General features: G+C 36.8%; 44 protein-coding genes, 2 tRNA genes and 1 other RNA gene. 31 read left to right on the forward strand and 16 right to left on the reverse strand.

The genetic code is table 11. The annotated features are described in order from the left end of the window. Positions 1–182: 182 nt before the first annotated feature. Together Q0794_RS09455 and Q0794_RS09460 are read right to left on the reverse strand one after the other, a co-directional pair. Complete coding sequence (locus Q0794_RS09455) at positions 183–482, reverse strand: RnfH family protein (RefSeq protein ID WP_298941475.1); 300 nt, start codon at positions 480–482, stop codon at positions 183–185. Positions 483–549: 67 nt separating this feature from the next. Further along, complete coding sequence (locus Q0794_RS09460) at positions 550–987, reverse strand: SRPBCC family protein (protein ID WP_298941476.1); 438 nt, start codon at positions 985–987, stop codon at positions 550–552. A gap of 139 nt (positions 988–1,126) precedes the next feature. Between Q0794_RS09460 and smpB the strand changes: the two genes are divergently transcribed. Then, entirely contained in the window at positions 1,127–1,612 is a 486-nt protein-coding gene (smpB, locus tag Q0794_RS09465; protein ID WP_298941477.1) for an SsrA-binding protein SmpB, read from the forward strand. A gap of 95 nt (positions 1,613–1,707) precedes the next feature. After that, positions 1,708–2,061: a transfer-messenger RNA gene (gene ssrA, locus Q0794_RS09470) on the forward strand. Between the two features lie 1,017 nt (positions 2,062–3,078). Here the strand turns inward: ssrA and Q0794_RS09475 are convergent. Together Q0794_RS09475 and Q0794_RS09480 are read right to left on the reverse strand one after the other, a co-directional pair. Continuing rightward, positions 3,079–4,011, reverse strand: coding sequence for a hypothetical protein (locus tag Q0794_RS09475; protein WP_298941478.1), 933 nt, complete (start codon positions 4,009–4,011; stop codon positions 3,079–3,081). 304 nt (positions 4,012–4,315) lie between these two features. Next, positions 4,316–5,206 carry a pseudouridine synthase gene (locus Q0794_RS09480; protein WP_298941479.1) on the reverse strand — a complete coding sequence of 297 codons (891 nt, stop codon included), beginning with the start codon at positions 5,204–5,206 and terminating at the stop codon, positions 4,316–4,318. 184 nt (positions 5,207–5,390) lie between these two features. Between Q0794_RS09480 and Q0794_RS09485 the strand changes: the two genes are divergently transcribed. Further along, positions 5,391–6,068, forward strand: a complete 678-nt coding sequence (locus tag Q0794_RS09485) for a pseudouridine synthase (RefSeq protein WP_298941480.1) — start codon at positions 5,391–5,393, stop codon at positions 6,066–6,068. Positions 6,069–6,254: 186 nt separating this feature from the next. Here the strand turns inward: Q0794_RS09485 and folE2 are convergent, their stop codons facing one another. Further along, complete coding sequence (folE2, locus tag Q0794_RS09490; RefSeq protein ID WP_298941481.1) at positions 6,255–7,175, reverse strand: GTP cyclohydrolase FolE2; 921 nt, start codon at positions 7,173–7,175, stop codon at positions 6,255–6,257. A 281-nt stretch (positions 7,176–7,456) separates the two neighbouring features. On the opposite strand from folE2, the gene arcB reads away from it, so the two are divergent. After that, positions 7,457–9,703 (forward strand): aerobic respiration two-component sensor histidine kinase ArcB, encoded by a 2,247-nt coding sequence (arcB, locus tag Q0794_RS09495; RefSeq protein WP_298941482.1) that lies wholly within the window; start codon positions 7,457–7,459, stop codon positions 9,701–9,703. A 210-nt stretch (positions 9,704–9,913) separates the two neighbouring features. Here the strand turns inward: arcB and Q0794_RS09500 are convergent, their stop codons facing one another. Beyond that, positions 9,914–10,450, reverse strand: a complete 537-nt coding sequence (locus Q0794_RS09500; protein ID WP_298941483.1) for a hypothetical protein — start codon at positions 10,448–10,450, stop codon at positions 9,914–9,916. 259 nt (positions 10,451–10,709) lie between these two features. Continuing rightward, complete coding sequence (arcA, locus tag Q0794_RS09505; RefSeq protein WP_298941484.1) at positions 10,710–11,426, reverse strand: two-component system response regulator ArcA; 717 nt, start codon at positions 11,424–11,426, stop codon at positions 10,710–10,712. Between the two features lie 540 nt (positions 11,427–11,966). Here arcA and thrA point away from each other — a divergent pair. The 4 genes from thrA to tesB all read left to right on the forward strand — a co-directional run bounded on the left by thrA (position 11,967) and on the right by tesB (position 17,638). Continuing rightward, entirely contained in the window at positions 11,967–14,429 is a 2,463-nt protein-coding gene (gene thrA / locus Q0794_RS09510; RefSeq protein ID WP_298941485.1) for a bifunctional aspartate kinase/homoserine dehydrogenase I, read from the forward strand. Position 14,430: 1 nt separating this feature from the next. Then, positions 14,431–15,387, forward strand: coding sequence for a homoserine kinase (gene thrB / locus Q0794_RS09515; protein WP_298941486.1), 957 nt, complete (start codon positions 14,431–14,433; stop codon positions 15,385–15,387). Next, positions 15,384–16,661 (forward strand): threonine synthase, encoded by a 1,278-nt coding sequence (gene thrC, locus Q0794_RS09520; RefSeq protein WP_298941487.1) that lies wholly within the window; start codon positions 15,384–15,386, stop codon positions 16,659–16,661. Before thrB ends, thrC begins: the two co-directional genes overlap by 4 nt. A gap of 62 nt (positions 16,662–16,723) precedes the next feature. Next, the gene (gene tesB / locus Q0794_RS09525) at positions 16,724–17,638 is read left to right on the forward strand and encodes an acyl-CoA thioesterase II (protein ID WP_298941488.1); all 915 of its coding nucleotides are present in this window, start codon (positions 16,724–16,726) and stop codon (positions 17,636–17,638) included. A gap of 89 nt (positions 17,639–17,727) precedes the next feature. Here tesB and Q0794_RS09530 read toward each other — a convergent pair. Together Q0794_RS09530 and Q0794_RS09535 are read right to left on the reverse strand one after the other, a co-directional pair. Next, positions 17,728–17,803: transfer RNA gene (locus Q0794_RS09530), tRNA-Ala, on the reverse strand. 211 nt (positions 17,804–18,014) lie between these two features. Beyond that, positions 18,015–19,796, reverse strand: a complete 1,782-nt coding sequence (locus Q0794_RS09535) for a choice-of-anchor I family protein (RefSeq protein WP_298941489.1) — start codon at positions 19,794–19,796, stop codon at positions 18,015–18,017. Positions 19,797–20,171: 375 nt separating this feature from the next. Between Q0794_RS09535 and Q0794_RS09540 the strand changes: the two genes are divergently transcribed. The 6 genes from Q0794_RS09540 to Q0794_RS09565 all read left to right on the forward strand — a co-directional run bounded on the left by Q0794_RS09540 (position 20,172) and on the right by Q0794_RS09565 (position 29,148). Continuing rightward, a tRNA-Leu gene (locus Q0794_RS09540) sits at positions 20,172–20,257 on the forward strand. Between the two features lie 870 nt (positions 20,258–21,127). After that, entirely contained in the window at positions 21,128–24,652 is a 3,525-nt protein-coding gene (locus Q0794_RS09545) for an EAL domain-containing protein (protein ID WP_298941490.1), read from the forward strand. Positions 24,653–24,989: 337 nt separating this feature from the next. Next, positions 24,990–26,003, forward strand: coding sequence for a 23S rRNA pseudouridine(2604) synthase RluF (gene rluF, locus Q0794_RS09550; RefSeq protein WP_298941491.1), 1,014 nt, complete (start codon positions 24,990–24,992; stop codon positions 26,001–26,003). Next, complete coding sequence (gene thiL / locus Q0794_RS09555; protein ID WP_298941492.1) at positions 26,000–27,046, forward strand: thiamine-phosphate kinase; 1,047 nt, start codon at positions 26,000–26,002, stop codon at positions 27,044–27,046. Before rluF ends, thiL begins: the two co-directional genes overlap by 4 nt. A 9-nt stretch (positions 27,047–27,055) precedes the next feature. Then, a complete protein-coding gene (locus Q0794_RS09560; protein WP_298941493.1) occupies positions 27,056–27,574 on the forward strand; it encodes a phosphatidylglycerophosphatase A in 519 nt (172 codons plus the stop codon). Positions 27,575–27,576: 2 nt separating this feature from the next. Then, positions 27,577–29,148, forward strand: a complete 1,572-nt coding sequence (locus Q0794_RS09565; RefSeq protein ID WP_298941494.1) for an ABC transporter substrate-binding protein — start codon at positions 27,577–27,579, stop codon at positions 29,146–29,148. A 197-nt stretch (positions 29,149–29,345) separates the two neighbouring features. Here Q0794_RS09565 and dxs read toward each other — a convergent pair whose 3' ends face one another. From dxs to xseB, 3 genes are read right to left on the reverse strand one after another with little or no spacing between them, the layout of a single operon-like run. Beyond that, positions 29,346–31,205 (reverse strand): 1-deoxy-D-xylulose-5-phosphate synthase, encoded by a 1,860-nt coding sequence (gene dxs, locus Q0794_RS09570; protein WP_298941495.1) that lies wholly within the window; start codon positions 31,203–31,205, stop codon positions 29,346–29,348. Between the two features lie 3 nt (positions 31,206–31,208). Then, the gene (gene ispA, locus Q0794_RS09575; protein ID WP_298941496.1) at positions 31,209–32,099 is read right to left on the reverse strand and encodes a (2E,6E)-farnesyl diphosphate synthase; all 891 of its coding nucleotides are present in this window, start codon (positions 32,097–32,099) and stop codon (positions 31,209–31,211) included. 36 nt (positions 32,100–32,135) lie between these two features. Continuing rightward, a complete protein-coding gene (gene xseB / locus Q0794_RS09580; RefSeq protein WP_298941497.1) occupies positions 32,136–32,369 on the reverse strand; it encodes an exodeoxyribonuclease VII small subunit in 234 nt (77 codons plus the stop codon). A gap of 217 nt (positions 32,370–32,586) precedes the next feature. On the opposite strand from xseB, the gene pomA reads away from it, so the two are divergent. Both pomA and Q0794_RS09590 read left to right on the forward strand, forming a co-directional pair. Beyond that, entirely contained in the window at positions 32,587–33,357 is a 771-nt protein-coding gene (gene pomA / locus Q0794_RS09585; RefSeq protein WP_298941498.1) for a flagellar motor protein PomA, read from the forward strand. After that, positions 33,354–34,325 (forward strand): flagellar motor protein MotB, encoded by a 972-nt coding sequence (locus tag Q0794_RS09590; protein WP_298941556.1) that lies wholly within the window; start codon positions 33,354–33,356, stop codon positions 34,323–34,325. Before pomA ends, Q0794_RS09590 begins: the two co-directional genes overlap by 4 nt. Positions 34,326–34,473: 148 nt before the next feature. Here the strand turns inward: Q0794_RS09590 and Q0794_RS09595 are convergent, their stop codons facing one another. Further along, the gene (locus Q0794_RS09595) at positions 34,474–35,847 is read right to left on the reverse strand and encodes an MFS transporter (protein ID WP_298941499.1); all 1,374 of its coding nucleotides are present in this window, start codon (positions 35,845–35,847) and stop codon (positions 34,474–34,476) included. Between the two features lie 137 nt (positions 35,848–35,984). Further along, positions 35,985–37,094 carry a ribonuclease D gene (gene rnd, locus Q0794_RS09600; protein ID WP_298941500.1) on the reverse strand — a complete coding sequence of 370 codons (1,110 nt, stop codon included), beginning with the start codon at positions 37,092–37,094 and terminating at the stop codon, positions 35,985–35,987. Positions 37,095–37,403: 309 nt separating this feature from the next. On the opposite strand from rnd, the gene leuC reads away from it, so the two are divergent. The 6 genes from leuC (at position 37,404) to Q0794_RS09630 (ending at position 43,079) form a co-directional block, all read left to right on the forward strand. Beyond that, positions 37,404–38,801 (forward strand): 3-isopropylmalate dehydratase large subunit, encoded by a 1,398-nt coding sequence (gene leuC / locus Q0794_RS09605; RefSeq protein WP_298941501.1) that lies wholly within the window; start codon positions 37,404–37,406, stop codon positions 38,799–38,801. Positions 38,802–38,811: 10 nt separating this feature from the next. After that, on the forward strand, positions 38,812–39,432 hold the full coding sequence (gene leuD, locus Q0794_RS09610; RefSeq protein WP_298941502.1) for a 3-isopropylmalate dehydratase small subunit: 621 nt from the start codon (positions 38,812–38,814) through the stop codon (positions 39,430–39,432). A 187-nt stretch (positions 39,433–39,619) separates the two neighbouring features. Beyond that, complete coding sequence (locus Q0794_RS09615) at positions 39,620–41,149, forward strand: alpha-isopropylmalate synthase regulatory domain-containing protein (protein ID WP_298941503.1); 1,530 nt, start codon at positions 39,620–39,622, stop codon at positions 41,147–41,149. 159 nt (positions 41,150–41,308) lie between these two features. Beyond that, a complete protein-coding gene (locus Q0794_RS09620) occupies positions 41,309–41,740 on the forward strand; it encodes a DUF3010 family protein (RefSeq protein ID WP_298941504.1) in 432 nt (143 codons plus the stop codon). Between the two features lie 418 nt (positions 41,741–42,158). Further along, positions 42,159–42,686, forward strand: a complete 528-nt coding sequence (locus Q0794_RS09625; protein WP_298941505.1) for a hypothetical protein — start codon at positions 42,159–42,161, stop codon at positions 42,684–42,686. A 168-nt stretch (positions 42,687–42,854) separates the two neighbouring features. Next, the gene (locus Q0794_RS09630) at positions 42,855–43,079 is read left to right on the forward strand and encodes a cysteine-rich CWC family protein (protein ID WP_298941506.1); all 225 of its coding nucleotides are present in this window, start codon (positions 42,855–42,857) and stop codon (positions 43,077–43,079) included. A 133-nt stretch (positions 43,080–43,212) separates the two neighbouring features. Here Q0794_RS09630 and Q0794_RS09635 read toward each other — a convergent pair whose 3' ends face one another. Together Q0794_RS09635 and Q0794_RS09640 are read right to left on the reverse strand one after the other, a co-directional pair. Next, complete coding sequence (locus Q0794_RS09635) at positions 43,213–43,812, reverse strand: ankyrin repeat domain-containing protein (protein WP_298941507.1); 600 nt, start codon at positions 43,810–43,812, stop codon at positions 43,213–43,215. Positions 43,813–43,884: 72 nt separating this feature from the next. Next, positions 43,885–45,405 carry a catalase gene (locus Q0794_RS09640; RefSeq protein WP_298941508.1) on the reverse strand — a complete coding sequence of 507 codons (1,521 nt, stop codon included), beginning with the start codon at positions 45,403–45,405 and terminating at the stop codon, positions 43,885–43,887. Positions 45,406–46,112: 707 nt separating this feature from the next. On the opposite strand from Q0794_RS09640, the gene Q0794_RS09645 reads away from it, so the two are divergent. The 9 genes from Q0794_RS09645 to Q0794_RS09685 all read left to right on the forward strand — a co-directional run bounded on the left by Q0794_RS09645 (position 46,113) and on the right by Q0794_RS09685 (position 57,548). Further along, on the forward strand, positions 46,113–46,976 hold the full coding sequence (locus Q0794_RS09645; RefSeq protein WP_298941509.1) for a DnaJ C-terminal domain-containing protein: 864 nt from the start codon (positions 46,113–46,115) through the stop codon (positions 46,974–46,976). Between the two features lie 21 nt (positions 46,977–46,997). Then, complete coding sequence (locus Q0794_RS09650) at positions 46,998–47,354, forward strand: VanZ family protein (RefSeq protein WP_298941510.1); 357 nt, start codon at positions 46,998–47,000, stop codon at positions 47,352–47,354. Between the two features lie 130 nt (positions 47,355–47,484). Beyond that, a complete protein-coding gene (udk, locus tag Q0794_RS09655; protein ID WP_298941511.1) occupies positions 47,485–48,123 on the forward strand; it encodes a uridine kinase in 639 nt (212 codons plus the stop codon). A 316-nt stretch (positions 48,124–48,439) separates the two neighbouring features. After that, the gene (locus tag Q0794_RS09660) at positions 48,440–49,789 is read left to right on the forward strand and encodes an 8-oxoguanine deaminase (RefSeq protein ID WP_298941512.1); all 1,350 of its coding nucleotides are present in this window, start codon (positions 48,440–48,442) and stop codon (positions 49,787–49,789) included. Between the two features lie 207 nt (positions 49,790–49,996). Next, entirely contained in the window at positions 49,997–52,282 is a 2,286-nt protein-coding gene (rlmKL, locus tag Q0794_RS09665) for a bifunctional 23S rRNA (guanine(2069)-N(7))-methyltransferase RlmK/23S rRNA (guanine(2445)-N(2))-methyltransferase RlmL (RefSeq protein WP_298941513.1), read from the forward strand. A gap of 34 nt (positions 52,283–52,316) precedes the next feature. Further along, positions 52,317–52,547: a glutaredoxin family protein gene (locus Q0794_RS09670; protein ID WP_298941514.1), complete on the forward strand. Its 231-nt coding sequence runs from the start codon at positions 52,317–52,319 to the stop codon at positions 52,545–52,547. A gap of 77 nt (positions 52,548–52,624) precedes the next feature. Then, a complete protein-coding gene (locus Q0794_RS09675; protein ID WP_298941515.1) occupies positions 52,625–54,535 on the forward strand; it encodes an ABC transporter ATP-binding protein in 1,911 nt (636 codons plus the stop codon). Between the two features lie 7 nt (positions 54,536–54,542). Continuing rightward, positions 54,543–56,336, forward strand: coding sequence for a DUF3466 family protein (locus tag Q0794_RS09680; protein ID WP_298941516.1), 1,794 nt, complete (start codon positions 54,543–54,545; stop codon positions 56,334–56,336). A 246-nt stretch (positions 56,337–56,582) separates the two neighbouring features. Next, positions 56,583–57,548, forward strand: coding sequence for a phosphate ABC transporter substrate-binding protein PstS family protein (locus Q0794_RS09685; RefSeq protein WP_298941517.1), 966 nt, complete (start codon positions 56,583–56,585; stop codon positions 57,546–57,548). Positions 57,549–57,671: the final 123 nt, after the last annotated feature.

The raw sequence follows: 57,671 nt of genomic DNA on the forward strand, positions 1-57,671 counted from the left end.
GGTGTTTAAAATCATCTAAAAATAGATATCCAGTAGCTAAAAGCAAATATGCCGTTCACCTTAAGTGAACGGCATTACGCCGAAGGGCGCTTTTTTGCAGATAACTTTATAGGTAACTTTACAGATAATAGTAGATATCGGAGATATGAGTTTCACTAATAATTTTTAGGCTTCGTTACGCACTAACTCTTTTGAGCTTGCTTTGCTTTTTCAGCACGTAACTTACGCATTTCTTTTGGATCTGCTGTTAATGGACGATAAATTTCAATACGATCGCCTTGTTTAACAATATTTTCTAATTTATCTGGTTTACTAAAAATACCAACAACGGCTTCGCTTGGGATAATCTCTGGAAAGTGTTTAACAATACCCGACAACTTAATGCAGTTTTCTATCGTCGTGCCGCTAGGTACTTTTAATGATAACAATACTTGCTTATGAGGAAGGCCGTAAACGACTTCTATATCAATTAACTGATTCATATCTTACCTCTTCATACTATTAACTTTACTATTTCACTTAAATAATCAGTTTTAAATTTAGCTGAAATTAACGGATGCCGTAAACCGTTTTAGCTCTATTAGAAAAAGATTTCACCATTGAACCAACTAATTCGTGAAAAATACGACCAAAAGCTAATTCAATAATTGAACTGCTAAATTCAAACTCTAAATCTAAACTTACTTTACACGCTTGTTCATCTAATTGAGTGAAGGTCCAACCGCCTGTTAAATGCTTGAAAGGGCCTTCAACCAAATTCATTGCAATTGATTGCCCTGAAACAAGTGTATTCTCAGTGACAAACGTCTGACTAATACCTGCTTTAGAGACTTTAATGGACGCTTTCATTAAATTAGCCTGATCGACTAATACTGACGTTTCACTGCAACCAGGTAAAAACTCTGGATAAGCATTCACATCGTTCACTAATTGATACATTTCTTGTGCGCTATACATCAACAGTGCGCTACGTGATACTTGAGCCATGTTTTACCTCGTTTAAAAAGGGGTATCTTACACGATGCATTGCTTGAACTGAAAAAAAATAGCAAAAAATGCTTGTAAATGAGTGACTTTTCAACAAATCAAATAGCCATTTAAAAAAACAAACTTTATAATGCAGGCTATGGCTAAAAAAAACGCAAAACCAAAAAACAACGACAATACGATTGCACGCAACAAACGTGCTTCTCATGAATACCACTTAGAAGAACGCTTTGAAGCGGGAATTGAGTTACAAGGTTGGGAAGTAAAATCTTTACGTGCAGGTAAAGCAAATATTGCAGATAGTTATATCTTCTTAAAAAATGGAGAGGCTTTTTTACTTAATGCAACTTTTCCACCATTACTTGCTGCATCATCGCACGTAGTTTGTGATCCTTTACGTTATCGTAAATTATTACTTAAACGCCGTGAACTTGATAACTTAGTGGGTAAAGTTGAACGTCAGGGGTACTCTATTATTCCAATTTCACTGTATTGGAAACATGCATGGGTAAAAATCTCGTTTGCTTTAGCAAAAGGTAAGCAAGATCATGACAAACGCCATGATGTTAAAGATCGTGAATGGCAAGTCCAAAAAGAACGTATGATGAAACATAGCGTTCGATAAACAAGCAGTTAGCAAACAAGATGCAAGATAATACTATCTTGCATCACTTAGCTTTGTTAGACTTAACTTGTTGGTGATTTATCACTAACCACTGTGGGGATGATTTAGGACTCGACGAGATTCTTGAAACCCAAGGTGCATGCCGAGGTGGCGGTTGGCCTCGTAAAAAGCCGCCAACGTTATAGTTGCAAACGACTCTAACTACTCTCTAGCAGCTTAGGCTAGCTAGCCTTCCACCCGCGCTTTTCCAATGGGTAGGGATTCGGAAGGTCATTTACATCGGATAGCGAGGGAACCTTGTTCGAGGGTGAACCGCGAAATAGTATCGGACTCGCTTTTTAATATCCTGTCAGTTGGAGATTAACGAGTTAACCAAATAACTGACTAAGCATGTAGTACCGAGGATGTAGGTTTTTCGGACGGGGGTTCGACTCCCCCCATCTCCACCACCTACTGGTCTATAGATGACCACTAAAGACCCGCAAGGCCAGTTAAAATAGGCCTTGCGGGTTTTTTTATGTCTGTGGCATTCTACCCTGTCCAGTGACATCTACGATTTAAAGTAGTACGGTAAGTAGTACCGAATACTTATATGAAGGTTGTACTACTTATGGTAAGAAAAAAGTTTTAAGAATATTAAATAGTCTTAAAACTATGTTGTAGATATTTAGCATTCGGTTCAATTACTCTTATTTTCTATTATTAGTAGAGCTCTTGTTCATGAATTCACCTTGTTTTGTATATAGTGGTCAAGTCAATCTAGTTTTTTGTTAAATTAATGTTTTTTAAATTAGGTGAGATTTAATGGATATAGAGAGTGGAGAAGGTTTCAATAAGCAGAGAAGTAATGATTATTTAGACATGTGTATAAGTTATCGTTTTAATTATTCAGTTAAATACGAACTCGAAAAAAGGGCTACAGAATTACAAAATACACATTTCGAATGTGAGTATCCTTTTACTAAGAGAGAACATTGGGGCTTACCAGATTATCCGCCCACGGTATTGAATCATGTCACTATTTTTTTCTTTATCTTGTTAATATTTCCTTTGATATTAATGTTTATGCCATTTGGTATTTGTTTAGCTTATTATAATTATTTAAAATTAAAATCGAGTTTTAGGAAAATGTTTCTTGAATACAAGTATAGATATTTAAACGGGGAACGCTGAGTGGCATATTTTATGTCATGATAGAAATAAATTGGCAGATCTTGATTTGCAAAATGATTCGATCTTTCTACTGTGAAGGAGTTTATGGCAGAGACAGTGTTAAATTTTTCGTATACGTTTAATCGATACTTAATTTTATACTATATTTAGTTTTATACTATCGTTTTAGGTTAACTCAAACTAATGACAGAATTAAAAATAAATGATGTATTCTAATGGATAGATTTTTAAGTAATATCTTTTAAGCCACCTATTACTTTTATTAGCTTTCCATTGATTTAATGCCATTATCACTAAACTAAAAATGTTGCGTAAAAAGGCAACATAATAAGAAAGACTACTGAGCTCATTACCCAGCATGAATTAGCTAAATCTTGATCTAATTTGTAGATAGAAGCAGGTAAAATCACAATAAACGCGATTGGCATGGTTGCTATGAGAACAGCGATTTGTAGAATTAACCCATCATAAGCGCCTGCTTGCCCGGTTAATACGACTAAACAATAGGCGATAACCGGTAAGAACATTTGTTTAGACAATGATAATGCCAACGCAATTTTCCAGTGTTGTAAGATAGTTTTAAACCGAAACACTAATCCAACCGATATCATCATAGAGAAGGTACCTAACGGTATTAACACCGAAGTGACATCTTTAAACCAATCTGGACGAACCACTTCCGTAAAATTCAATGTTGCACCTAAGGTTAAAGCGGTAAACATCGCTTGTAACGTTGGATCTTTCCAAAGCGCTCGTTTCTTAATGTTTTTTAATGTTGAAAAGCGTTCTGCGTAAGGAAATAAAAAGCCAAAATAAATGAATTCTTCTAATAATTTAAATAGCGGTACTAATGCAAATGCAGTTTCTCCAAGGTAGACGAACACCACTAACGAACCTATCGCGCTTATATTAGTAAAGGCGCCTGCAGGAGCAACGACGGCACGTTGTATGTCTGGTAATCGAAAGTATTTTGACACTAACCAACCAATTAAAAATCCCGATAGTATTATAGCTGAGCCAATAATAGGCAGCCAAATTAAGCGCCAGCTCTGGAGTTCTAATTGCCAGATGGCAAGCATGACGGATAATGGAATAGTGAAGCGCATCGCTAGAAAGGTGGTGAACAGCTTGATTTTATCTAAATTGGTCGATGCTTTACGATATAAGGTTTGACCCGTTAAAAAACCTAGAAGAATAACGAGAAATATAAATATGATTGTCGACATCGTTGATCCTCGTTGTGAATAATAGGTTTATTTAAACGATAGTTGGTTAGTTTAAGGTAGTAACTGTGCAAGTTAATCGCGTAATTGATTGTGTAGGTTAATCGTTTAAGCTAATAGTGCAGAAGTATATGAAAGCAAAAGGGTAAAGTATAGAGAAGCAGCCTCCATTTAACCTCAATCAGATAGCTTTAACGCAAGTCTGTGATGATGGATGATAAATTAAGCATGGGTCTTAACTGTTCATTTGTATTTTAGTTTAATAGGTTGTTTAATAGGCAATTTACTACATAATTCAATGCATCATTCAAAATAATGATAAATTACCCTCATATTGAAAGTACCTCGGTTGTTGAGTTATAGGGTCTATGAACTTGAGCTCTTTAGCCAATAATTGCAATGGCGCTGAATAATCATCTTCTGATAACGGTTGTAAATGAGGGTAGTATTTATCATTTACTATTGGCCAACCTAATGATTGCATGTGCACGCGTAATTGATGTGTTTTACCTGTTACTGGGGTTAGTTCAAATAAAGCCTGTTGAGTCGTTTGTTGTATGCATTTTATAATAGAGTGACTGTTAGCTTCTCCTTCAGTAATGCGCATTGTAAAACGTGGTTCACTGTTTTCTATACGATTGTTGACCTGCCATTCTTTATCGATTAAAACCTGACCTTTTGTAATATTCACCACGGCTTGATAGGTTTTGAGTATTCTCTTATTTTCAAATAAATCATGGTAGAGCGCTCGCGAGTCAGTATTAACGGAGAACATCACTAATCCTGCAGTGACTCTGTCTAAACGATGCAATGCTTGTAAAGTGTTAATACCTGTTCGCTCACGTAAACGGTTTTGTAAACATTCATTCACATACTGTCCGCCGGGCGTAACAGCAAGAAAGTGCGGTTTATAGGCAACTAAAATATGTTGGTCTTGAAATAATATGCTTTCCGAAAATGGAACAATAGGTTCGTTTTCAACCTCTCTGTAATAATAAATGCGTTGTTGAGGCTGAAAAGGTGATTGCATGGTTAACAATGAACCATCATGATAATGGACCTTGCCATCATTAATACGTTGTTGCCAAATATTAGCTGAAACATAAGGGAATTTAATAAGTAGATATTCAAATACAGTGGTGGCGCCAGGGTTAACGATAGGCAAACTCAGTTTTGAAGGGGATTGTGATATTGCCATTGAGTTACCTAAATTATCTACTATAACATGGGTTACTTTCTTCATTCATTAGCAATTAATAATAGAATACCCATCTCTATTACTAGCTGATATGACGATGCCTACAAAGAGGCGTTTCATTGATTGAAAAATTAGTGGTAAATGGTATCTTTGCCACTTGTTTAAACAACTGATTGGCAAACTAATGAATGACTTTCTGTATAACCCGCCTACTGAACCTTGGTTAGATACGATCTATAAAGATAAAGATATGATTGTGTTTAATAAACCCGCTGGGATTTTGTCCGTACCAGGGCGAGATATTGAACGTCATGACAGTATGTACAGCCGTTTGCTAACATTACATCCTGATAGCCATACGGTACATCGTTTAGATTTAGCAACATCTGGTGTGATTATTTTTGCATTACGTAAGGATGCAGAAAGGGCATTAAAAATACAGTTTCAAGAACGTGAAACGAAGAAAATCTATTATGCTCGCGTATTTGGTCACGTTAAAGAAGAGAAGGGCTGTATCGATTTTCCATTAAGTAAAGATACAGACAATCCACCTAAACATAAGATCGACTTAAAGGCCGGTAAGCTTTGTAAAACATTTTATGAAGTGGTGAGTTATGGCGAACAAAGTACATTAGTTAAGTTGATGCCGGTGACAGGGCGCACTCACCAATTACGTTTGCACATGATGGCAATTGGTCACCCTATTTTAGGCGATGACTTTTATGCCGACCCCGTAGCATTAGCCTTGTCTCCTCGTTTGTTATTACACGCAAGCAAGATTTCAATTCAACACCCTTACACTAAAAAAACAGTGTGCTTCAAAACGGACGTCCCTTTTATTACGCCTGTAAACGGCCAATAATTTTTATATTTAACTTTCTAGTTCCTATAGATATAAAAAATTACTATTGCATTGAATATTGATTGTTCGCTTTAAGTTATCAGGTTAATTATGCTGTGCACAATAAAAAGCCCTTAGTCATTACTGATTAAGGGCTTTTTTATTATTTTATACTGAGTATTCAGTGTTATAAAAACTTATAAAGCTCTAAGCTTTGTAACCGTCTTTAATACCTTTAGTGGTGACTGATACTGCATCATGAGCATGTAAACTTTCGTAATGGTTCACGCGTAACCAAAAATCAGAGAACTGTGTTTGTTGATTTAATGCGAATTGTAATTGACGCGCAGCATCTTCACAGAACATTAAATTTTGACCGTTTAGACGTGCAAATTCTTGCTCATCTTCACGTTTAACAGCTGCTTGCACAGGTGTTTTTAATGTTGCTTCAATTAAGTCGATTAATGCAATAATTGGAAAGTTATCTGCAGAATCACTGAGTTTTGCTTTAACTTGAGCCACACTACGTTGGCTATGTGGGGTTGCCACAATACCTTGTGTAGAGCCTAACCAATCAACAATATCTTCTTTTACAACACTTTCTTGCTGCTCATATTGCTTGCTAAAAGCTTCTTGGATTAGCTGACGTGCTAATGCCGCTGAACATGGGCAAGTCGAAGAGTAAGGTACATCGACTTGTAATTCAAAATCGAATTTACCATCAATTAAACGTCCAATAATCACTACTGGGTAAGCTTTCCAGCCACGTTTTTCACTGATTAACGATTTACGACGTAAGTTATAATCGAACTCAACTTTTACAAAAGCTTCTGTACTTAAATCAATATGGCTTTCAATAAATCCATTTAATAATGTCGTTAATGTTTGCAGCGTTAGTTCTGATTCCGTAGAAAGCTGATCTAATTGCAAATACAAACGCGACATGTGAATGCCTTTTGCTTGCGGGTCACCTAGGTTTACAAATAACTCAACCTTTGCACTAACTTGTTGGGCAGGGTAGTTATCTGTTTGTACCATCAGTGGTAACTCAATATTACTCATACCTACGCGGTCAAGCGTACCTTCAGTTTGAGCTTGTGCACTATTTGCGATATCTGGCATTGCCATTCAATAAGGCTCCCTTCAACATGCTTTACATGGATAGATGATTATGAAATTGAGGACGCATTATAAACGGGTTATGGAAAATTAAAAACCATGAAATACAATGGTTTTAACTAAGTGGTTGATAATTTATCCCTATGATTTATAAATGACAAAGCTTCGCGGGCGAATTCAGCTTAAAATAAGGTAATTAAATCTTTGATCAAGATTGGATCAAGGTTAAACAGCGAATAGTTGGTACAATGCAAAAATCAGTAATTCAGCCATTATCATTGTGAGGTTATGTGAGTTTATTTAATTTAAAAACCTGGGTTCATTATTACGTTTCTTTATTGAAACGATTAGGGCCAATTAAGTTTAGTTTGTTATTAGCTTTTGCGATTATCTTTGCGGATGCTTGTTTACAAGTGGTTATTGCTCAGGTTTTTTCTGAAACATTAGATATGGCTGATATTTACCGTTCAGTTATTCTAGGATTGATTATTACGCCCTGGGCCGTTTATTTTTTAAGTGTGGTTGTCGGCGATTTAGATAATGCGCGACACCGACTCGCTTTAACGGTGAAAAAACTAGAAAATATATTAAAGGATGATAAAGCAAAAACTAACCTGTTAGAAAAAGAAATAGTAGAACATCAAAAAACACAGCAACGTTTACGTGAAGGTACTGGTTTATTACGATCGTTTTTTGATACTTCCCCTGACTTAATCTTCCACCGTGATTTAGATGAGTGCTTTGTCAGTTGTAATAAAGCAATGGAAATACTATCCGGTAAAACAGAGAAAGAGTTGGTCGGCTTAAAGCCAAAGGAAATTTATTCCCTTGAATATTCTGCTGAAGTATCGCTGCGTCATCAGAAAGTGATTAAAACACACAATGAACAAATCCATGAAACCTGGTTATCATATCCGAATGGACGATTAGCTTACTTTGAAATACGTGCGCTGCCTTTATTTAATAGCCAGAATGAATGTGTAGGCTTAATTGGTTTTGGTCGTGATATTACCGAACGTAAAAAGCATCAAGAATTTTTAGAAAAAGCCAGCCGCGACAAAACGACCTTTATATCAACCATCAGTCATGAGTTACGTACACCGCTTAATGGTATTGTTGGTTTAAGCCGTATGCTGCTTGATGAAAACTTTACTAAAGAGCAAATCAAATATCTGAAAACGATTCATATGAGTGCGATTACCTTAGGTAATATTTTTAACGATATTGTTGATTTAGATAAATTAGATAGAAGACGTTTAAATTTAGTGAATGATTGTATTATCGTTGATGATTTTATGAATGATTTGCAAAGTTTGGCTTATATTCAAACGGAACAAAAAAAGCTTAAGTTAGTGTTTGAGCAAAAAGGGGATTTACCAAAATGCCTTTACTCAGATGGCACTCGTTTACGTCAAGTATTATGGAATTTAATCACTAATGCGGTGAAGTTTACGGATCAAGGGCAAGTGAATATTCGCTGTAGTCATCGCAGTGAAGGTAATAAAAAGTGGTTATGTTTTGAAGTTGAAGATACCGGTGTTGGGATTCCTGAAGATAAACTGGATAAAATATTTGCAATGTATTATCAAGTGAAAGGTGAACGACATGCGACAGGGACAGGCATAGGATTAGCTGTTTCAAGCCAAATAGTGAAGGCGATGAACGGTCGATTAACGGTGACCAGTCAACTAGGTAAAGGCAGCATTTTTACTTTAGATTTACCAAGTACTTGCTCTCCGGAGAAAAAACATAAAGGCGAGTTTACTGTTCCTCCTTTATCTATTTTGCTGGTGGAAGACATTGAGTTAAATATTCTCGTTGCACGTGCTTTACTAGAAAGGCAAGGACATCAAATCGATGTCGCAATGAATGGGCAACAAGCTATTGATAAAGTCGCCGCGTCAGACTATCAATTGATATTAATGGATATTCAATTACCTGATATGGACGGTTTTGAAGTCACTCGTCGTTTACGTGAAGCGCATCATAAACTCCCTCCGATTGTCGCGTTAACTGCGAACGTATTCTCCAATACTCAAGAGTTTGTTAATAATGGCTTGGATGATGCGATTGGTAAACCGTTTAGTTTATCGGTCTTTAACGTCATGGTGGAACGTCAATTTAGTGATCGTATTATGATCTCTACCATTGAAGAAAGTGTGGAAGCAGTAGAACCACTCGATGAAGAATTAGTGTTGTTTAACGAACCGATGTTAAAAGAGTTGATGGAGTTTTTACCGCTTTCAGTGATGTTAGATAATGTGTCGTTATTTGAGCAATTAATGCCTGAATATTTATCAGTGTTGGACAGTCACATGATCGCCAAAAACGAACTAGGAATTGTTGATAAAGCACATAAAATAAAAGGAGCTGCGGCGTCAGTCGGTCTGTTACGTATTCAAAACCTAGCGCAAAAAATGCAATCACCAGACTTACCAGCATGGTGGGACAATATCGATGATTGGCATGAGCTAATTAAGAATTTGTACTTAGAAGATGTCAAAGAATTGAAAAAATGGATTGTCGCTAATGCTTAAATTGATGATAGCGCTATCTACGATAGTGCTTTTTAATTAAGGCTGTTAACTCCTATAATTTCGCCAGTATTTTACTGGTGAAAATTATTTTTATATGCGTAAATTCTGTAAATGATTGGCTACTCACATTCATTAATTTACGCCTTTAATAATCAAGTTATTATGCTTGAAATGGAGGCTATTTATTCAACTTAACTGAAATAATAAAGCTTATTTTAAGTCTGCTATGGTGACATTAAACATAATTTGTTTAATCGCTAACACAGAAGCAATGATGCGAAGGGCTTGGTCAATTGCATCTTCGCTTTGTGCACTAGCTCTAAGGCTATTTGCATGGCTAGCGAAGCATACAAACCCATTATTAACAGAAGATATAGCAATACAAGCGTAGTGATAACTTGTTTCATTGTGTATATCTAAAGCTTGGAATGGTCTCATGTTTATATCATTTAACGTACCGCCGCTTTGTAACGGAAATACGTTACGTCCCATAAAATAAGGATTTGTTACCGCCATTCTACTACTAGCAATGGTCATGATTTTTTTCTCTTCCGGCGAAAGTTCGCCTACTTCATCTTTAATGAACGCGACTAATGCTGCATTTTGACTTGCTATTGCGGTTGCCCAAGCTGTAATTTTTTTATTTTCTGGTGTGAGGTTAATTTCTGCTTTAAGTACTTTTTGTAATAACTCAAGTTGGTCATTTAATTCAGGGGCAAACTCAATTTGTTGAGATAGAACATTCATAGAAAACCTTTAAAATTTATTGATTATTCAATCTAGTATCTACCAAATAGATACCATTTAAATAGGGTTGATACCAATCCGCATTAATGACTTATCAATGGATTGTGTAACGTTAAGTATTGAACTGTGATAAACATTGTCGTTGTTAACTTACGAAGATGTCGGATTTGCACATACCAAATTTAATATAAAAAAAGACCTGATCTAATGAGTCAGGTCTCTATGTTATTTTATTTATTAATACGTTAAGGGTGATAAATTATTCCATTTCACCACAAAAACGGTAGCCTTCACCGTGAATAGTTGAAATGATTTCTGCAGATTCTGGCACGGTTTCGAAGTGTTTACGAATACGACGAATCGTCACATCAACAGTACGGTCATGTGTTTTCAGTTCACGTCCGGTCATCTTCATTAATAAATCAGCACGGGTTTGAATTTTCCCTGGGTTTTCAATGAAGTGTAAAATAGCTCGGAACTCACTACGCGGTAATTTGAACACTTGGCCATTAGGACTAATTAATGAACGGCTGTCTATTTCTAACGTCCAGCCACTGAACTTATAATGTTCAACTTTTTGGCGTACTTCTTCAAAATACAAAGTATCTTGCATCGTACGTGTTAACAAGTTGCGCGCTCTAATAGTCAACTCTCGTGGATTAAACGGTTTAGTGATGTAATCATCAGCACCGATCTCTAATCCTAAAATCTTATCAACTTCGTTATCGCGACCTGTTAAGAAAATCAATGCAATCTGTTTATGCTCACGAATTTCACGTGCTAATAAAAGACCATTTTTTCCAGGTAGGTTGATATCCATAATAATGAGGTTGATGTCATTATTATTTAAAACTTGGTGCATTTCTGTGCCATCGTTTGCTTCAAAAACTTGGTAACCTTCGGCTTCGAAAACGCTTTTTAATGTGCTACGTGTAACTAACTCATCTTCTACAACTAAAATTTTAGCGCTAGACATGAATTGACTCCTATAAAATTAATAATTCTTTCTTAACCGACGTTAATATTAGTAGATCTAACATTAAATAAGTTAAGTGAAACTGTCATGCCGTACTTATTAGTTGGCTGTTTTTTTAAACAAAATGTGCAAATGAAAGGAAATACGGTTTAAAAAATCTCAGTTTTCAGTAATCAAAGTGTAATTACTTAACATATAGATAACAACTTATTCTGTCACTAAACGCTACTTTTACCTTATCTACTTGATATTTATCAATGCATCTACGAGTATAGTTAACATTTTGTTATTTGTTATGCTAATTAGTTGCAACCTAGTTCCGTTGTTTGTTCCAGTACGCAATAAGCTTTGATATAATCGAGCGATATAAATTTAACGAAACTATTAACACACATGGATTTTACTTTATTTTCTCAGTTCAAACAGAAAAGTGCTGCGCTTTGTTCGCAGTGCTTTTTGTTATTTGTAAAAGAGTAAGTTCAACATTCATAAAACCCGCTATTGATGGCGGGTTTTTTCGTATTAAAGCAGGGGGGTACGATGCGCGTACTTAAATTTGGCGGCACTTCATTAGCAAATGCTCAACGTTTCAATCAGGTTGCTGATATTGTTATTAACAATCATCAACAGTCTCAAATCGCTCTAGTATTATCGGCGCCATCAGGCGTGACCAATAACTTAGTTGCGGTAGTAGAAAAAACCAGCCAAGGATTGTCTGCTGACGAACATTTAATTGCAATTCAAAAAATATTTTCTGAGCTTATTCAAGGTTTAAAAGAAACCTACGTAGAATTAGCTGACCAATTATTACGTAATACCTTTGAAACTGAAATTGCTGAACTGACTAAATTGTTAGAAGGTGTTCGCTTATTAGGGCAATGTCCTCCTAGCATAGAAGCTCGTATTTTGAGTAAAGGTGAAGTATTAAGTGTTGCTTGTATGAAGCAGCTACTTATTGCTAAAGGCCAAGATGTTGAAATGATCATTCCGCAACAAAAATTAATCTCTTTCAAAGGGGGTTATTTAGAAGCGCAAATCGACATTAAAGCATCACGTGAGCTATTCGCTAAAGAAGCCATTGTTAACAATGCTATTTACTTAATGCCAGGCTTTACAGCCGGTAATGAAGCAGGTGAAACATTAGTGTTAGGCCGTAATGGTTCTGATTACTCTGCTGCGGTATTAGCGGCTTGTTTAAAAGCAGAATGTTGTGAAATCTGGACAGACGTAGACGGTGTTTACAGTTGTGACCCACGTTTAGTGAAAGATGCTAAGTTGTTAACTTCATTAAGTTATGCAGAAGCGATGGAATTGTCTTACTTTGGCGCAAAAGTCTTGCATCCAAAAACGATTGCTCCGATTGCCCAGCACCATATTCCTTGTTTAATCAAAAATACACATAATCCTCAAGCGGAAGGTACGTTGATTAGTGCACAAAAAAGTGACCAAAAGTTACGTGTAAAAGGTATTTCAGACCTTAAAGGTTTGAGTATGCTAAGCATTTCAGGCCCCGGCATGAAAGGTATTGTGGGCATGGCAGGTCGTATCTTTACGACGATTTCGCGTGCTGGTGTGTCTATTATCTTGATTACACAGTCTTCATCAGAATACAGCTTAAGCTTTTGTATCTACTCAAACGACACACAAAAAGCCATTGATTCGTTAAATGAAGAATTCAAATTAGAGTTCGAGAATAACTTATTAGAAGAGATTGATGTTATCGACAAGCAGGCGATTATTTCACTGGTTGGCGATGGCATGAAAAAAGAAAAAGGCGTGGCAGCGCGTTTCTTAATGGCATTAACCGATGCGTCTATTAATGTAACAGCGATTGCGCAAGGTTCTTCTGAACGTTCTATTTCAGCAGTTGTTTCTGAGAAAAAAGCCAATGAAGCAGTGACTGCTTGTCATCATAGCTTCTTTAGTAAAGCACAGTTTATCGACCTATTTGTGATTGGTTGTGGTGGTGTTGGTGGTGCATTAGTTGACCAAATACATCGTCAACAAAGTTACTTAGCAGAGCGTAATATCGCTATCCGTGTTTGTGGTGTAGCCAATAGCCGAGCAATGATTTTAGATGTGGAAGGAGTCGATTTAAATAATTGGCGCGATCTATTAAAAGATGCAACGGATGAATTGTCATTAGTCTCAATGAAATCTCTAGTAGATGGCTCTCACATTATTAATCCTGTGATTGTTGACTGTACAAGTAACGATGCTATTGCAGCACGTTATGTAGACTTCTTAGGCGCTGGATTCCATGTGGTGACTGCGAATAAGAAAGCCAATACAAGTAGTATGGATTATTACCATCAGTTGCGTTTAACGGCATTAATGAAGCGTCGTAAGTTTTTATACGATACAAACGTAGGTGCTGGTTTACCAGTGATTGAAAACATGCAGAACCTGTTTAACGCAGGTGACCGTTTAGTTAAGTTCAATGGTATTTTATCAGGCTCATTATCATTTATCTTTGGTAAGCTAGATGAAGGTAAATCATTCTCAGATGTGACTTCTGAAGCGCGTAACATTGGCTTTACAGAACCGGATCCTCGCGATGATTTAAGCGGGACAGACGTTGCGCGTAAATTGCTTATTTTAGCGCGTGAAGCGGGTATGGAACTAAACCTAGATGATGTAGAAATCGAACAAGCATTACCACCAGGCTTTGATGACACAGGCACGACTGATGAGTTTATGGCTCGTTTGCCTGAAGCTGATGCTTACTTCAAAGCGTTACAAGATAAAGCTAATGAAGAAGGTAAAGTATTACGTTACATTGGTAGTATTGAAGATGGTAAATGTAAATGTAGTATTATGGCGGTTGATGAAAATGATCCGTTAAATAAAGTAAAAGATGGCGAAAATGCATTAGCGTTTTATAGTCAATATTACCAACCAATCCCGTTAGTATTACGTGGTTATGGTGCGGGTACTGAAGTAACAGCGGCAGGTGTGTTTGCTGATGTACTTCGTACCTTGAACTGGAAGCAGGAGTTTTAAGATGTCTATTGTTGTTTATGCTCCAGCCTCAACAGCTAACGTGAGTGTAGGTTTTGATGTATTAGGCGGAGCACTTACGCCGATTGACGGTTCACCATTAGGTGACCGCGTTAAAATCACTAAAGGAGACTATGGGTTTTCGTTACAATGTGTAGGCCCATACTCACATAAGTTGCCAGATGATTTTAAAAGTAATATCGTTTATGACTGTTATTTAGCTTATCAAGAAGCAATAGCAAAATTGAATAAAGAAATATTACCCGTTGCAATGACACTAGAGAAAAACTTGCCAGTAGGCAGTGGGTTAGGCTCTAGTTCAAGTTCAATTGTCGCGGCATTAGAAGCGTTAAATGCATGGCATGATTATCTATTAGATGAACATGCCATGTTAACGATTATGGGAGAAATGGAAGGCAAAATTAGTGGCAGTGTTCACTATGATAACGTTGCACCATGCTACCTTGGCGGTATGCAGTTGATGATTAATGAAGGTGGAGAGATAAGTCAAACTATCCCCTCATTTAAAGAATGGTACTGGGTAGTTGCTTACCCTGGCATTACTATTTCTACGTCTGCTGCACGTGATATTTTACCATCGCAATATCGCTTATCAGATGCATTAACTTATGGTCGTCGTTTAGGCGCATTTGTACATGCTTGCCATAGTAATCAGCCTACCTTAGCTGCTTCTATGTTAAAAGATGTGATTGCAGAACCTTATCGCTCACAGTTAATTCCAGGGTTCGAGCAAGCACGTTTATTTGCTCAACAAAGTGGTGCATTAGCGATGGGCATCTCAGGGTCAGGCCCTACGGTATTTGCAGTGATGACTGATTTACCGCAAGCTGAATTATTAAAAAATTGGTTAACAGAAAACTTTCTTCAAAATGAAGAAGGATTTTGTCATATTTGTCACCTTGATGAACAGGGTGCACGCGTGCTAGGAAAAGAACTATGAATTTATACAACATCACAGACAACAGCGAACAAGTAAACTTTCAAAAAGCTGTTAAACAAGGACTAGGACGTGGCCAAGGCTTGTTTTTTCCTGAAACGATCAATCCACTCGATAATATTGATGCATTACTTAAAATGAATTTAGTTGATCGTTCAACTGAAATCTTATCGCACTTAATTGGTGATGAACTCAGTAAAGAAGCGGTATTCGATATTGTTTCTAAAGCCTTTACTTTCCCTGCTCCTGTGAAAAAAGTAACAGAGGATATCAATGCATTAGAATTATTTCACGGTCCTACATTAGCGTTTAAAGACTTTGGTGGCCGTTTTATGGCGCAATGTCTAGCGCAATTTAAAGATGATGGAAAAATAACGATTCTTACTGCGACCTCTGGTGATACTGGTGCTGCGGTAGCCCATGCCTTTTTCGGCATGGAAAATATCAACGTGGTTATTCTTTATCCAAAAGGTAAAATTAGCCCGTTACAAGAAAAACTATTTTGTACACTTGGTGGTAACATTACAACAGTTGCCATTGAAGGCGATTTTGATGATTGTCAGGCAATGGTTAAACAAGCTTTTGATGATCAAGAGTTAAAACAAGCTGTAGGCCTGAACTCGGCTAACTCAATTAACATCAGTCGTTTGGTCGCACAAATTTGTTATTACTTTGAAGCCTTTGCACAATTAGACGCTAAACAACGTGAAAACTTAGTGGTATCAGTACCAAGTGGTAACTTTGGTGACTTGACTGCTGGTTTATTAGCAAAAGCATTAGGCTTACCGATTAAACGTTTTATTGCTGCAACCAATGAAAATGATACGGTACCGCGTTATTTACAAGAAGGTACTTGGGCACCTAAAAAGACAGTAGCAACACTGTCAAATGCAATGGACGTAAGTGCTCCAAATAACTGGCCTCGTATTGAAGAGTTATTCAAAGTGAAAGGGTGGTCTTTAGCTGAATTAGGTTACGGCAAGTTATCTGATCAAGAAACCAAAGAAACACTGATCGCGATGGATAAATTAGGTTATTTATGTGAACCACATGGTGCAATTGCTTACCATGAGTTGACGAAGCAACTGAAAGAAAATGAAACAGGTCTATTCTTATGCACAGCGCATCCAGCTAAATTTAGAGAAAGCGTTGAAGATATTTTAGGACGTGAAATTTTCATTCCTGAAGAGCTAGCATCACGTGCTGAGTTACCTTTGTTATCAAAAGAGTTTCCGGTTGATTTTGCAAAAGTACGTGAATTATTAATGTCTTTGTAAATATTTGTTAGATTTTAGTATTAGATAAGGGCGTATTACACGCCCTTTTTTGGGAGTAAAATATGGGCAAAGTATTAAACGATCTTTTAAAACAGTTAAGTTTAGAAAAGCTAGAAGAGAATTTATTTCGAGGTCAAAGTCAAGATTTAGGCTACGGTGCAGTTTTTGGTGGGCAAGTAATGGGACAGGCCATTTCTGCTGCCAAAGAAACGGTGCTCCCTCAACACCAAGTACATTCCTTTCACTCTTATTTCTTACGTCCAGGTAAAACAGATCAACCCATTGTTTATGATGTTGAACGAATAAGAGACGGTAAATCACTGTCTGCCAGACGAATCAAAGCAATCCAAAATGGCAAACCAATCTTTTACATGACAGCCTCATTTAAAGCCCCTGAAAAAGGCTTTGAGCATCAAGATGTCATGCCAGATGTTCCAGCCCCTGAAGATCTTATTTCAGAGCAAGAGATGGCGCTTTTACATTCTGACTTATTACCTGCTTTTATTCGTGACAAGTTGGTGGCAGAAAAACCTATTGAAATGAGGCCGGTCTCTTTAGTTAACCCTGTTGAGCCAGAAGTTGAACCTGCTAAACGTTTAGTGTGGTTTAAAGCCGATGGGCATATGCCAAATGATTTACGTGTTCATCGTTATTTATTAGCTTATGCTTCAGATTTCAATTTTTTACCAACGGCATTACAACCTCATGGTGTTTCTTTTTTAAGTGAAGGAATGCAAGTGGTGACCATTGATCATTCTATGTGGTTTCATCATGATTTTCGCTTAGATGATTGGTTATTGTATTCTGTTGAGAGTTCAGTTGCGTCAGATGGCCGTGGTTTAGTTACAGGTAAATTCTTTACTCGACAGGGTAAATTAGTCGCTTCAACAGTCCAAGAGGGCTTGATTCGACAACGTCGTAAATTGAAAACCGCGCCACAAATAGATGCATCGCAAGAGAATAGTGACAGTAAGTAGTAAGTAAAGAGTAGGCTATTTTTACGTTTTAAGAATAAGACGTTAAAGGTGATTTTTTAAAAACGAAGTTATTTGAATGGTTAATATAGTGGTGGAGCTATGCGGGATCGAACCGCAGACCTCAACGCTGCCAGCGTCGCGCTCTCCCAGCTGAGCTATAGCCCCACTATATTACTGTTTATTATATTGTTTTTAACATTGTTTTAATGTTACTAACAAGGTTAATAACTTACCGACAGCTAATTAAACAACTAAAAACAGAGCGGATTGTATTCGCACTATTTTTAGTTGTCAATTTCAAATAGGTAAAATACCTATAATTTATAGAGTCGCTGCGTATCAATTCAGTTAATCGTCATCACTCTAAATCGCAGATCTATTTAACGCTTGTATTGATTCGGTAAAAACGAGTCGTACCGCTAACTTCATTTCCTACTATTAATATAGGTGTTCCAGAAGGGCTATCTTTTGCACTCACGAATTTAAAACCTTCAGGCCCTAAATCTCCCGCATCAACTTGATAGGTTTTAACGCCGTCAGCATTTTTTTGCTTATTATCTTTTGGATTAACTGACATATCTCGACTATTTAAGTACTGCACAAACTGCGCCTGACTAGGTTCACTGATATCATAAACCATGATCCCGCCCATTCGCTCTAAACCGATAAACGCATAGGTCTTCCCGTTAATAACGCCTGTGGTAAGGGCTTCTGGCTCAGGACCTTTCTTAGCGCTACGATCTTCACCTTTCAATTTATTATGTGTTTGGTTGAAATCTTTACCGTATTTTTCAGCTGTTATTCGTTCAAAATCACTGCCAGAATCAAATATCATTTTTGAATTTTTAATATCCCAAATTGAAAACGAGCGACCACCAAAGGTTAATAATCGGTCGATTTTTCCGTCACCATCTAAATCACCATGCTTTGCTGTTAAAGAGTGTGAAAACTTGATTCTATTAACGGTTGATTGCTGTGAACCACCTTCTTTAAAGTGTGATAAATCCAAGGTTGCAGACATTGATTTAGGAGAATAAGTCTTGCTAGAAAGAGCCTCTTTTAATTTAATATCATCGGCGCAATTATTGTCTTCTAAATGGTAGTAAAAATGACCTTGTTCGCATTCAGCTTGAGATAATTCACTCACCCAATCACTTCTATCATCGCCTTCATTGGCTGTTAGTAAATAATCAACATTATTGATTTGTACTGTGGCAATGGTATCAGGCTGATACATGCCTAATAATGCTTCGTTTTTTAGCAGAGCTTGCTTGTCTTTATCATTACCATCAATCTCGTTGCCTTTGGCTAGATGGTCTTTAAACCCAAGTGACATAATGCGATCGATTTTTTTAGTTTTTAAATCAACCACTGCAATGGCATTATTTTCTTGTAACGCAACGTAAGCTTGACTGCTGTCTGAATTAATCGCGATATATTCTGGTTCTATATCCTCTGCGACACTGGCTTGATAACCATTTAATAAGAGATCTTTAGGTAATTGATTATGACGAGACCCGCCTTGGTTAAAGTCAGTAAAACCTAGACGCGTCACTTTAGTGGATAGTTTTTTATCTTGCCAATGAATATCTAAAATGGCTATTTCACCTTCAGGATCAATAGCGTAATTGCCAATACTTGGCTCACCTTCAAGTGCGATAACAAGCTGCTTTCCATTGGGTGTAAAAGTTAACATGTCAGGTAATGCACCAACATAATGTGCTGATATAAAACGTAAGTCTGAAGTGTCATAAAAGGCAACCCAACCAGATTCTGTTTTGTTTTTCGCTTCAATGGCAACGGCTAATAACCCATTATAAACATCTATGCTATTGGCAGCGCCAGCTTCTTCATTTAAGTGTTGTTTGATGTCTGCTTTAATATTTAGCTTATTCGCTAAAGTAGGGGCGTCTATATTGTTGCTATCGAGCACATCGATTTTCCCTGATTGTGCATTCACCACAAATGTTTGTTGAGTTAATTTATCGAAGGTGACAATTTCAGCTGCGCTTTGATCAAAAATATTGGATTGGTATCGACCTGCTTCAACAAGGTTAATATCGGATAGTTGATCTTGTTTGGTGGTTTGAGCTGATATATTTGAACAAGTAAAGATAGTTGAAGAAAGAATAATACTAGTGATTAAATTATGCTTCATTGTAAGGCTTCCATGTCGTATTGGATAAAGTAGACATATTTGTACCTTATTATTGTGACTATTTTATTAAAACAGCGCTTTAAAGTGATTTTTAGACTCAAATAGTAAAAATAGGGAGTAGAGCCTATTAAAGAAGGAATAAAAAATCATTTAATGTAGAGATGCTTTATGAAAATGGTATTACCAACGTAATATTGGAGTCTGTCATTCAAGCTTGGGTATGAATATTAAACAATAATTGCCTGTTAAATATCAAAGTGTTGAAATTATCAGCAGTCAGTTCATATTTTTGATTTTATTAGTGTTTAGGGGTTGTGGTTAAAATTAACTTCTCTATAATACGCCTCACTTGCTTGAGAACGCTTTAAAGCAATCGCCCGGGTGGTGAAATCGGTAGACACAAGGGATTTAAAATCCCTCGACTTATGGTCGTGACGGTTCAAGTCCGTCTCCGGGCACCAATTTTAAGAAAAAGCTTCGCATTTGCGAAGCTTTTTTTTGTCTAAAATTTATAATTATTGAACCTGTTTTGATTTTATCTATTTAGCAGAAAGCAAAAATACAGAGCGATTAATTTTTACTGTTTTATCATCGTCCTATTCATGACCGTTTTATTTTTCATGCTCATTCTTTAATCGCTACCTTTTCGACACCACCTGCTAACTTCTAGTCTTCACTTTATAGCCATTACTTTTTATTAATCGTTATTATTTTACACATTATCTCTATATCATTTTCGATTAATATTTTATTTAACTTTTATTCTGGTTAATGAAAGCGGCATTATATTTAACATCATCCGGTTATATTTTTTGACGAGTCAATGTTGTTAATTTTGAGTATTTCAAGGCGAATTATTGAAGCAATAACGGGTTATTGAGAGATAATTTTACGTAGAAATCCATGGTAATAGCGTGCTGTATCGCTTTGCTTATTCAGAAATGAGGTTATGTAGTTCCATACCTTTTATTTTTTAAATCATGTGGAGTTTTATTATATTTAGTGTGATTAATTTGCCAGACGTTAGCGTAGAAAATAAAGTGATAAGCCTAAAATTCAATTAATTTAGCCAACCTATTAATAGGTAGAAAGATTAGTTTTATAATAACAATCACTTTAGGCCTGATTAAGGCAAAAGTGTGAAGATAGTTGCTAATATAGTCTATTGTTTTATAGACCTTTTACTATAACTCAGTTAAATTTGATGTAATAATTATTAGTATTACAAATAATTAAATCATTTTTTGAGTACCACGGACGATAAAATTCAAATATTAAATGCTGCATGCTTGGTATGAAGTCATCAGACTTAAAGAAGGTATAGGTAAAAAATGGACTTTTTCCATACGTTAAAATCTCGCTTATTATTCTTGATCTTTATTGTTGCATTACCTGGATTAGTTGCCATTTTATTTCAAGCAACTTCTGAGCGTAATAATGCAATAGAAAATGCTCGTCGACTTGCTGTGGTTGTGGTCGATAACATCACTGCAGAACAAGCAGACATCATAGAAAATACAAAAAGTTTTTTACAGCGCTTATCGCAATCTCCTATTTTATTAAATCCAACTTCTGTTGAATGCAGTCAATTTTTAGCGAACATTCATCACTTAAGCGATAATTACGTCAACTTAGGTGCACCTACTGTTGATGGTCAATTATTGTGTAATGCGACACCATTAAGTGAACCGATTAATGTTTCTGACCGTGCTTATATACAACAAGCTATTACTCAAAGAGAATTTACTATTGGTCAATTTCAATTTGATCGAGCGGCCGAAAAAACCAGTATTAATTTTGCTTATCCAATTATCAATGCTGTAAATGATGTCGTTGGTGCCACTGTTGCCGTTGTTTCACTTGACTGGTGGAGTAAGCAACTTGAACACGCTAATTTACCTGACAAATCTGTTGCCTATATTACTGACTCTAACCATAAAATCATCGCGCTTTATCCTGAAAATAAAGCACTACTTGGCCTTTCCTTAGAAAGTGTTCAATATTCAATTAAATTAATGCCAGATAAAAAAGTAAAATTAGTTGAAGATTCAAACGATTACTTGCGCATATTTGTTAGTAGAGCATTAATAAATATGGATGATCAGAGGGGCACTGATGACACTGTTAATATTATTGTGGGTATACCTTTTGAAAATGAATTAAATCTTATTGACTCGAGGTTATTGAAAATCATTTCAATATTACTATTTTTTGTTTTAATCATTGTTCTATTTGCTATTTTTGCCATCAATAAAAGTGTCTTAAAACCGCTTCAAACACTTAAGAACTCTACTAAGCAATTTGCGCTGGGAGTGGATGAAAGTGTTCATTCTCTAGAGGGGACTAAAGAGCTTGTTGATCTACAAGAGCATTTTTATTTAATGGCAAAAACAAGATTGTATGCAGAAGAGCAACTTAAGTTTAGCCAAGCATTTTTGCAAGAAAGTGAAATGAGACTGTCGAGGCATTTACAAAATACACCGCTTGGTTCAATTAGTTGGGATAGAAACTTTATTTGTACGGAATGGAATCGTGCCGCTGAGCATATCTTTGGATACTCATCAGGCGAAGCTATCGGGGCGATTGTGAGTGATTTAATCGTTTCTCCTGAATTGAAAAAAGCGTTTGTTCAACACTATAAATTATTATTGAAACAGGAAGGTGGGACCTACTTTAAAGGACACCATCTTACTAAAGATGGCAACAGCCTTAATTGCAGTTGGCATAATACTTTAATTCTCGATAAAGAAGGGAACGCTAATGGATTTGCGACGTTAGTTAAAGATATAACTGAAGAGAAACGTAATCAGGATACGTTAGATAATTTCTTTAAGTTACCAATGAACCTTCATGCCATCGTTAACTTTGATAAATCTATTATTAAAGTGAATAAAGGCTGGGAGACTATTCTTGGTCACACATCAAAAGAGCTGTTAGGCACTAATATATTAATGTTAATGCATCCAGATGATATTCAAAAATCTAAAATTGTCAGGACTACACTACAAACCGATCATGACCTTCTTTCTTTTGAAACTCGATGTAAAACGAAAGATGGAAAGTATCGTTTAATTGATTGGTCTTGCACCGTTTCTAGTGAAGATAGGATTTATTATGCAATTGGTGTTGATATTACAGATAGACGCTTAATTGAAGATAAATTAAAGCTCGCGGCAGGTGTTTTTACACATGCTAAAGAAGCGGTCATTATTGCTGACGAAAGTCATCGTATTATCGATGTTAATGATGCATTTACAAAAATAAGCGGTTATTCAAAAGAAGAGTCTATAGGCCAGAAAACCAGTATGTTTAGGTCAGGCTTGGAGACCACTGAATTTTATAATGAGATATACAAAACTATTGCTGAAAAGGGACATTGGACGGGAGAAATTAGTAATAAGTGTAAAAATGGAACAATTATTTCTCAATTGCTGACGATCAGCACTATTAACGACACTCTCGGAAAAATATCCAACTATATTGCTTTATATACTGATATTAGTGCGATAAAAGAACAGCAATGGCAATTAGAGCGTATTACTCATTATGATGTGTTAACTGGGTTACCTAACAGAAGCTTACTCGCAGATCGCTTAAAACAAGCAATGCTATTTTGTGAGCGTAAGAAACAATCCTTGGCGGTTATTTTCCTTGATTTAGATGGTTTTAAAGAAATAAATGATAATCACGGCCACAAAACGGGGGATAAATTATTAGTCGAAATGGCCTCTCGTATTCAAGCTTGTTTAGGAGAGGGCGATACACTTGCTCGTTTCGGTGGAGATGAGTTTGTCGCCGTATTAGGAAATCTTGATAATGCGCATGATTGTGAGCCTGTATTAGAGGAATTGCTTTCAGCGGTACAAATTCCGCTTATGATAGGGCATGCTGCTATTAATATTTCTGCAAGTATTGGAGTGACGATTTATCCTCATGATGATGTTGATGCAGAACAACTATTACGACATGCAGATCAAGCGATGTATACCGCGAAGCAAGAAGGCAAGAATCGTTATTATCTATTTGATATGGTCCAAGATATTGCCTTAAAAACGCAGCATGAAAAATTAATTAGAATTGAAACCGCCTTACAGGAAAATGAGTTTGTCCTTTATTACCAACCTAAAGTAAATATGATCACTGGTGAATTGATTGGTGTGGAAGCATTGATTCGTTGGCTTCATCCTGAACTAGGTTTATTACCACCGATTGAATTTTTACCAATTATTGAACGCCATGAACTCACAATAAAAGTCGGTGAGTGGGTTATTGATACGGCACTTGCTCAAATTACACTTTGGCAAAAATTTGGTTTAAATATTGTTGTTAGTGTCAATATTGATGCGTTACAACTACAACAAGTTTCTTTTGTAGAGCGACTTTCTTCGTTGTTAGCGGCTCATCCAAATGTCCCTAAAGGGGCTCTTCAATTAGAAGTATTAGAAACAAGTGAATTAGCCGATGTAAAAGACGTCGCAAGAATAATGCACGCTTGTATTGAGTTAGGTGTTGGATTTGCGTTAGATGATTTTGGAACGGGTTATTGTTCGTTAACGTATCTAAAGCGTTTACCCGTTAACTTGATAAAAATAGATCAAAGCTTTATTTTTGGTATGTTAGACGACTCTGAAGATTTGTCGATTGTTGAGGGCGTGATGGGACTCTCTAAGGCTTTCGAGCTCGATATTATTGCTGAAGGCGTTGAAACGCTTGAGCACGGAACGGCATTATTAGGGTTAGGTTGTTATTTAGCACAAGGATACGGTATTGCAAGACCTATGCCTGCTGCTGAAATACTAACCTGGTCAGAAAATTGGACCCCTGATAAAGCTTGGTCGACGTTTAATTTAAGCTAAAAGCTGAAATTCTTAACAAGACAGTAAAGTATGAAGCCTCACATTATTGAGGCTTATTCTTATTGTATTTTGAACCATTAAAAGCTAGTTTATATTTAAAGAACGCTATAAAACTGCACAAAATTGAATATTTATTTTTGTATCATATTCGCTAAGTATTTATAATCTTTGCAAATAGATCACAGCTAATATTAAAACGATCAAACAATAAAAGAAAATACTCCACCAATAACGCTTCGAATCATTGATATCACTTCATTTTATTTCCGTTAACACCCTGATTATGCTTTAATACGGCGCTTAGATCGTCGTTAAATAAATAGCATTGGGGTTTACTGTGAGTCAAGATATCGAGAAACGTCTTAATAAATTTATCAGTGATTCGGGACATTGTTCTCGACGTGAAGCAGATAAGTTAATTGAACAAAATCGCGTTAAAATTAATGGGCAAGTTCCTGAATTAGGGACTAAAGTTCAGCCAGGCGATGAAGTGTTTGTTGACGGTAAACGTATCAATAAAATAGCAGAGAATAAATCTGACCGTATTTATATTGCTTATAACAAACCAACAGGTATTACATGCACCACTGAACGCGATGTTTACGGTAATATTATTGATGCTATTAGACATAAAGAACGTATTTTTCCTATCGGCCGTTTAGATAAACCTTCAGAAGGTTTAATCTTTCTTACTAGTGATGGCGACATCGTTAATAAAATTTTACGCGCTGAAAATGCACATGATAAAGAATATCGTGTCACAGTCGACCAACCACTAAGTGAACGTTTTGTTGACCGTATGCAACGTGGTGTTCCCATTTTAGATACAATTACCAAACCTTGTGTTGTTAAAGTTGAAAGTCGTTTTGTATTTACCATTATTTTAACGCAAGGCTTAAATCGTCAGATTCGCCGTATGTGTGAATATTTAGGTTACGAGGTTACACGTCTACAACGCACACGTATCATGAATGTGACGTTGAATAACTTGAAAGCAGGGCAATGGCGAAATCTTTCTGAAAAAGAGATGGCTGAAATTAATACCGCTGTTGAAGGTTCTTCAAAAACAGCCGTTAATACTACCTTGCCTAAAGAACAGCAATCTACTGATCAAACGAATAGTGATAAACTATCTCGTCAAAGAAAAGCTTCTGAACCTACTGCTTCTGGTGCTTACTACGGTAAAGTTGAAAGAAGTGGCAACGCAGAAAGAAATAATAGAAATGACAAGTATGGTTCGAACGATAGAACAGTCCCTAAAGCGAAGAAAGTATTTGTTAATAAAAATGCAAAACCAAGTACATCAAGTGCAACAATCAACAGACCAAAGTTGTCATTAAAAAGAAAATGAGCCAAGGTGAATTCGATATAATTAAACGTTATTTTCAACGCCCAACGAATAAAGTTGATGGTGTTGAAATTGGCATTGGTGATGATTGTGCAATATTGGATGTTCCTGAAAGGCATCAATTAGCCGTCACCACTGATAGCTTAGTCAGTGGAGTACATTTTTTTCATGATGTCGATGCTTACCGTTTAGGTTATAAATCTTTGGCTGTTAACTTAAGCGATTTAGCCGCCATGGGCGCAACAGCAAAATGGGTTTCTTTGGCCATTACGTTGCCAACAGTCGATGAAACTTGGTTAGCTGATTTTTGCAGAGGTTTTTTTGCGTTAGCTGATAAATATAATGTGCAATTAATTGGTGGTGATACCACAAAAGGTCCGCTATCAATTACTGTTTCAGCTAAAGGTATCGTTAAAACAGGTCAAGCTTTAACACGCAGCGGTGCTCAAGTTGGCGATGTGATTTTTGTGAGTGGTTGTTTAGGAGATGGCGCTTTAGGACTTGCTGTTAAACTGTTATCGACTGAAGCACAACAACTTACCCCAGAAAGCCAACAAGCATTTATCAATGCGTTAGAGCTTACTGAACCTCGTTTAGAACTGGCTAAACTGCTCGTTGGCTATGCGTCAAGTTGTATTGATATCTCCGATGGTTTGAGTCAAGATCTCTCGCATATCCTTAAAAAATCACAGTGTAACGCTGAGATAACATTAGAAAAATTACCTTTTTCCGATGCGATGTTAAATGAAATTAAATTAGGTCATCTTCCGTTATCACAGGTTTGGCAATATGCTGTGAATGGCGGCGATGATTATGAATTAGTATTTACCATTCCTGCAGATAAAGTGAGTGCATTTCACACATTATTAAAAACACAATCAATGTTAGACGATGTGGATTGTTATGAAATTGGTAAAATAACTGAATCTAAGCTTATTGATTGCAATAAATCGACCAACATACCGTCAACAACACCTTCTATATTATTCACTCATCTACAACAGCCTGTTGATTTAAATAGCAGCGGCTGGGATCATTTCAAATAAGGTAATAACATGTTAAATCGTGATGATTTAAAAGGCTTAAAACTGTCAAACCCAATACATTTAGCCGCTGTCGGTTTTGGTAGTGGTTTAGCACCTAAAGCACCAGGAACATTCGGTACATTAGCGGCAGTGCCACTTTTTTATCTTTTAGCAATGCTTAGTATCGAATCTTATATTGCTGTCTTGGTCGTCACTAGCTTTGCTGGATTTTGGTTTTGCCATGTGACGAGTGATGCAATGGGTGTACATGATCATAAAGCGATTGTATGGGATGAGTTTGTAGGTTATTGGATTACTATGTTACCTGTTTTATTCTTTTACCCAGACCTCAACAATACGATGGATATACCTTTTATTTGGATTGCTATTGGTTTTGCTTTATTTCGTTTTTTTGATGTACTAAAACCTTTCCCTATTAGCTGGTTAGATAAAAAAGTACATGGTGGTTTTGGTATAATGATTGACGATATCGTCGCTGGAGTGTTTGCTGCAATTGGATTGCTTTTGATAATTCAATATTGGGGGTAAATATGTTACTACGTTGGCTTATTCTTTCTGTCACCTTTTATGCAGCTGGTAGTGTTGCACAGAGCCAGAATGTATTTAATCCGCAGGCGATTACGGTCGCCATTGATAAAACACCTGTTTCATTTAATCCTTATTCTGATCAAGCATTAATGAGTCAGCAATTTAAGCACCTGTTATTTGATCCGTTATTCCGTTGGGATAAAAACCAAAAAATAGAAGCTCGCTTAGTCAAAAGTTGGAAGCGTATCGATAAGAGAACCGTGCGTTTTTTTCTACGAGAAAATATACACTTTCATACGGGTAATATATTAACTTCAAATGATGTACTTTGGTCTTTTGAACAAGCAAAGAAACAAATCAATAGTAATTTTCTCAATAAATTAGATTGGGTCAAAGCTAATAATCAAAATAGTTTTGATATTAGAACAAGTCTTAGTGATATTCAGCTGTTAGATTACCTTACTGATGTGTTTGTATTGGACTCAAGATTTTATGAAAAGAATGCCAATGTTTTAGATACATCTCCTTCTATTATACTACCTCCGGTCAGAAACTTACCTATGTCCGGCACGGGCCCTTATTTAATTCAACAATATAATCCTGTATTAGGGATGGTTGTTGTGGCGAACCCAAACTATTGGGACGGTTTCCCTAAGGTTCAATTCTTTCGATTCATGCGTATTAATAAGCCTCAATCTCGCTTATTCGCTTTATTAGCTGATGATGTACAAGTAAGTTATGCCATCCCTAACAAAAGCACTGAAGACCTTGAAAGTAATACCACCAAAAACTTAGTTAAAGTTCCTTCTTCAAATGTTGTTTTTTTAACGATTAACGATAAATTATCACCAGTATTAAAAAATAAAGAAGCGCGAGATGCTATTCATTTAGCCATTAACCAAGCGGGCATCCTGAAATATATTTTAAAAGATAATGGTCAACTCCATCCTTCTGTGATGGCGCTAGCCGACAATACATTTTCAGATAAACCCGATAAAACCAATGAAGAAATGCCTGAGTATGATCTAGAAAAATCCAAAGCATTAGTGAAGGAAATGAAATTACCGAAACAGATGTCGTTATTGGTGATGCTAGATGATGTTGGGAATACAAAGAAAGTCGCTGAAGCATTAAGTAAAATGTTAAAGAGAGCGGGCATTGTCGTTGCTATACAAGAAATTAGTTCTGAAGAAATATGGAAAAATACTAATTTATATTATGACTTAACCATTTCTACTTGGCAGACTCAATTAATGAGTCAAGATAATATGTATGAAAATTTATTCTTACAAAGTTATTTAACAGGGTATCTTCAGGATAAGTTTAAGGAACGAGGGCTAAAGCATAACTTTAAACAAGAATCTGATTATTTTAAAACCTTACAGCAGGATAATTGGGTTATCCCATTGTTTTATCAAGATAAAATTTGGGCTCAAAATAACAAGTTTAATTTAGATGAGATATTCTCAAGCAATGGCATCCCTTATTGGTCATTACTAAAGTTAAAGAAGACTGAAGATAAGCCAAATAATGAAGATGTACTGTTAAAGCTAAAAGATAAAAAGGAAGGATAGAAAAGAAACAACATCATAAAGTAGTATTACTCGTTTCATGATGTTGTTTTTTTGATTAAGCACTTGTATTGAATGAGTGCTTAAAGATTTTAATTAACTGTCTTGTGAGTTACTGAAACTTAACGATATAAATTAACTGACTCACTTAATGATAGTTAGATTAAATGGTTTACAGTTCTAAAATATATACTCAATGCTTATGAAAAGAAGTTCACTATCTGCTCTTCAATCCCATCACTATCAAGTTTTAACATGTGATAAATTTCTTGTTGTGTACCTTGTTCAATAAAAGAATCAGGTAACCCTAAGTGTTGTATTTTACCCGTATATTGCTGTGTCATTAAGAACTCACTAACGGCAGAACCTGCACCACCTGCAATACTATTTTCTTCAATCGTCACAATCTGAGAATGGCTTTCAGCAAGTCGTTTCAATAATGATTGATCTAATGGTTTTACAAATCGCATATCGACTAACGTTGCATTGAGTTTTTCTGCAACTGGAGCCGCTGCTTGTAAAAATGTACCAAAACATAAAATTGCTGTTTTATGGCCTTCAGCAACGACTTTTGCTTTACCAATTTCTAATTGTGTCATTACTGCTTCAACTGCTATTCCTGTTCCGCTACCTCTCGGATAACGTACAGCCGCTGGTGTGTTAAGCAAATGTCCGGTGTATAACATATTACGACACTCTTGTTCATCAGAAGGGGTCATAACCGTCATGTTAGGCACACAACGTAAAAAGCTTAAGTCGTAAGCACCTTGATGCGTAGGACCATCAGCGCCAACGATACCCGCTCTATCAATAGCAAATAAAACACCTAAGTTTTGAATAGCGACATCGTGGATAACTTGGTCATAAGCACGCTGTAAAAAGCTTGAGTAGATAGCAACGATAGGATTTAAATCGGCAATCGCCATACCAGCCGCTAATGTCACTGCATGTTGTTCTGCGATAGCAACATCATAATATTTATCAGGGTGACGTTTAGAAAACTCAACCATGCCAGAACCTTCACGCATTGCTGGAGTAATCGCGGTCAGTTTAGGGTCTTTATCGGCCATGTCATTTAACCACTGGCCAAATATTTTGGAGAAAGTTGGTGCAGAAGGTTTAGGAATCGGTAACGCTTGATCGGGTGTGAACTTGGGTACTGCATGATAGGTAATTGGGTCAAGTTCAGCTTGTTTGTAGCCTTTACCCTTTTTAGTCATCACATGTAAAAACTGTGGGCCAGAATGAGAACGCATATTGCGTAGTGTATCGACTAACGCAATCACATTATGTCCATCCATCGGACCAATATAATTAAAACCGAACTCTTCAAAAATAGTGCCTGGTGAAACCATGCCTTTTAAATGCTCTTCAGTTTTCTTGGCTAATTCTTTAATGGGCGGAATATTCGATAATACTTTTTTGCTGCTTTCACGAAATTGTGTATATAAATCACCCGATAATATTTTTGCTAAGTGATTATTTAACGCGCCCACATTTTCAGAAATAGACATTTCATTATCATTGAGGATCACTAACATGTCGTTATTCAAAGAACCGGCATGATTTAATGCTTCAAATGCCATGCCTGCAGTGATTGCACCATCGCCAATGACGGCAACGACTTTACGATCTTTTTTCTCTTTTCCTGCCGCAATCGCTAAACCGAGTGCTGCACCAATAGACGTTGATGAGTGCCCAACACTTAACACATCATATTCACTTTCTTCGCGCCAAGGGAAAGGGTGTAAGCCCTTAAACATTCTAATATTTTCCATTTGGTCACGACGACCCGTTAAGATCTTATGCGGATAAGCTTGATGGCCAACATCCCAAACAAGGTGATCAAAAGGGGTGTGGTAAACATAATGCAAAGCCACTGTTAATTCGACCACGCCTAAGCCTGAAGCTAAATGACCACTGGTTTGACTAACACTGGTTAATAAAAATTGACGTAATTCTTCGCACAGTGCAGGGAGCTGGTGTTTTTTTAATAGACGCAGATCTTCTGGATAATTGATATCAGCGAGCAACGGGTAATTTTTTAAATCCAATGGCATATTTTATTTATCACGTTTGATGATGTAGTGAGAGAACAACTCGAGTAACTGAGTATTATAAGGTAATTGTGATAAAGCATGAAGCGCTTCTTTATATAAGTCTTGTGCTTTTTGTTGTGCTGCTGGTAAACCTAGTAAAGCTGGGTAGGTTGATTTATTCAACTCTTGGTCTGAACCTTGTGGTTTGCCTAAGGTTTGAGTATCACTTGTAATATCTAATATATCATCTTGTACTTGGAAAGCTAACCCTATCGCCGCCGCAAAACGTGTTAATAGTGCAAACTCTTGCGGGTCAATATCTGATTTAGTTAATGCGCCCATTTGCACAGCAGCTAATATAAGAGCACCGGTTTTGGCATTATGGATTGTTTCTAATTCAATTAATGAAATGGCGGTATTCTCAGCGGCTATATCTAATATCTGTCCTGCACACATGCCTTTTTCACCCGATGCTCTGGCTAATGTGTTGATGATTTTCAACTGTGCTTGAGGTAATAAGTCATCAATTTCCGTAGATAAAATGTCAAAAGCTAAGGTTTGTAATGCATCGCCAGCTAATATTGCCGTCGCTTCATCATATTTTATGTGGCAAGTAGGGTGACCGCGACGAAGTGCATCATCATCCATTGCAGGTAAGTCATCATGTATTAGCGAGTAAGCATGAATACATTCAATCGCGGCTGCAATTGGGTCAAGTGTTTCAAGCTTACTCTCTAGCATTTGTCCAACGGCATACACTAAGAAAGGTCTGACTCGTTTCCCTCCTAACAATGCACCATAAGTCATTGCTTCATTTAATTCTTTTGACGCGGGGATCGAGTAATTAATATGTTTTTCAAGCTGTTCATTTACACGTACTTGAAATTGTTGCATGGTAGAAGTTAATTGTGTCATCTAGGCTGCTTAGTATTTGAAATGTAAGACAAAAAGTTATTCTTCAAAATTCTGTAAAGGCACTTGAACATCATTTTGCATTAAAATACTCACTTGTTGCTGAGCATGTTGTAACTTTTGACTATTGCTGCGTGCTAAAGAAATACCGCGTTCAAATTGTTTTAAAGCATCTTCAAGGGGTAAATCACCGCCCTCTAAATGTTGAACAATTTGTTCAAGTTCAGTAATTGCTTCTTCGTATTGCATATTTTCAGGTTTTTTTAAGGCCATGGGAGATCTCTTTTCTATAATTTGTGCAAGATTACCGTGCCTGTTAAGGATGTCAAACTAACGTATAAAAATAATTTCGAAATAGTGAAGTTGTGGGCTGTTTGATGACTTGCAAAATATCTTATTTTAAATAATAGTTTATGGCTACAAACTAACCATAAATAGCTATACTATCTACTTAACAACGCATTAATATTAAATTAAAAAGGATTTATCTGTGGATTTAGCAACACTCGTTGGAATTATAGGCGCTTTTGGCTTTGTCGTTATGGCAATGTTGATGGGAGGAACTCTCGATATGTTCGTCGATGTCACTTCTATTTTGATTGTGTTTGGCGGTACGGCCTTTGTTGTGATGATGAAATATAACATCGGACAGTTTTTTGGGGCGATCAAAATTGCAATGAAAGCATTTATGTTTAAAACAGATTCTCCTGAAGAGTTGATAGTAAAAACGGTAGAAATGGCTGATGCCGCTCGTAAAGGTGGATTTTTAGCGCTTGAAGAAGCTGAAATAACCAACCCTTTTATGCAGAAGGGAGTTGATATGTTAGTTGATGGGCATGATGCTGATGTTGTACGTCAGACTTTACAAAATGATATTCGATTAACTTCTGAACGACATGAGGTCGGTGCCGAGATATTTAAAAATTTTGGTGATGTGGCGCCCGCAATGGGCATGATTGGTACCTTGATTGGATTAGTGGCGATGTTATCAAACATGGATGACCCTAAGTCGATTGGTCCTGCAATGGCTGTTGCGTTATTGACAACGTTATACGGTGCGGTGGTTGCGAACATGGTTGCCTTGCCTATTGCTGATAAATTAAAATTAAGAGCGCAAGAAGAAAAATTAAATCGTAGCCTTATATTAGATGGCGTATTAGGTATTCAAGATGGCCAAAATCCACGTGTTATTGAAGGGGTGCTACGCAATTATCTACCTGAGTCTAAACGAGGTAGTACAGATGATGGTGGAGCAGAATAATGGAAGAAGAATGTAAATGTCCCCCCGAGGGATTACCTGCATGGATGGGGACCTTTGCAGATTTAATGTCATTGTTAATGTGCTTCTTTGTTTTACTTTTATCATTCTCAGAAATGGATGTATTAAAATTTAAACAAATAGCTGGGTCGATGGCATTTGCTTTTGGTGTACAAAACCAATTAGAAGTAAAAGATATCCCTAAAGGGACCTCGGTCATTGCACAGGAATTTAGGCCTGGTAAGCCTGAACCGACACCTATCGAAGTGATCATGCAGCGAACGACTGAAGTGACTCAAACGACTTTAGACTTTCAAGAAGGTGATAGTAGCCGTGCTGGTGGACAACAAGATGTGCCTGTTCGAGAAACCTCGTTACAAGTTAATGAAGAAACTAAAGAAGTGTTATCAGCTGAAGCTTCAGAATCAACGGCAGAACAATCAGAAGAGCAACTAGATGAAACAGATAAGGCCTCTAGTGCAAGCGCTGCAGCGCAACAAGCGTTAACGAAGAAGGTCGCAGAGGATCTCCGTGAAGAGATTGAAGATGGTGCGATTGAGATAGAATCTTTAGGGCAACAGTTAATTATTCGTGTGAGAGAGAAAGGCGCTTTTCCTGCTGGCTCTGCCTTTTTACAACCTCGTTTTAGACCTGTGATTGCTAAAGTGGCTAAAATATTAGTGGATGTACCGGGTGTGGTAACGGTTGCTGGGCATACTGATAATGAACCAATACAATCAGAGTTATATCGTTCTAATTTAGATCTTTCTGCGCAACGAGCCGTGTCTGTTGCTCAGGAAATGTTGAAGTTAAAAGGGATTAGAGATAAGAAAATGTTAGTGGTTGGTTATGCGAATACTCAACCATTAGCCGAAGGTGATTCACCTGCTGAACAACGTCGTAATCGCCGTGTTGAAATTATGATCATGCAAGGTGAAGCGGCAGAGTCTGGCGAAATATCGGTAGAGTAATTAATACCTATTTAATGTTCGACTAAATCTAATAAAAAGGCCTACACTAAATTATTTTAATGTAGGCCTTTTTATTACGATACTTTTAGAGAGACTGAACGCTCAAGTCGTCATATTGTAAATCGTTTTATCATTTAATTCGCTAAACCTAATCTTCGATAACTTTCTTTAATACAACAATCAACCCTAACACTGGCACACCAATCAAGGCAGAGGCAATAAAGAAGTTTACATAACCAAAATCATCTACATACACACCTGAGAATCCAGCAATAAACTTTGGAAATAACAACATTATCGAACTAAATAATGCAAATTGTGTGGCTGAAAATTCAATATTTGTCAGCTTTGAAATATAGGTAATAAAGGCTGTCGTCGCTATTCCTGCACTGATGTTATCCATAGAAATGATTAACGTTAATAATGTTAAGTCTTTTCCTACAAAAGCGAGAATAGCAAAAATAAAATTAGTGATGACGACTAAAAGTCCACCGAGGAACAGAATCGAGTAAGTACTGTAACGCGTTAATAAAACCCCGCCTAATGCTGCACCCACTAATGTCATAGTGACACCAAATATTTTTGATATCGCTGCAATTTCTCCTTTGGTGTATCCCATATCCACATAGAACGGATTCGCCATGATTCCCATTACAATGTCAGATATTCGGTAAGTGCCAATTAATAATAAAATTAAGAGGGCATGCTTACCGTAGCGCTTAAAGAAGTCTGCGAAAGGTGCAATCACCGCCATATTTAACCACGCCATAAAGCGTCCGGCTATTGTAGGAATTTTAGCTGCATTTAATTGTTCCAAAATAGCTGCTTGCTGTTGTTGTAAGTCGGTACCTTTATAGTCTGGCTCTTTCGCTACAAAAGTTGTGATGATACCTACGCCCATACAAGCAGCCATCACAAAGTAAGAGGTTGACCAAGCAGAAAGTTGATATGCCTCTGAACTACTCGACCAAGCTGCAATCGCTAAAGAGCCTGCACCTGCCATGATCATGGCTAAGCGGTAACCTGTCATGTAAGCAGCGGCCATCGCAGCTTGAAATTTTTCTGGTGCAGATTCAATACGAAAAGCATCAATGACAATATCTTGTGTTGCAGAACTATAAGCAACCACTAAAGCACAAACAGCAAACATGGCTAAGTTTTGTTGTGGGTCACTCATCGCCATTCCAATCAACGAGAGGATGATTGATACTTGAGACAATAATAGCCATGAACGTCTTCGTCCAAGCAATGGTGTTAATAACGGTATTGATAAACGGTCGACAAAAGGAGACCAAATCCATTTAAAAGCATAAGCCAGCGCTATCCAGCTGAAAAAACCAATGCTGGCTCTACTGACACCCGCTTCACGTAACCAAAATGAAAGAGTAGAGAAAACAAGTAAGAGGGGTAAGCCGGCAGAAAATCCGAAAAAGAACAAAATTGCTACACGTTTTTGTAGATAAATTTTGCAACTCTCTAACCAGCTTGGTTTATCTATTTGTTGTGATGTATCAGTTGCCATGGAATTAACTCGATAAAGCGTTGATGGTCTCGCTATTTATAAAAAATGGTGTTGCATGATTATTAGCTGGCCTATAGTTTTAAACTATCCCAACGACTTCTTTGTTGGGATAGTGTGTGTTGTTAAGCTATATAATACTAATGTTTTAATTGATGACCGATCAACTCAAAACGCCAACCCGTTAATATTTTAGGTTTTACTGCTGTTAAACGCTGCTTGTCGTCTAATTTCCAACACCAACTTAAATACTCATTAATGACACGTTTAGAAGCAATTAATTCAACAGGTAATTCATATTTTTCAGCACAGGTTTTAACTTGATCTTTTATCGACTTTAATGTTTTCTTATAAGCAGGAAAGTCGACTAAACGTGAAATCAATGGCGGATAGGTTTCTGGATCTTGTGCTGTTACTTTAGCCATTACCGCTAAAATATTGTCGCCATGGATACGAATTTCATTCGGTAATAGATGTAACCGTTTTAAGTCGGCATGTGTTGATGGCTGATAATAAGCTAATAACCATAAGTGCTCAGCCTTAACCACAAAGTTTAGCGCTAAGTTTCTTGCTTCTGCGGTTTCTAAACGCCATTTAGCAAGCGCTTTAATCAGTGCTAAACCGTATCGGTCTAATTGAGATAAGTTATCTAACGATTTATAGGCTTTTTCTGAATCGACTGGTTTCATTTTTTGGTCAAGAATCATTTGGCATTCTTGTTCAAAAAAATGGATCATATTTTTTTCAGCTAGTTGAGCTTGCAGTACTTCTAAACTTGGTTGTAGATATAAAACGTCTGCTGCTGCGTAATGTTGTTGTTTTTCAGTTAATGGACGAGCACACCAATCGGTACGAGACTCGCCTTTATCTAATACAACACCTTCGATTAACTCAACCATTTTTGCGTAACCTAACGATCCGCCATGATTTAGAAAAGCGCAGGCAACTTGTGTATCAAATAATTTAATATTGAGATTGCCTTTTTGATGTTTAATGATTTCTAAATCTTCGCTGCTGGCATGTAAGATACAATCTTTATTATCGATCGCTTCCCAAAAGGCGTTAATATTACCAATCTCGATAGGATCGATTAACACGATTCTTTCATTTTGCGAGACTTGCAATAAGCCCAAATTAGCAAAAAATGTACGTGTACGAACAAATTCAGTATCTAAAGAGATAGGGGAGTTATCTAATGTAGCAACATACTCAGATAATTTTTCTTGTGTGGAAATGATCTCAAATTGCATCAATTGATAACCTAAATAGAATTGTAATATTCCCTTATCTTACGGAAATTGAGGTGTTTTTTCTATTGAAATATTGATTTGTTAATTTTTATTTGAAATAGATTCTAATGCATAAAAAGTATGATTTATTGCATAAATATATAAGTAAGGCTAACAAATTTAAGCGCTTATTATTGTGCGATTGTGACAGATCCATTAGAATAGAGCTTTACAAATGCGCCGCGATCTGCTTATTGATAATCATTCGCATTATCCAAATATGTTTAGGCCGGGAAAAAGATTTTAAGTAATAGTGTGGTAAGGGAAACAATGACTAGAACAATGTATGAAAAAATCTGGGATGCGAACTTAGTTCATGAACCAGAAGCAGGATCTCCGCTTTTGTTTGTTGACAGACATCTAATGCATGAAGTAACAAGTCCACAAGCTTTTGAAGGCCTACGCCTGCAAAATCGTAAAGTGCGTAATGTGCACAGCATTCTAGGTACAATCGATCACTGTGTACCAACTAAAGACCGTTTTAATATTGTTGATGTTATTGCAAAAAAACAAGTTGAAACGATGACTGCTAACTGTGAAGAGAATGAAATTAATCTTTACGGTATGGACAGTAACCAAAACGGTGTTATTCACATCGTTGTACCTGAGCATGGTTTTGTTCATCCAGGTATGGTTGTATGTTGTGGCGATAGCCATACAGCAACTCACGGTGCATTCGGCGCATTAGCGTTTGGTATTGGTACGAGTGAAGTTGAACATGTAATGGCAACACAAACATTACAACAGAAAAAAGCAAAAACAATGCTAGTGAAAGTTGAAGGTAAATTACCTGCTTTCTCAACAGCAAAAGATATTGCATTAGCTATCATTGCTAAAACAGGTACTGCTGGTGGTACGGGTTACGTAATGGAGTTCGCTGGTAATACAATTACAGACCTGACAATGGAAGGTCGTATGACACTATGTAACATGGCGATTGAAGCCGGTGCTCGTGCGGGTCTTGTTGCTCCAGACCAAGTGACATTTGATTACCTTGAAGGTAAAGAGTTCGCACCAAAAGGCGACGAATGGCCAGTGGCTGTTGAATACTGGAAATCATTGGTATCTGACCAAGGCGCAACATTTGACGCTGTGATTGAACTTAAAGCTGAAGATATTGCACCACAAGTTTCTTGGGGTACTTCTCCAGAGCAAGTTATCTCAGTAACAGGTGTGGTTCCATCTCCATCTGACTTTACTAACGAAGTTAAATCACAAGCATGTGCAAATGCACTTAAATACATGGCATTAGAACCAGGTCAAAAAATTACAGACATCCATATTGATGTTGTATTTATTGGTTCTTGTACTAATGGTCGTATTGAAGATTTCCGCGCAGCGGCTGAATTACTGAAAGGTAAAAAAGTAGCTGATGGCGTTCAAGCATTTGCTGTACCGGGTTCTTTCCCTGTTAAAGTACAAGCAGAAAAAGAAGGTCTTGATAAGATCTTTGTTGATGCTGGTTGGGAATGGCGTGATCCAGGCTGTTCAATGTGTTTAGCAATGAACGGTGATGAATTAGAAGATGGTCAACGTAGTGCATCTACTTCAAACCGTAATTTTGAAGGTCGTCAAGGTAAAGGTGGTCGTACTCACCTTGTTTCACCAGCAATGGCTGCTGCAGCATCAGTTGCAGGTCACTTTGTAGACATTCGAGATTGGAAATAGGGACTAGATAATGCAACCATATATTAAACATACAAGTATCGCAGCGTTAATGGATCGTAGTAACGTCGATACCGATCAAATCATCCCAAAAAACTTCATGAAAAAAGTGGAACGTACAGGTTTTGGTATTAACTTATTCCATAACTGGCGTTACCTTGCGGATAACATCACGCCAAACCCTGAGTTTGAATTAAACAAACCTGCTTTTAAAGGCGCTAAAATATTAGTTGCTGGTGAAAACTTTGGTTGTGGTTCATCTCGTGAGCATGCGCCATGGGCAATCGCGGATTACGGTTTTAATACTATTATTTCAACTAGTTTTGCTGATATCTTTTTCAGTAACTGTTTTAAAAATAGCATTTTACCAGTGGTTGTTACTGACGAGCAGCTTGCATCATTAATGGCTGAAATTTCTGCTAATGAAGGTGTTGAATTTACTGTTGATTTAGAAGCTCAAAAAGTAACAACACCAGGTGGTCTTTCAATCTCATTTGAAGTGGATGCATTCCGTAAAGAATCATTACTTGATGGTCTTGATGATATTGCTTGGACATTAAAGCATGAAGAGCAAATATCTGCGTATGAAGCGGCACAAAGAAAGCGCTTACCGTGGTTATGGCCTAGTGCTTAATCAAGCTTGATGCCAATTACATCGAATTGGTAGTAGTTTGTTATCACAAATAAAAGGTGCACTTGTTGCACCTTTTTTATCGAAAACTTATTGTAGTGGATTGTGTGTAGTGAATTGTTATTTAACACTATTTTTATTAATTCAGTGCAATAAGCTTTTACCTTAAATTTTACATGTGGAGTAAGCAATGACTCAAGATAATGTCACTGTGCAGTTGATGGATACAACATTACGCGATGGAGAACAGACTCAAGCTGTTTCATTTTCTCCAGCTGAAAAAGTTAGCCTTGCGAAAGCGCTGTTACAAAAGCTTAAAATTGACCGTATTGAAGTTGCTTCAGCACGTGTATCAGAAGGTGAAAAAGAAGGCGTAACCAAATTAAATACGTGGGCAACCAAAGAAGGGCTGGTTGATCGTATTGAAGTATTAGGGTTTGTAGACCACACATTAAGTGTTGATTGGATCACTGATACTGGCGGTAAAGTATTAAACTTATTAGCCAAAGGTAGTCTAAAGCATTGTACTGAGCAATTAAGAAAATCGTTAGATGAGCACGTTAATGATGTTAAGCAAACGATTGAATATGCAAAACAACAGGGTTTAAAGGTCAATATCTATTTAGAAGATTGGTCTAATGGTTATCAAGATAGCCCGGACTATGTCTATGACATGGTCACTAAATTATCTGATGTTGGTATTGCACATTTTATGTTGCCAGATACATTAGGCGTTATGTCACCGGACGAAGTGTTTGATAGCTTAAGCGACATGGTCAGCCGTTTTCCAAACTTGAAGTTTGATTTTCATCCTCATAATGATTATGGCTTAGCGACTGCTAATGCGATGTATGCGGTAAAAGCGGGCGTGTCATCTATTCATTGCACCATGAACTGTTTAGGTGAGCGAGCGGGTAATGCTTCTTTAACGGAAGTGGCAGTAGTCTTAAAAGATAAACTGGGTAAAAAAGTTAATATCGATGAATCTGAAATTCATAACTTAAGCAAATTAGTAGAGAATTTTTCAGGTAAACGTATCGCTGATAATACACCCATTGTTGGCGCAGATGTGTTTACTCAGACCAGTGGTATTCATGCTGATGGTGACAAAAAAGGTGGTTTATATATCTCTGCATTAACACCAGAACGTTTTGCACGTTCACGTAGTTATGCATTAGGTAAAATGAGCGGTAAAGCATCACTTGCTAAAAACTTAGAAGCGATGGATATTGAGCTTGACCCAGAGCAGCAGAAAAAATTATTAAAACGTATTGTGCGTTTAGCAGATCAAAAAGCGACAATTACTGCTGACGACTTACCATTTATTATTGCTGATTTATTAGAACGCAATGACTACAACTATGTTGAGTTATTGAATTGTTCTATTAATTCAGGATTGGATTTAGAATCAACAGTCAGCATTCGTGTACGTGTTAACGATGAAATATACAAAACAAGTGGCAGTGGTAATGGTGGTTTTGATGCCTTTATTAGTGCGATGAAAAAAGTGTTAGATAAAAATGAATTTGTCTTCCCTGAATTAGTTGATTTTGAATTGCGTATTCCACCGGGTGGTCAAACGAGTGCCTTCACTGAGTGTATTGTGACTTGGGAAGATGGTGATGACCACTTTACAACGCGTGGTGTTAATGCAAACCAGGTATTAGCAGGGATTGGCGCTACGATTCGTATGATCAATTTGCGTATGCATAATAAATAAAGCGAGTGTTTAAACATGACATTTAATCATTCAAAGTGAGTTGATACTGAGTGATTAAAAATAAAAGCCTTAATCTTTGATTAGGGCTTTTGTGTTTTGACGAATATACTAGCGTTAATTAAAATAAGCTGTCGAATAAATGATGAAAGAGGAAAGAAAATGAGAGTATGTGGTGTTGAATTAACAGGTAATGAAGCAGTAATTGCTATTATGCAGTTTAAAAATGGTCTATATGATGTACCGCCTGTACGTACAACAAAACTAACATTAAATGATCCAATTAATACTGAACCATTAAAAAAGTTTCAATTTGATTTTGCACAATTAATGAAAGATTACCAAGTTGATAAAGTGATCATTCGTGAACGTGCATTAAAAGGTAAGTTCGCGGGTCATACATTAAGTTTTAAAATTGAAGGTGCATTACAATTAATGCAAAGTGTAGAAGTACAGGTGATCTCATCTGACTATATTAAGCAAGGTCTTAAACAAGCACAAAATACACCAACAGCGATTGAAGTCGGGCTTAAAAAGTTTCAAGAACAAGCAATGTTAACGGCATTTGGTTACTTACAAAATAAATTAGGTTAATATTTTCATTGTTATTGGTTTTGTACTTGGACCCAATGAGATTGCGTAAATAATTTTCACTAAGAATAGTGATTTAATTGCATTGGCTTAATCACATAAGCTCAATAACAGTAGCTCAATAACAGTTGTCAAAGAGTTTAGCTATATGCTTAAATTCAAAAGTTAATAATATGAAATGATTTTTAAAAAAGGAGATGAATAATAATTTATTCATCTCCTTTTTTGTTTCCTAATTAAATATCAGATCTACAGTTTAAAATGAAATACGAAGTACGCTTATAGAATAACTATCAAACACTTCGATTTTCTATACAAAGAATAGTCGTACGTTAAGCTAGACGAGTTTAATCAGAGATGAGTATAATCATCCACATTTAATAAATTAAATTAAATTAAATTAAAATAAAAGGAAAGGCGCGTGGAAAATAGTTTTGAAAACTTTGTTGCTCAATTTAAAGAGCAACAACCTGTCTCATTAGGTACATTCTTTTATCAAGCTGAATTGCATTTAGTTGTTCAATTAAAAGACTATCTAGGTGTTGAACAGTCACAATCAAGAAGCTTTTTCTCTCTTATTGAGCAAGCTAAAAAAACACATAATGCAGATACTAATAAACATTTTTGGAATGCTTTATTGGCGTTTAATCAAGTGAATTTTAATCCTACAAGCAAGAGTGCACAGCCTTGGTTGCGTTATGTGAACATTATTGAATCATTACAAGGTTACGCCGGTAGTCAGTTATTTGAAGCTAAAAATATTAAACTTAAACGCCAACATCGTCTGTTTTTTGCTTATATGCTGACATGGGAACATCTTCGCTATATTGCCGGAAACGATGATGATTACAGCCCTAGCAGTGAAATATTAGCCGCTTATTCAAGTGCACATAGCGAAGAAGACCATGTACATACAGAGCAATGTGCAACTTCAACGTGTGGTGATTAACCGTAATAGCATCATGAAACGCCCAGCTTAAATATGGTTTAGGTTCAAATATTAAGTGTATATTTTGAATAGAAAGGAAAGTAGCTTTTCATTTTATAATGGAAGGTTGCTTTAAATTATTCTTGTCGATTTATAGTCATAAATAAATTAGCTTTTTAAGGAGGGAATGTGGATCAAACCATCGATGATAAGGCTTGCCCTTTTTGTTTCAACGATAACCAATGCGATGTCGCTAATAATTGTTGGTGTAAAGTTTTGGAAGTACCCACTAAGTTATTGCAATTAGTCCCTGCGAATCTTAAACACAAAACCTGTATTTGTAATTCATGTGTTATTAGTTTTAATCATGATCCCGCATTATTCATAAAAAACAGAGAAGACAAGATCGGTTAGCAATGAATTATTTTGAGACTGTAATAAAAACGGTGTTTTCTCGTTTTCATGGCTTTTAATCGTTGAAGTTAACTAACAGGCTGTTTCAGTTTTATCGTTATTTACTTACCTATTTATTTAATTAGTAGCTTAGTTACTTATTTAATTGCTCAATTGTAGTGGCCGAATTACCGCTTTTATCTTGTAAGTTAATATCCGCACCGCGTTCAACTAATAACTCACGAAGTTCTTCACGACCAAATAAGCTGGCATACATGACGGCTGTTTGACCTGCTTTATTTTGTTGGTTTTCATCGCAGTCTTCAGACATTAATGTTTTAGCAATACTAAACTCACCTCTAAATACGGCAGCCATTAAAGCAGTATTACCTTTATTATCTTGAGCACAAACATGAGCGCCTTCTTTAATTAACGTATTAACCACATTTTTTTGACCATTGTAAGTGGCAATCATTAAAGCGGTGTAACCTTTATGATTTTTAACATCAATTGGCAAACCTGCATTTAAAAACTCGCTAATGACTTCATTGTCACCCGTGCGTGCTGCAGCATAGTAATAAGGTATTAATTGTTCATAGGCTTTTGCTTGATTGGCTTCGTCAGCATTAGCATTAGCATTAGCAAAAGTGAATGGAGACGTTATTGCTAATACAAAAAGAGGAAAGACAGTCGCCAATAACCCATTTTTTTTCGTGGTTCTCTTATTCGACATTAATGACTTAATAGTAAACATATCTATTCCTCTCTTTATAATCAGGTTATAAAAGTAGGTGAGGGGGCTTCACCTACTTAATCGTGCGTGAATTTATAACGTTTCAGCTATTGATTTCACTTTTTCGATATCGCCGTTCACTGCTTTCGTTAAACGTGTACCGTATTCAGCATCTGCTTTGTAAAAGTGACTTAACATTTTGTGTTGAGTTTCTTTATTAGTAACAGCGCCTAAATCACCCGATAAGTTGCGGATTAAGTTTGTGCGTTCTTGTTCAGAGAATGCGCGGTAAACTTCACCTGCTTGTGCAAAATCAAGCTGTTTATGGATTGCTTTTTGTTGTACTGACCCTGTTAGTGGTGTTTCGCTATGACGTGCTTTTGCATCTTCAGTAACACCTTCATAGTTTGGTTGGTAGTTAATATCAGATTGAGTGTTACCCACGTTACCTACGCCACCTTGGTTGTAGTTGAATACTACTACTTTTGGACGGTTAATCGGTAATTGTTGGTGGTTAGCACCTAAACGGTAAAGTTGTGTATCTGCATATGAAAACATACGGCCTTGTAGCAATCTATCTTCAGATGGTTCAATACCTGGGATAAGGTTCGCTGGTGCCATCGCAACTTGTTCAGTTTCTTGGAAAAAGTTGTCTGGTACTCTATTAAGCGTCATTGTGCCGACTTTTGTTTCTTTAATATTAGTCCATGCTTTTGTTGCATCTAGTGGGTTATAAGCAAATTTATTTAGATCTGAAGGTTTCATCGTCTTGATGTATAAATCCCATTTAGGGAAGTTGCCTTCTGAAATATTCGCGTATAAATCACGTGTCATATGTTGTGTATCAGTTGATTGCACAGCTTTAACTTGGTCTGCATCTAGGTTTTTAATACCTTGATGACTTTTCCAATGAAACTTCACATACTTAACATCGCCTTCATCATTGATCATTTTATAAGCATGAACACCAAAACCATCCATTTCACGGTAACTAGCGGGTGTGCCGTTGTCACTAAATACGCGAGTTAACATACTGGTTGAACCTGGCTCATTTGAGAAGAAATCAAAGAAACGGTTAGGATCTTGGATGTTGGTTACCGGAGAAGGCTTTAATGAATGCACCATGTCTGGAAACTTAATTGCATCTCGAATAAAGAAGACAGGTAAGTTGATACCGACTAGATCCCAGTTACCTTCATCGCTGTAAAACTTAGTTGCAAAGCCACGAGGGTCACGCAACGTTTCAGGGCTACCTAACGGGTGAATAACTGAAGAGAAACGTACGAATACAGGTGTTTCTTTTCCTTTGCTTTCAAAAGGAGCTGCCGTTGTTACATCGCTGTAATCAGTCGACGCTACAAATGTACCGTGAGCACCGGTACCACGAGCATGTACAACACGTTCTGGTATACGTTCACGCGCAAAACGTTGTAATTTTTGAATAAGATGAACGTCTTCTAATAACACACTACCATTTGGACCTGCAGTAAGTGAATTTTGATTGTCGCCAACAGCAGCGCCATTATCTTTTGTAAGCACTTCAGCGCCGACACTGAATGCAGTTGCAAGACTTAATGCTGGTACTAGTACCTTTAATTTAGATTTCATATTCATTCCCTTTTTAACTTGTTGTTGTAATAAGTGATTTGGATAGTAGGGGGAATTAAGTGAAAAGAAAAAACGTTTGTACTGATACGATCGATAGGTAAAGCTGATTGATTGTTGTTTTTATATAGTTTTTATGTATTTTAGATATATGTTTAATGAGCCATTTATTAATAAACGGCGAGTATCATAAGTTAATTTAATCAGTCGCTTAGTTGATCTAAAACGGGGAACATTGATTAAATAGTCGTATCTTAGTCTATTGAAAGGAGATTGAGTTTAATAGGTTCTTACTGGCAGTCTTCTACATTATTAATATAAAGGTGGCTATGATCATTTAACATATTATCTGTTTTATATGCTCATATTTAGTGAGCAATAAAATAAGAGATTTGGAAGAGGTTAAGCAAACTAACAAAAGATAACTTAGAAAGGGGAGTGTAATAAAATGGATGACCTTGATAAACTTAACTTCCAACTATTTATAAAATTTTAAAGTGCTATTTGTATTAATGGCAGTGAAGTGGCTGATTATCGATAAACCTCTGAATTATTATTAAAAAATAAAATGCACCATAAATAAATGTAAACACGACTTTATTTATCCTTTTTTATTTTTTCATTCAGCAATTTTTATGTGATTTTAAATTAGTTAAGCTATAATTCGCGCGCTTTGCTGTGCAATATGCAACTACAATTGAATTATTGAGAAAAGAATGTCAAAACGTGATTGTTATGAAGTATTAGGTGTGACTAAAACAACATCTGAGAAAGAAATTAAAAAAGCCTATAAAAAATTAGCGATGAAATATCATCCTGATAGAAATCCTGATAACCCAGTTGCACAAGAAAAATTTCGTGAAGTGAAAGCGGCCTATGAAATTTTAAATGATCCTGAAAAACGTGAACAATACGATGACTTTGGACACAGTGCATTTGAAAATGGTCAAGCACGTGGACGCGGTGGATTTGGACAGAGCGGTGGTGGTGATTTTAACGATATGTTTGGCGATATGTTTGGTCAACGTCAGCAGCAAAGACAAGAGCCTCGTCGCCCTCAGCCACAAAATGGTTCTGATATTATTCTTAAAATAGAATTAACGTTAGAAGAATGTGTTGATGGTTGTAATAAAGAAGTACGTTTACCTAATACGACCAATCCGTTAGTGGTTGTTATACCCGCGGGTATTAATCAAGGTCAACGTGTTCGTGTGCCGGGCCAAGGTAACCCAGGTACGTTAGGTGCTGCTCGTGGTGATTTGTTCGTTGAAATTGACATCCTTGAGCATGAGTTTTTCACACGTAAAGGTAATGATCTCTATTGTGATTTAGTGACCTCTTTCCCTGTCGCAAGTGTTGGTGGTACAGCTAAAGCCTCAACATTTACCGGACATATTAATTTAAAAATTCCTGCTGGTACGCAAGTCGGACGAAAATTTAGAATTAAAGGACGTGGTGTTAAAGCCATGAACAGCGATCAAGTAGGTGATTTAATTTACACCGTTGTTATCCCAACGCCGACAGAATTAACTGAGCGTCAACATCAGTTACTGTCTGAATTAGCAGACATAATGAATTAAGAAATAATTGGAAATTATTTTATGAAGCTATTGCTACAGCTAATAAGAAATTATTGGGTAATTTTATCATTAATATTAGCCACCATAATTACGTTTTTATCACTGACGCCGATGGCACAATTGCCAGAGGTACCAGGTAGTGATAAAAGCCATCATTTTATTGCTTATAGTGCTTTAATTTTTCCATTGATGTTAAAAAAACCAAATTATTGGGTTGTTATCGTCATCTTATTTACTATGTTGAGTGGTGCTATCGAATTAATCCAACCTTATCAGAACCGTTATGGTGAATGGTTGGATTTGTTGGCTAATATTGGCGGATTGAGTTGTGGCGCAACATTAGCGTATGTCACTAACCGTTTTTATCCAGCTTATTAAACGTATCTATATTAAGTGTTAATAGATTAGAAAGTTATTGTTTAAGCGTTTTTATAAGCTTAAAAATATTATCAGCTCTCTAACTTATTAGCCTTTTTTTTAAATTTAATTTATTTTATGAAGGTCAATTTTGAATAAAAATCACTGTGTCGTTATCGCAATTGCAGGGGCATCAGCCTCAGGAAAAAGTTTAATTGCACATACTATTTGTAATGAGCTTCGACAAGAATTAGGGACAGATCAAATAGGCATTATTTCTGAAGATGCTTATTATAAAGATCAATCGCACATGCCAATGGAAGAGCGTGTACAAACCAATTATGATCATCCAAAAGCCTTTGACCACCAGTTATTATGCCAGCATATAAAATCACTACAACATAACCAATCTGTTGAAATTCCTGTTTATAGTTACACTGAACATACCCGCACTGACGAAGTGATTAATTTATCGCCTAAAAAAATCATCATCATTGAAGGTATTTTATTACTAACAGATTCAACATTACGTTCACAAATTGATGCCAGTATTTTTATCGATACACCATTAGATATTTGTTTAATGCGTCGCTTAACGCGCGATATTATGGAGCGTGGGAGAACGTTAGATTCGGTGATGGCGCAGTATAAGAAGACAGTAAGACCAATGTTCTTACAATTTATCGAGCCATCAAAACAACATGCGGATATCATTATTCCTCGTGGTGGTAAAAACCGTATTGCGACTGATATTTTAAAAACACGTATTAAATATTTATTGAATAAATAACGTTTATAAATACTATTTTTTAAATTAGCATTTTAAAAGTTATTCTTAATTAAACGCTTCATTATTGAGGCGTTTTTAGTTTAAATATTTTCCATTTTAATAAACATGATTATTGCTCACCTAAAACGCTCAAAAGATTATTTCTATCTTTCAAGTCCGCTAATAACACGATAGAATAAAATTTCTCAGCAGATTAACACGCAAGTCACTGCTATTTATTATATCGCGACGATATAAGGTGACTGAGCAAATGATCATTGACGCTGCTTTTAAACCTCTTTTTTATCGTTCGCTCTATTTTTATATAGGTGAATCAATGTCTACTAGTTTATGGATCAAAAAACCACTCTCAACTTTTACAGCGAATCAACAAGATGCCGGTAATGGGATTGTCATTAAAAATGGCGTAATCATTGAACTGGTTGCCAGTAATAGTGAACCAACACAACATATCGACGATACCTTCGATGCTAGCCAACATGTGTTATTACCTGGTTTAATTAATACGCATCATCATCTTTATCAAACACTGACCAGAGCTTTGCCTGCTGCATTAAACAAACGTCTATTCCCTTGGTTACAGGCGCTATATCCCGTGTGGGCGAAATTACAGCCTGATATGTTACATGCAGCAACAGAACTCGGGTTATCAGAGTTATTGCTGTCCGGTTGCACAACGGTTGCCGATCATCATTATCTTTTTCCAGAAGCATTAACAGAAGCCATTGATATTCAAGTGTCAGCAGCCAAGTTAATAGGTAATCGAGTGATGCTAACCCGTGGTTCTATGAGCTTAGGTGAGGAGGATGGTGGCTTACCTCCACAATCAACAGTACAAAGCGATGCGGCCATTTTGGATGATTGCCAACGGGTGATCACCCAGTTTCATCAACAAGGTGACGGCGCGATGGTACAACTCGCGTTAGCGCCTTGTTCTCCGTTCTCTGTTACGACCGATTTAATGAAAGAAACGGCTAAACTTGCACGTGCAAATGGTGTGCGTTTACATACACATTTGGCAGAAACTGAAGATGAAAATAGCTTTTGTTTGAAAACCTTTGGTTTACGTCCTGTTGATTATTTAGAGTCTGTTGGTTGGTTGTCTTCAGATGTATGGCTGGCACACGGCATTCATTTTAATGACGAAGAAATTAAACGACTAGGCAACGCGAAAGTAGGTATTGCCCATTGTCCTTCTTCTAATATGATTCTGGCATCCGGTATTTGTCGAACCAAAGAGCTACAAGCTGCAGGTGCGCACGTTGGACTTGCTGTTGATGGATCTGCGTCTAATGATGGTTCAAATATGATCCAAGAAGTTCGTCAAGCATTAATGATTAATCGCTTACGTTATCAAGCGGATCAAGTCACTCATTTAGATGCATTATTTTGGGCAACAAAAGGTTCTGCACAAGTATTAGGTCGAGATGATATAGGGGAATTAGCCGTTGGAAAGCAAGCCGATTTAGCCTTCTTTAAGCTTGATGAATTACGTTTTTCTGGTTCTCATGAGCCATTGGCCGCATTAATTTTATGTGGTGCTCATCAAGCAGACTATGTCATGGTTGCTGGACAGTGGAAAGTTAAAATGGGGCTGTTGATTAACAGTGATATCGATGAAATACAAACTCGACACCGTGAAGCTGCATCTAACCTTGTTGTATAGCAACTTGCTTTGTAGTGAAATATAAAGCCCATTGATAAAAAATAATGAAGAGAAATGGGTTTGTTTATGATTAATTGAATAAACAAACCCAGCAAAATATACAGATTAATAATAGACGATAAACAGCTGAAAATTTCATAGGGATAATGCCATTAGCAAGGTATAATACGCCCTATTTTTTTATTCAACAATTGCATGAGAGCGTCTATGTTCAGTTATTTTATCCCCACCGCGAAAGGGCTTGCGCCTTTATTAGAAGTAGAACTTAAAGATCTTGGTATTGAAAATACTAAGCAAATTGCTGGTGGTGTTAGCTTCGACGGTTCATTAGAGCAAGGTTACCAAGTATGTTTATGGTCTCGTTTTGCCTCTCGTGTCTTGCTTAAACTAAGCGAGTTCAAAGTTATTGACCCAATGGATTTATATCTTGGGTGTAGCAATATCCCATGGGAAACACACTTTGATATTGATAAAACATTCTCAATTGACTTCTCTGGTAGTAATGACGAAATTCGTAATACACAGTTTGGTGCCTTAAAAATTAAAGATGCCATTGTGGATCGCTTCCGTAAAAAATTCGATGAACGTCCTAACGTTGAAAAACGCGATGCAGATATTCGTTTTAATGGTCGTTTATTTAAAGATAAAGCGTCAATCTACATTGACCTTTCTGGTTCACCATTACACCTTCGTGGTTACCGTACTATTGCTGGTGAAGCGCCGTTACGTGAAACATTAGCCGCTGGTATTATTAAACGTAGTGGTTGGAAAGGCGAAGCGTTATTAGACCCAATGTGTGGTTCTGGTACGTTAATTATTGAAGCCGCGATGATGTCATTGAATATCGCACCGGGTTCGTTACGTGAAAAGTTTGGTTTTGAGCAGTGGAAAAAACACGATGCAGAAACCTGGAAAACATTAAAAACAACCGCACAAGTTTATGGCAAACGTGCTGTTAAAGATTGTACTGAACGTTTTTATGCGTCTGACTTAAGTAAAGATATGGTCGCGATTGCACGCCAAAATGCACAACGCGCTGGTGTCGCAGAGTTAATTGAATTCAGCGTACAAGATGCAAAAAAAGTATTACCTCCTGAAGAATTAAGTACTGGGCTGTTAATTTCAAATCCACCGTACGGAGAACGTTTAGGCGGCTTTAGTGACACCATCAGTTTATATACTGAATTAGGTCATCACTTTAAAGAAGCATTTGCGGGTTGGAACTTAAGTATGTTCGCAATGGATACTGAACTATTAAGTTGTTTAGGAATGCGCGCAGGCAAAAGCTTTAAATTCTTTAATGGTCCAATTGAGTGTGTACTTAAAAACTACAGAATCTCACCTAAACGTTTAGTTGAAGGGGCGGCGATTGTTGAAGAGGCACCTAAACCTGCTAAGCAGCCTAAACAGGCAAAAGCAGCTGAAGTGGTTTATAAAGAATCAACAGACGATAATCCGTGGGGAACCATCACACCAACGCAAGATTTCCCAATGGCTGAAGAGTCTGAGTCAGAGTTAGTATTTAAAGAAGTGAAGCAGATTAAACCAGCTATTTACGCTGAAGATTTTGCGAATCGTTTATTAAAAAATATGAAACGTTTAGACAAATGGGCTAAACGCGAGAATATCCAGTGTTACCGTTTATACGATGCTGATTTACCTGAATACAATGTCGCGATTGACCGTTATAACGAATATTTAATTATTCAAGAATACCGTGCCCCGAAAGAGATTGATGCACAAAAAGTGCGTCGCCGTTTCTTAGATATTGTGTCTACAACACGTTACCTATTAGATTTAAACGATGATCAATTGATCATTAAAGTACGTGAACGTCAGAAAGGGCGCCAGCAGTATGAAAAGTTAGACAGTAAAAAACAACGTTTAGTGGTACAAGAAGGTCCTGCAAAAATCATTGTTAATCTACAAGATTATCTAGATACTGGCTTATTCTTAGATCATCGTCCAACGCGTTTACGTATTGGTAAAATGGCAGAAGGTAAAGACTTCTTAAACCTATTTTGTTACACCGCAACCGCTTCAATTCATGCTGCGTTAGGTGGTGCTAAATCAACGACTAGTGTTGATATGTCTAATACGTACCTAAACTGGGGACAAGAAAACTTCCTAGAAAATGGCATTAAAGGTAACCATGAGTTTATCCAACAGGATTGCATTAAATGGTTACAACATGCGCATGAAATGTATGACCTTATCTTTATTGATCCGCCAACATTTTCAAACTCAAAACGTATGAGTGATGTGTTTGATGTGCAAGACGATCATGTGGCATTGCTAACATCGGCAAGTGAGCGTGTTAACCCTAACGGTGAGATTATTTTCTCTAACAACAAACGTGGTTTTAAACTCGATATTGAAGCGATTAAAGCACTTGGTTTTTATGTTAAAGATATTAGCAAAGCATCAATACCTGAAGACTTTAAAGGTAATGAAAAAATCCATCAATGTTGGTTACTAACTAAACATAGCTAAAGCTAAATTAAGAATGAAAAAGAACCAATAAACCATGAGTTTATGTATTCTATACCATACTGATGGTTGTCATCTTTGTGACCAAGCAATGGCATTGTTAACGCAATGCCAAGTCGACTATCAATTAGTTGATATTGTCTTTAAACAAGACTTGGTGACTTTATTTGGCACACGTATTCCAGTATTAGAAAATGAAAAAGGCCAATACTTAGATTGGCCTTTTGACTATTATAAAATTGAACAATTTTTATCCTACAAAAAGTAGGGTGGTCGCGGTTTATCTTAACCTTAATTTAACTGGCGATATTATAAAATATGTACATCAAACAAGAGTGAGTCAACGTGGCATTATTAACATTACATAACGCAGAGCTAGCCTTTGGTGGCGGTGCATTATTAAATAAATCTAACATGGTTGTTGAACCGAATGAACGTGTTTGTTTAGTCGGCCGAAATGGCGCAGGTAAATCGACACTATTAAAAGTATTAGATGGTCGTATTCAATTAGATGATGGTTCATTATTAATTAATAATGACGTAAAAGTCGCTCGTTTAGAGCAAGATCCCCCAACGGCGAGCACCATGAGTGCTTATGATTTCGTTGCCTCTGGTATGGAAAATGCGGGTAAAGTATTAAGCCAATACCATGAACAATTAAGCATCATTGCAGAAGACTGTAGTGAAAAACAACTTAATAAATTACAAAAATTACAAGAACAAGTTGACCAGTTAGATGCATGGCAACTTGATTCTAAAATCAATCAAATCTTAGACCGCTTAGGTATTGACCCTGAAATTACATTAGATCAATTATCAGGTGGCTGGTTGCGTAAAGTGGCGCTAGCTAAAGCGTTAGTCAACGACCCTGATTTATTGTTACTTGATGAACCGACTAACCATTTAGACGTTGGGACGATTGAGTGGCTTGAGCAATTCCTAATTTCTTTCCAAGGTTCAATTATCTTTATCAGTCATGACCGTGAATTTATTCGTCGATTAGCAACACGTATTGTTGATATTGACCGTGGTAAATTAAGTTCATGGCCGGGCGGTTACGAAGAGTACTTAATCGCTAAAGAAGAAGCGTTACGTGTTGAAGATGAACAAAATGCTGAGTTCGACCGTAAGTTAGCGATTGAAGAAACCTGGATAAGACAAGGCATTAAAGCACGTAGAACACGTAACGAAGGTCGTGTCCGTGCACTTAAATCATTACGTCAAGAGCGTTCAGAACGTACTAATGTACAAGGTAAAGCTAAAATCATTGTTGATGAAGCGGCGCGCTCAGGTAAAATTATTTTCGAAACAGATTCATTAACATATAGTTACGATGATTTATTGATTGTGCGTGACTTTTCAACAACGATCATGCGTGGTGATAAAATCGCATTAGTGGGTCGAAATGGTTGTGGTAAAAGTACGCTGTTAAAACTACTACTTGGTAGTATCGAACCTGATCAAGGTACTGTTAAATGTGGTACTAAATTAGAAGTGGCTTACTTCGATCAATACCGTGATGCATTAGATCCAGAAAAAACCGTAGTCGATAACCTTGCAGAAGGTAAACAAGAAGTTGAAATTAATGGTAATAAACGTCATGTTTTAGGCTATTTGCAAGACTTCTTATTTCACCCAGATCGTGCTCGTACACCAGTAAAAGCGCTATCTGGAGGTGAAAAAAACCGTCTTCTATTAGCTAAAATATTTCTGAAGCCAAGTAATTTCTTGATTTTAGATGAACCGACCAATGATTTGGATGTCGAAACACTCGAGTTATTGGAAGAACTATTAGCCAATTATCAGGGCACTTTACTGCTAGTAAGTCATGACCGTAGTTTCGTTGATAACACCGTAACGCATACTTGGTTCTTTGATGGCAATGGTAATATTCAACAATTTGTTGGTGGTTATAGTGATGCTGTTCGTCATAAGCAACAAAGTGAAGCACCTTTACAAGCAGTAAAAGAAGAAAAACCAACGCCAGGTAAAGTGGCAAAGGCTGTGGTTAATGCACCTAAAAAGAAAAAATTATCTTATAAAGTTCAACTTGAACTAGATGGTTTGCCGCTTGTTTTAGAACAGTTAGAAGAGCAAGTAGAAAGTTTACAGGCAACCATCAATACACCTGAATTTTTTACTAAAGACAAAAAAGAAGCCGACCAATTCTTAGCGTTATTAGCAGAAACAGAACAAAAACTAGAAACTGCTTTTATGCGTTGGGAAGAGTTGGACGAATTACAAAACGGAGAATGATTTTCAGATGAAATATACTAAAAGTATCTCACTAGCTGCATTGCTTTCAGCTAGTAGCGCTTATGCGACTACATTAACTTCTTATTATGAATATGAAATTATTGAACCTGATACAACGGGTAGTAATTATGGTCCTTATGCTACAGGGTTAACTGAAGAAGGAAGTACTTTTAGTGTCTTCGCATTAAAGTCAGATCTTGACCAAGATATTGATATTGGTCTGCCTTTTACCTTTAATCAAGCATGTTTCTATGCTGATGATGTGTGTGAAGAGATCTACTACGGTAGTGAAAATTCAACCGATTTAAGTTATGAAAATGGCTATCAAGCTTGGCGTACTGCCATGGCTGAAATGGATCAAGGTGTTCTTGATCCTGAAAGCTACACGATGGGCGCAACTAATAACGTTAAAATAGAAGGATTTGATGACGATACCGAAGTTAAAATTACTGATGTAGTTGATTCTAGTTTTTTAGGTAGCAGTTTTGCTGTTGGTTACGGCTCTGCTCCTTATACTGATGGTGAACGTGATTACGTTCGCAGAGCTTTTATCATCGATACTAGTACGACTTATGCCACTATTTCACTTATTCCAACCGCTTTTGATGATGACGACGGTGGTTTTAGTAGTGCTTATCGCATGCGTGATGTTACTTATGAAAACGGCGATACTAAAACCCTCATCGTGGGTAATGCGAGTAAATCATTTGCTGGTGGTGATACCGATTACTTTGATCTTTGTTACAACGAAGGTGATGAAACCGATGTCGATGATCTTAACTATCTAGTTTATTGTCCTGGTTTTGATACGCAAGCATGGGCTTGGGAGTACGATGATAGTGCAACTGAGATCGAAGGGTTTGAATTAGCATCGGAATGGCTAGATGATAATGAAGACCGTGATTCTAGCAGTGATGTTACTTATAGTGCTGCTGCATTCGATATTAATGATTCTGGTATTGCCGTTGGTGTTTCATCTTATGAGCATTCAGATAGCGCTCAAGGAGCTCGTCAGCGTGCTATTATCATGACGCCTGATGACGATGGCGCTTATAGCGAACCAACGGAGCTAACTAAAGCAACTTCTGGTGTGAGTGACCAAGATGATACTCTATACAATACATGGGCTCAAACGATCACAGATGAAGATGATATCGTGATGGGTAATCGTCAGTATGCCGTGTCTAAAAATGTTAGCAGACCTATTGAAATGTTTATTTATGATATTGATGACGATAGCGTTACTTTTCCATTTTTAAATAAAATAGTCTTAACCACTAAACAACGTTTAGCAGGCACTAGCGCGTCTAGCACTGGTGCGAACAGTCGCGGTTACGACATGAATAATGAGGGGCTTGTGGTCGGTAAAGCAGATGCTTACGATGAGACGGACCCTACAGTAGGTGGGAGTGCGCGTACACAAAGTGCATTCCTATATGACAATAGTACTGGAGATAGCTGGTATATCGAAGATTTACTGTGTACTCAAGATGAAGATGGTGTTGTATCACATCCATTAATTCGTTTACAAAGTGCAACAGCAATCAACGATGACGGTGTTGTGTTAGCGGAAGGTTATCAATACAGCAGTATTAGTAACTATACTAACCTTGTTGATGCGACAGCTATTTTTGTTATGTTAACACCTGATGCTGATTCAGAGCCTGATGAAAGCCCTAACTGTTGGGATTCAGAAGCATTGTCATCTGATGACGATACTTACAGTGGTGGCGCAAGTTACTGGTTATGGTTATTTGCTTTACCATTGATGTTAATACGTCGATTCAAAAGTAATAAATAACAAAATACCTAGGTAACGATTTAAAGTTATCAACTCTATGATTTGAAAGGCTTATTACTTAGCGGTAATAAGATTTTTTTGTTTTTATAATCATAATATGAATAAAATGATTCAATTGTAATGAAAGTGTCACACTTAGGCTTCATATTAAGCAACATCGCTACGAAGCGTAATGAATATTTTGTTAAATAACAAATTAATGAAATACAAAAAATTAAATTAACTTAGTAGAAAATGGAGTTTTGAATGAAACTTAAAATGTTAGCAGCAGCGGTTACTTTAGGTACTGCGTCATTAATTTCAACGCCTGTTCTTGCAGCAGATCATGCTTTACCAACTTACACTAAAGTAAGTGGTATTTCTGGTAACCTTTCATCTGTTGGTTCTGATACATTAGCAAACATGATGACATTTTGGGCTGAAGAGTTTAAACGTCAATACCCAAATATCAACATTCAAATCCAAGCAGCAGGTTCTTCAACTGCTCCACCGTCTCTTACTGAAGGTACTTCTCAGTTCGGCCCAATGAGTCGTCAAATGAAGTCTAAAGAAATCGAAGCATTCGAAAAACGTTACGGTTACAAACCAACGGAAGTTCGTGTTGCTATTGATGCACTTGCTGTATTCGTCAATAAAGATAACCCAATTGAAGGTTTATCAATTAAGCAAGTTGATGCTATCTTCTCTTCAACTCAAAAATGTGGTAATGATAAAAACGCGACTCGTTGGGCTGATGTTGGTTTAGACGGTAACTGGGCAGAGAAAGATATCCAATTATTTGGTCGTAACTCTGTATCAGGTACTTATGGTTACTTTAAATCAAAAGCACTGTGTAAAGGTGACTTTAAAAACTCTGTTAATGAACAACCTGGTTCTGCTTCTGTAGTACAGTCTGTTGCATCTTCATTAAACTCTATTGGTTACTCTGGTATTGGTTACAAAGTTGCTGGTGTTAAAGCGGTTGCGCTTTCTAAGAAAGGTGGTCCATTTATTGAAGCAACAATGGATAACGCAATTACTGGTAAATACCCGCTATCTCGTTTCCTATATGTTTACGTAAACAAGCATCCAAACAAACCACTATCTCCATTACAAGCTGAGTTCATTAAACTAATGTTATCTGAACAAGGTCAAGGGATTGTGAAAAAAGATGGTTACATTCCACTACCAGTTTCTGTAGTAGAAAAAGAACTGGCTAAATTAGGCTTATAATTTGTCTAGAAAGTGATTCTTAAAGTGGCTGAAGCCTATTAAATAGTCACGAAGACACTTTAAGTTATCAATAAAACAGCGCTTTCTAGCGCTGTTTTTGTTTTTATACTAAATAACCTGTTA

This window comes from uncultured Psychromonas sp., from assembly GCF_947489755.1.
In the GTDB taxonomy this organism is placed as follows: domain Bacteria; phylum Pseudomonadota; class Gammaproteobacteria; order Enterobacterales; family Psychromonadaceae; genus Psychromonas.

Excerpts from the sequence above, each read along its gene's own strand:
- Q0794_RS09455 (WP_298941475.1), bottom strand. The coding sequence starts at position 482 with ATGAATCAGTTAATTGATATAGAAGTCGTTTACGGCCTTCCTCATAAG.
- Q0794_RS09460 (WP_298941476.1), bottom strand. The coding sequence starts at position 987 with ATGGCTCAAGTATCACGTAGCGCACTGTTGATGTATAGCGCACAAGAA.
- smpB (WP_298941477.1), top strand. The coding sequence starts at position 1,127 with ATGGCTAAAAAAAACGCAAAACCAAAAAACAACGACAATACGATTGCA.
- Q0794_RS09475 (WP_298941478.1), bottom strand. The coding sequence starts at position 4,011 with ATGTCGACAATCATATTTATATTTCTCGTTATTCTTCTAGGTTTTTTA.
- Q0794_RS09480 (WP_298941479.1), bottom strand. The coding sequence starts at position 5,206 with ATGGCAATATCACAATCCCCTTCAAAACTGAGTTTGCCTATCGTTAAC.
- Q0794_RS09485 (WP_298941480.1), top strand. The coding sequence starts at position 5,391 with ATGAATGACTTTCTGTATAACCCGCCTACTGAACCTTGGTTAGATACG.
- folE2 (WP_298941481.1), bottom strand. The coding sequence starts at position 7,175 with ATGGCAATGCCAGATATCGCAAATAGTGCACAAGCTCAAACTGAAGGT.
- Q0794_RS09500 (WP_298941483.1), bottom strand. The coding sequence starts at position 10,450 with ATGAATGTTCTATCTCAACAAATTGAGTTTGCCCCTGAATTAAATGAC.
- arcA (WP_298941484.1), bottom strand. The coding sequence starts at position 11,426 with ATGTCTAGCGCTAAAATTTTAGTTGTAGAAGATGAGTTAGTTACACGT.
- thrA (WP_298941485.1), top strand. The coding sequence starts at position 11,967 with ATGCGCGTACTTAAATTTGGCGGCACTTCATTAGCAAATGCTCAACGT.
- thrB (WP_298941486.1), top strand. The coding sequence starts at position 14,431 with ATGTCTATTGTTGTTTATGCTCCAGCCTCAACAGCTAACGTGAGTGTA.
- thrC (WP_298941487.1), top strand. The coding sequence starts at position 15,384 with ATGAATTTATACAACATCACAGACAACAGCGAACAAGTAAACTTTCAA.
- tesB (WP_298941488.1), top strand. The coding sequence starts at position 16,724 with ATGGGCAAAGTATTAAACGATCTTTTAAAACAGTTAAGTTTAGAAAAG.
- Q0794_RS09535 (WP_298941489.1), bottom strand. The coding sequence starts at position 19,796 with ATGAAGCATAATTTAATCACTAGTATTATTCTTTCTTCAACTATCTTT.
- Q0794_RS09545 (WP_298941490.1), top strand. The coding sequence starts at position 21,128 with ATGGACTTTTTCCATACGTTAAAATCTCGCTTATTATTCTTGATCTTT.
- thiL (WP_298941492.1), top strand. The coding sequence starts at position 26,000 with ATGAGCCAAGGTGAATTCGATATAATTAAACGTTATTTTCAACGCCCA.
- Q0794_RS09560 (WP_298941493.1), top strand. The coding sequence starts at position 27,056 with ATGTTAAATCGTGATGATTTAAAAGGCTTAAAACTGTCAAACCCAATA.
- Q0794_RS09565 (WP_298941494.1), top strand. The coding sequence starts at position 27,577 with ATGTTACTACGTTGGCTTATTCTTTCTGTCACCTTTTATGCAGCTGGT.
- dxs (WP_298941495.1), bottom strand. The coding sequence starts at position 31,205 with ATGCCATTGGATTTAAAAAATTACCCGTTGCTCGCTGATATCAATTAT.
- ispA (WP_298941496.1), bottom strand. The coding sequence starts at position 32,099 with ATGACACAATTAACTTCTACCATGCAACAATTTCAAGTACGTGTAAAT.
- xseB (WP_298941497.1), bottom strand. The coding sequence starts at position 32,369 with ATGGCCTTAAAAAAACCTGAAAATATGCAATACGAAGAAGCAATTACT.
- Q0794_RS09595 (WP_298941499.1), bottom strand. The coding sequence starts at position 35,847 with ATGGCAACTGATACATCACAACAAATAGATAAACCAAGCTGGTTAGAG.
- rnd (WP_298941500.1), bottom strand. The coding sequence starts at position 37,094 with ATGCAATTTGAGATCATTTCCACACAAGAAAAATTATCTGAGTATGTT.
- leuC (WP_298941501.1), top strand. The coding sequence starts at position 37,404 with ATGACTAGAACAATGTATGAAAAAATCTGGGATGCGAACTTAGTTCAT.
- leuD (WP_298941502.1), top strand. The coding sequence starts at position 38,812 with ATGCAACCATATATTAAACATACAAGTATCGCAGCGTTAATGGATCGT.
- Q0794_RS09615 (WP_298941503.1), top strand. The coding sequence starts at position 39,620 with ATGACTCAAGATAATGTCACTGTGCAGTTGATGGATACAACATTACGC.
- Q0794_RS09620 (WP_298941504.1), top strand. The coding sequence starts at position 41,309 with ATGAGAGTATGTGGTGTTGAATTAACAGGTAATGAAGCAGTAATTGCT.
- Q0794_RS09635 (WP_298941507.1), bottom strand. The coding sequence starts at position 43,812 with ATGTTTACTATTAAGTCATTAATGTCGAATAAGAGAACCACGAAAAAA.
- Q0794_RS09640 (WP_298941508.1), bottom strand. The coding sequence starts at position 45,405 with ATGAATATGAAATCTAAATTAAAGGTACTAGTACCAGCATTAAGTCTT.
- Q0794_RS09645 (WP_298941509.1), top strand. The coding sequence starts at position 46,113 with ATGTCAAAACGTGATTGTTATGAAGTATTAGGTGTGACTAAAACAACA.
- Q0794_RS09650 (WP_298941510.1), top strand. The coding sequence starts at position 46,998 with ATGAAGCTATTGCTACAGCTAATAAGAAATTATTGGGTAATTTTATCA.
- Q0794_RS09660 (WP_298941512.1), top strand. The coding sequence starts at position 48,440 with ATGTCTACTAGTTTATGGATCAAAAAACCACTCTCAACTTTTACAGCG.
- rlmKL (WP_298941513.1), top strand. The coding sequence starts at position 49,997 with ATGTTCAGTTATTTTATCCCCACCGCGAAAGGGCTTGCGCCTTTATTA.
- Q0794_RS09670 (WP_298941514.1), top strand. The coding sequence starts at position 52,317 with ATGAGTTTATGTATTCTATACCATACTGATGGTTGTCATCTTTGTGAC.
- Q0794_RS09680 (WP_298941516.1), top strand. The coding sequence starts at position 54,543 with ATGAAATATACTAAAAGTATCTCACTAGCTGCATTGCTTTCAGCTAGT.
- Q0794_RS09685 (WP_298941517.1), top strand. The coding sequence starts at position 56,583 with ATGAAACTTAAAATGTTAGCAGCAGCGGTTACTTTAGGTACTGCGTCA.